This window comes from Andreprevotia chitinilytica DSM 18519, from assembly GCF_000711875.1.
Lineage (GTDB): Bacteria > Pseudomonadota > Gammaproteobacteria > Burkholderiales > Chitinibacteraceae > Andreprevotia > Andreprevotia chitinilytica.
In genome coordinates this window covers 57672-115134 of record NZ_JONM01000014.1, presented here as the reverse complement: position 1 = coordinate 115134, position 57463 = coordinate 57672, and the positions used below count along the sequence as shown (strand labels likewise).

The 57463-nt window shown below is 59.8% G+C and carries 53 protein-coding genes, 1 tRNA gene and 2 pseudogenes (2 of these 56 only partly in view); 20 read left to right on the top strand and 36 right to left on the bottom strand.

The features are described 5' to 3' along the window. Together dacB and BR41_RS23720 are read right to left on the bottom strand one after the other, a co-directional pair. Positions 1 to 676, bottom strand: the 5' end (the start) of a protein-coding gene (gene dacB / locus BR41_RS16715; RefSeq protein ID WP_051711194.1) for a D-alanyl-D-alanine carboxypeptidase/D-alanyl-D-alanine endopeptidase. 773 nt of this gene lie to the left of the window's left edge; 676 of the gene's 1449 nt are visible here — the first part of the coding sequence; it begins with the start codon at positions 674 to 676; the stop codon falls past the left edge of the window. After that, complete coding sequence (locus BR41_RS23720; protein WP_084187312.1) at positions 673 to 882, bottom strand: oxidoreductase-like domain-containing protein; 210 nt, start codon at positions 880 to 882, stop codon at positions 673 to 675. Before BR41_RS23720 ends, dacB begins: the two co-directional genes overlap by 4 nt. 29 nt (positions 883 to 911) lie before the next feature. Between BR41_RS23720 and dnaX the strand changes: the two genes are divergently transcribed. From dnaX to recR, 3 genes are all read left to right on the top strand, one after another. After that, a complete protein-coding gene (gene dnaX, locus BR41_RS16710; protein ID WP_035059268.1) occupies positions 912 to 2882 on the top strand; it encodes a DNA polymerase III subunit gamma/tau in 1971 nt (656 codons plus the stop codon). Between the two features lie 58 nt (positions 2883 to 2940). Next, on the top strand, positions 2941 to 3270 hold the full coding sequence (locus BR41_RS16705) for a YbaB/EbfC family nucleoid-associated protein (RefSeq protein ID WP_245615950.1): 330 nt from the start codon (positions 2941 to 2943) through the stop codon (positions 3268 to 3270). 337 nt (positions 3271 to 3607) lie between these two features. Then, positions 3608 to 4204, top strand: a complete 597-nt coding sequence (gene recR / locus BR41_RS16700; protein WP_035059266.1) for a recombination mediator RecR — start codon at positions 3608 to 3610, stop codon at positions 4202 to 4204. 237 nt (positions 4205 to 4441) lie between these two features. Here recR and BR41_RS16695 read toward each other — a convergent pair whose 3' ends face one another. The 8 genes from BR41_RS16695 to edd form a co-directional block, all read right to left on the bottom strand. Then, a complete protein-coding gene (locus BR41_RS16695) occupies positions 4442 to 5533 on the bottom strand; it encodes an ABC transporter ATP-binding protein (RefSeq protein WP_035059264.1) in 1092 nt (363 codons plus the stop codon). Between the two features lie 11 nt (positions 5534 to 5544). Further along, on the bottom strand, positions 5545 to 6393 hold the full coding sequence (locus BR41_RS16690) for a carbohydrate ABC transporter permease (protein ID WP_035059262.1): 849 nt from the start codon (positions 6391 to 6393) through the stop codon (positions 5545 to 5547). Beyond that, complete coding sequence (locus BR41_RS16685; protein WP_035059261.1) at positions 6386 to 7285, bottom strand: carbohydrate ABC transporter permease; 900 nt, start codon at positions 7283 to 7285, stop codon at positions 6386 to 6388. Before BR41_RS16685 ends, BR41_RS16690 begins: the two co-directional genes overlap by 8 nt. Positions 7286 to 7541: 256 nt before the next feature. Further along, positions 7542 to 8750, bottom strand: coding sequence for an ABC transporter substrate-binding protein (locus BR41_RS16680; protein ID WP_084187314.1), 1209 nt, complete (start codon positions 8748 to 8750; stop codon positions 7542 to 7544). A gap of 258 nt (positions 8751 to 9008) precedes the next feature. Further along, positions 9009 to 10073 (bottom strand): porin, encoded by a 1065-nt coding sequence (locus tag BR41_RS16675; RefSeq protein WP_035059257.1) that lies wholly within the window; start codon positions 10071 to 10073, stop codon positions 9009 to 9011. Between the two features lie 255 nt (positions 10074 to 10328). Beyond that, on the bottom strand, positions 10329 to 11342 hold the full coding sequence (gap, locus tag BR41_RS16670) for a type I glyceraldehyde-3-phosphate dehydrogenase (RefSeq protein WP_035059254.1): 1014 nt from the start codon (positions 11340 to 11342) through the stop codon (positions 10329 to 10331). A 132-nt stretch (positions 11343 to 11474) separates the two neighbouring features. Further along, on the bottom strand, positions 11475 to 12098 hold the full coding sequence (locus BR41_RS16665) for a bifunctional 4-hydroxy-2-oxoglutarate aldolase/2-dehydro-3-deoxy-phosphogluconate aldolase (protein ID WP_035059251.1): 624 nt from the start codon (positions 12096 to 12098) through the stop codon (positions 11475 to 11477). 123 nt (positions 12099 to 12221) lie between these two features. Next, positions 12222 to 14048: a phosphogluconate dehydratase gene (gene edd, locus BR41_RS16660; protein ID WP_035059248.1), complete on the bottom strand. Its 1827-nt coding sequence runs from the start codon at positions 14046 to 14048 to the stop codon at positions 12222 to 12224. Between the two features lie 333 nt (positions 14049 to 14381). On the opposite strand from edd, the gene zwf reads away from it, so the two are divergent. From zwf to lpdA, 7 genes are all read left to right on the top strand, one after another. Beyond that, on the top strand, positions 14382 to 15833 hold the full coding sequence (gene zwf / locus BR41_RS16655; protein WP_035059246.1) for a glucose-6-phosphate dehydrogenase: 1452 nt from the start codon (positions 14382 to 14384) through the stop codon (positions 15831 to 15833). Between the two features lie 74 nt (positions 15834 to 15907). After that, positions 15908 to 16609, top strand: a complete 702-nt coding sequence (gene pgl, locus BR41_RS16650; RefSeq protein ID WP_035059243.1) for a 6-phosphogluconolactonase — start codon at positions 15908 to 15910, stop codon at positions 16607 to 16609. Between the two features lie 108 nt (positions 16610 to 16717). Continuing rightward, a complete protein-coding gene (gene hexR, locus BR41_RS16645) occupies positions 16718 to 17563 on the top strand; it encodes a transcriptional regulator HexR (RefSeq protein ID WP_035059241.1) in 846 nt (281 codons plus the stop codon). Positions 17564 to 17718: 155 nt separating this feature from the next. Further along, positions 17719 to 19365, top strand: coding sequence for a glucose-6-phosphate isomerase (gene pgi, locus BR41_RS16640; protein ID WP_035059238.1), 1647 nt, complete (start codon positions 17719 to 17721; stop codon positions 19363 to 19365). A gap of 86 nt (positions 19366 to 19451) precedes the next feature. Then, positions 19452 to 22115: a pyruvate dehydrogenase (acetyl-transferring), homodimeric type gene (gene aceE / locus BR41_RS16635; RefSeq protein WP_035059235.1), complete on the top strand. Its 2664-nt coding sequence runs from the start codon at positions 19452 to 19454 to the stop codon at positions 22113 to 22115. 114 nt (positions 22116 to 22229) lie between these two features. Beyond that, positions 22230 to 23861, top strand: coding sequence for a dihydrolipoyllysine-residue acetyltransferase (aceF, locus tag BR41_RS16630; RefSeq protein ID WP_035059234.1), 1632 nt, complete (start codon positions 22230 to 22232; stop codon positions 23859 to 23861). A gap of 108 nt (positions 23862 to 23969) precedes the next feature. After that, positions 23970 to 25757 (top strand): dihydrolipoyl dehydrogenase, encoded by a 1788-nt coding sequence (gene lpdA / locus BR41_RS16625; protein ID WP_035059232.1) that lies wholly within the window; start codon positions 23970 to 23972, stop codon positions 25755 to 25757. Between the two features lie 79 nt (positions 25758 to 25836). On the opposite strand, the gene rarD (BR41_RS16620) is transcribed toward lpdA, so the two are convergent. The 3 genes from rarD (BR41_RS16620) to BR41_RS16610 form a co-directional block, all read right to left on the bottom strand. Then, positions 25837 to 26721, bottom strand: a complete 885-nt coding sequence (gene rarD, locus BR41_RS16620; RefSeq protein ID WP_035059230.1) for an EamA family transporter RarD — start codon at positions 26719 to 26721, stop codon at positions 25837 to 25839. Positions 26722 to 26906: 185 nt separating this feature from the next. Continuing rightward, the gene (locus tag BR41_RS16615) at positions 26907 to 27386 is read right to left on the bottom strand and encodes an SRPBCC family protein (RefSeq protein ID WP_035059226.1); all 480 of its coding nucleotides are present in this window, start codon (positions 27384 to 27386) and stop codon (positions 26907 to 26909) included. 11 nt (positions 27387 to 27397) lie between these two features. Next, on the bottom strand, positions 27398 to 29095 hold the full coding sequence (locus BR41_RS16610) for a DEAD/DEAH box helicase (protein WP_084187310.1): 1698 nt from the start codon (positions 29093 to 29095) through the stop codon (positions 27398 to 27400). A 295-nt stretch (positions 29096 to 29390) separates the two neighbouring features. Here BR41_RS16610 and BR41_RS16605 point away from each other — a divergent pair, with 295 nt between their 5' ends. After that, on the top strand, positions 29391 to 30263 hold the full coding sequence (locus tag BR41_RS16605; protein WP_035059224.1) for a dienelactone hydrolase family protein: 873 nt from the start codon (positions 29391 to 29393) through the stop codon (positions 30261 to 30263). 57 nt (positions 30264 to 30320) lie between these two features. Here BR41_RS16605 and BR41_RS16600 read toward each other — a convergent pair whose 3' ends face one another. The 4 genes and pseudogenes from BR41_RS16600 to BR41_RS25585 form a co-directional block, all read right to left on the bottom strand. Continuing rightward, positions 30321 to 30641: a DMT family transporter gene (locus BR41_RS16600; RefSeq protein WP_035059221.1), complete on the bottom strand. Its 321-nt coding sequence runs from the start codon at positions 30639 to 30641 to the stop codon at positions 30321 to 30323. Between the two features lie 92 nt (positions 30642 to 30733). Then, positions 30734 to 31225: a GNAT family N-acetyltransferase gene (locus tag BR41_RS16595; RefSeq protein WP_035059218.1), complete on the bottom strand. Its 492-nt coding sequence runs from the start codon at positions 31223 to 31225 to the stop codon at positions 30734 to 30736. 76 nt (positions 31226 to 31301) lie between these two features. Next, positions 31302 to 31529: pseudogene (locus BR41_RS25590) on the bottom strand (c-type cytochrome); the annotation flags it as partial. 60 nt (positions 31530 to 31589) lie between these two features. Beyond that, a pseudogene (locus tag BR41_RS25585) lies at positions 31590 to 31829 on the bottom strand (c-type cytochrome); the annotation flags it as partial. A 351-nt stretch (positions 31830 to 32180) separates the two neighbouring features. On the opposite strand from BR41_RS25585, the gene BR41_RS16585 reads away from it, so the two are divergent. Next, positions 32181 to 32257: transfer RNA gene (locus BR41_RS16585), tRNA-Arg, on the top strand. A 118-nt stretch (positions 32258 to 32375) separates the two neighbouring features. On the opposite strand, the gene BR41_RS16580 is transcribed toward BR41_RS16585, so the two are convergent. From BR41_RS16580 to BR41_RS16560, 5 genes are all read right to left on the bottom strand, one after another. Continuing rightward, on the bottom strand, positions 32376 to 33884 hold the full coding sequence (locus BR41_RS16580; RefSeq protein WP_035059212.1) for a family 16 glycosylhydrolase: 1509 nt from the start codon (positions 33882 to 33884) through the stop codon (positions 32376 to 32378). 130 nt (positions 33885 to 34014) lie between these two features. Further along, the gene (locus BR41_RS16575; protein ID WP_084187308.1) at positions 34015 to 36630 is read right to left on the bottom strand and encodes a glycoside hydrolase family 3 protein; all 2616 of its coding nucleotides are present in this window, start codon (positions 36628 to 36630) and stop codon (positions 34015 to 34017) included. 410 nt (positions 36631 to 37040) lie between these two features. Next, positions 37041 to 37577, bottom strand: a complete 537-nt coding sequence (locus tag BR41_RS16570; protein WP_084187306.1) for a glutathione peroxidase — start codon at positions 37575 to 37577, stop codon at positions 37041 to 37043. 287 nt (positions 37578 to 37864) lie between these two features. Further along, entirely contained in the window at positions 37865 to 39196 is a 1332-nt protein-coding gene (locus BR41_RS16565; RefSeq protein WP_245615946.1) for an ABC transporter ATP-binding protein, read from the bottom strand. Positions 39197 to 39210: 14 nt separating this feature from the next. Further along, positions 39211 to 40938: an ABC transporter permease gene (locus tag BR41_RS16560; protein WP_035059209.1), complete on the bottom strand. Its 1728-nt coding sequence runs from the start codon at positions 40936 to 40938 to the stop codon at positions 39211 to 39213. 259 nt (positions 40939 to 41197) lie between these two features. Here BR41_RS16560 and BR41_RS23135 point away from each other — a divergent pair, with 259 nt between their 5' ends. Beyond that, complete coding sequence (locus tag BR41_RS23135) at positions 41198 to 41650, top strand: hypothetical protein (RefSeq protein WP_051711191.1); 453 nt, start codon at positions 41198 to 41200, stop codon at positions 41648 to 41650. Positions 41651 to 41692: 42 nt separating this feature from the next. On the opposite strand, the gene BR41_RS16550 is transcribed toward BR41_RS23135, so the two are convergent. The 4 genes from BR41_RS16550 to BR41_RS23130 all read right to left on the bottom strand — a co-directional run bounded on the left by BR41_RS16550 (position 41693) and on the right by BR41_RS23130 (position 44574). Continuing rightward, positions 41693 to 42616, bottom strand: coding sequence for an alpha/beta hydrolase family protein (locus BR41_RS16550; RefSeq protein WP_051711189.1), 924 nt, complete (start codon positions 42614 to 42616; stop codon positions 41693 to 41695). Positions 42617 to 42663: 47 nt separating this feature from the next. Then, positions 42664 to 43437, bottom strand: a complete 774-nt coding sequence (locus BR41_RS16545; RefSeq protein WP_245615944.1) for an HAD-IIA family hydrolase — start codon at positions 43435 to 43437, stop codon at positions 42664 to 42666. A gap of 254 nt (positions 43438 to 43691) precedes the next feature. After that, positions 43692 to 43895 carry a YMGG-like glycine zipper-containing protein gene (locus BR41_RS16540; protein WP_505578016.1) on the bottom strand — a complete coding sequence of 68 codons (204 nt, stop codon included), beginning with the start codon at positions 43893 to 43895 and terminating at the stop codon, positions 43692 to 43694. 292 nt (positions 43896 to 44187) lie between these two features. Then, positions 44188 to 44574 (bottom strand): hypothetical protein, encoded by a 387-nt coding sequence (locus tag BR41_RS23130; protein ID WP_051711187.1) that lies wholly within the window; start codon positions 44572 to 44574, stop codon positions 44188 to 44190. Positions 44575 to 44728: 154 nt separating this feature from the next. On the opposite strand from BR41_RS23130, the gene BR41_RS16530 reads away from it, so the two are divergent. From BR41_RS16530 to BR41_RS16520, 3 genes are all read left to right on the top strand, one after another. Next, on the top strand, positions 44729 to 44995 hold the full coding sequence (locus tag BR41_RS16530; protein ID WP_035059206.1) for a hypothetical protein: 267 nt from the start codon (positions 44729 to 44731) through the stop codon (positions 44993 to 44995). Between the two features lie 105 nt (positions 44996 to 45100). Next, positions 45101 to 46195, top strand: coding sequence for an HD-GYP domain-containing protein (locus BR41_RS16525; protein ID WP_035059203.1), 1095 nt, complete (start codon positions 45101 to 45103; stop codon positions 46193 to 46195). A gap of 38 nt (positions 46196 to 46233) precedes the next feature. Continuing rightward, the gene (locus tag BR41_RS16520; RefSeq protein WP_035059200.1) at positions 46234 to 46770 is read left to right on the top strand and encodes a DUF3617 domain-containing protein; all 537 of its coding nucleotides are present in this window, start codon (positions 46234 to 46236) and stop codon (positions 46768 to 46770) included. 11 nt (positions 46771 to 46781) lie between these two features. On the opposite strand, the gene ypfJ is transcribed toward BR41_RS16520, so the two are convergent. From ypfJ to infA, 4 genes are all read right to left on the bottom strand, one after another. Continuing rightward, positions 46782 to 47648: a KPN_02809 family neutral zinc metallopeptidase gene (gene ypfJ, locus BR41_RS16515; protein WP_035059291.1), complete on the bottom strand. Its 867-nt coding sequence runs from the start codon at positions 47646 to 47648 to the stop codon at positions 46782 to 46784. 94 nt (positions 47649 to 47742) lie between these two features. Further along, positions 47743 to 48210: an SRPBCC family protein gene (locus BR41_RS16510; RefSeq protein ID WP_035059198.1), complete on the bottom strand. Its 468-nt coding sequence runs from the start codon at positions 48208 to 48210 to the stop codon at positions 47743 to 47745. Between the two features lie 190 nt (positions 48211 to 48400). Further along, a complete protein-coding gene (locus BR41_RS16505) occupies positions 48401 to 48613 on the bottom strand; it encodes a hypothetical protein (RefSeq protein WP_035059196.1) in 213 nt (70 codons plus the stop codon). Positions 48614 to 48836: 223 nt separating this feature from the next. Continuing rightward, positions 48837 to 49106, bottom strand: coding sequence for a translation initiation factor IF-1 (gene infA / locus BR41_RS16500; protein ID WP_035059193.1), 270 nt, complete (start codon positions 49104 to 49106; stop codon positions 48837 to 48839). A gap of 536 nt (positions 49107 to 49642) precedes the next feature. On the opposite strand from infA, the gene BR41_RS16495 reads away from it, so the two are divergent. Next, entirely contained in the window at positions 49643 to 49846 is a 204-nt protein-coding gene (locus BR41_RS16495) for a cold-shock protein (protein ID WP_035059190.1), read from the top strand. 95 nt (positions 49847 to 49941) lie between these two features. Here BR41_RS16495 and BR41_RS16490 read toward each other — a convergent pair whose 3' ends face one another. Further along, positions 49942 to 50220: a DUF1653 domain-containing protein gene (locus BR41_RS16490; RefSeq protein WP_211251780.1), complete on the bottom strand. Its 279-nt coding sequence runs from the start codon at positions 50218 to 50220 to the stop codon at positions 49942 to 49944. Positions 50221 to 50403: 183 nt separating this feature from the next. Between BR41_RS16490 and rarD (BR41_RS16485) the strand changes: the two genes are divergently transcribed. Then, entirely contained in the window at positions 50404 to 51297 is an 894-nt protein-coding gene (rarD, locus tag BR41_RS16485) for an EamA family transporter RarD (RefSeq protein WP_035059184.1), read from the top strand. On the opposite strand, the gene BR41_RS16480 is transcribed toward rarD (BR41_RS16485), so the two are convergent. Continuing rightward, positions 51298 to 51519 carry a hypothetical protein gene (locus BR41_RS16480; protein WP_035059181.1) on the bottom strand — a complete coding sequence of 74 codons (222 nt, stop codon included), beginning with the start codon at positions 51517 to 51519 and terminating at the stop codon, positions 51298 to 51300. Between the two features lie 177 nt (positions 51520 to 51696). On the opposite strand from BR41_RS16480, the gene dinB reads away from it, so the two are divergent. After that, positions 51697 to 52767 (top strand): DNA polymerase IV, encoded by a 1071-nt coding sequence (gene dinB, locus BR41_RS16475; RefSeq protein WP_035059178.1) that lies wholly within the window; start codon positions 51697 to 51699, stop codon positions 52765 to 52767. Between the two features lie 67 nt (positions 52768 to 52834). Here the strand turns inward: dinB and BR41_RS16470 are convergent, their stop codons facing one another. After that, positions 52835 to 53371: a hypothetical protein gene (locus BR41_RS16470; RefSeq protein WP_035059175.1), complete on the bottom strand. Its 537-nt coding sequence runs from the start codon at positions 53369 to 53371 to the stop codon at positions 52835 to 52837. Positions 53372 to 53807: 436 nt separating this feature from the next. On the opposite strand from BR41_RS16470, the gene BR41_RS16465 reads away from it, so the two are divergent. Further along, positions 53808 to 54122, top strand: a complete 315-nt coding sequence (locus BR41_RS16465; RefSeq protein ID WP_035059172.1) for a hypothetical protein — start codon at positions 53808 to 53810, stop codon at positions 54120 to 54122. Positions 54123 to 54185: 63 nt separating this feature from the next. Here BR41_RS16465 and fdhD read toward each other — a convergent pair whose 3' ends face one another. The 3 genes from fdhD to BR41_RS16450 all read right to left on the bottom strand — a co-directional run. Continuing rightward, entirely contained in the window at positions 54186 to 55004 is an 819-nt protein-coding gene (gene fdhD / locus BR41_RS16460; RefSeq protein WP_035059169.1) for a formate dehydrogenase accessory sulfurtransferase FdhD, read from the bottom strand. 17 nt (positions 55005 to 55021) lie between these two features. Beyond that, on the bottom strand, positions 55022 to 55255 hold the full coding sequence (locus BR41_RS16455; protein WP_035059167.1) for a helix-turn-helix domain-containing protein: 234 nt from the start codon (positions 55253 to 55255) through the stop codon (positions 55022 to 55024). Positions 55256 to 55442: 187 nt separating this feature from the next. Beyond that, on the bottom strand, positions 55443 to 57463 hold the 3' portion of the coding sequence (locus BR41_RS16450) for an FdhF/YdeP family oxidoreductase (protein WP_035059165.1). Its footprint extends 259 nt past the window's final position; 2021 of the gene's 2280 nt are visible here — the last part of the coding sequence; its start codon lies beyond the right edge, outside the window — the gene reads right to left on this strand; its stop codon occupies positions 55443 to 55445.

The window sequence follows — 57463 nt, the reverse complement described above, 5'->3', positions numbered from 1 at the left end:
ACACATGCTGCGACCATGCCTCGCAGTTGCCGCCGCGGCCAATGGCAAGTTCATTGCCGACGCGTACTTCCGGCAAGGGCGGCTCGGCCGTCAACCGAACCCGCTCGCCAGTCGAATCAATCGTCAGCCGAATGGATTTGAAGTTGGTCAGTGCGGCATCAGGCTCGACCATGAACGGGCGCTCGGCACCATTGCCATCGTCCTCGAACGCGCTCTCCGCCGGCAGTTGAAACAGCGAGCGATCCAGAATCAACTTGCCACGAATATCGTTAACACCAGCCGCTTTCAAATCTCGCAGCCACAGCCAGACACGCTCGATGGTCAGCTTGGGATCACCACTACCACGCAGATAAAGATCGCCGTTCAATACACCATTCACCGGCTGCGCATCGGCCAGGAAATCGGTTTGCCACTGCCACGCCGGGCCCAACAGGCTGAGTGCACTATATGTAGTCACCAGCTTCATGGTGGAGGCCGGGTTTACCGGCCGCTCTGCCTGGTATTGCAACACCGGCTTGCCATCGGTCAGCGAGAGGATGGCAACCGACAAGCCATCGGCCGGCAATTTGGCCGCCTTGAGCGCGCCTTTAACCGATGCTGGTAACTCGGCAGCATGTGCAGCCAACAACAGACCGCTACAGCACAATGCGGCGACATATTTAGATAGTGACTTCATCGGATATCCAGTTTCACATCGGGGTGGCGTTGCTGCCATGCCATCGCAGCGGCGCGATAGGCATTCAACTCAGCCGCATATGTATCGAAGATGCAGGGCTCGCAACCACTACCGCAGCACTCTTCAAGAGCAGGTTCATAGGGCGGCTCTGGCGGCGGGTCATCAGGGAAATCTGCGGGGGAAGGATGGTGTTCTGCGGATTGCATGGCGTGAGCATCTGTTAGAATCGGCCACTATGGCCTACCAAGTACTTGCCCGAAAGTGGCGACCCAAAACCTTTGCCCAACTCGTGGGGCAGGAGCACGTGATCAAGGCGTTGGCGAACGCATTCGCCAGCGAACGCTTGCATCACGCCTACCTGCTGACCGGCACGCGAGGCGTCGGCAAGACGACCATCGCGCGGATCATGGCGAAGGCGCTCAACTGCGAAACCGGCATCACTGCTGAGCCTTGCGGCGTCTGCTCCGCTTGTACGCAAATCGATGCCGGGCGCTTTGTCGACTTGCTGGAAATCGATGCCGCGAGCAATACCGGTATCGACAATATCCGCGAGGTGCTGGACAACGCTCAGTATTCGCCGACCGCCGGGCGGTTCAAAGTGTACATCATCGATGAAGTGCACATGCTCTCCAAGAGCGCTTTCAACGCGATGCTGAAAACGCTGGAAGAGCCGCCGGGCCATGTGAAATTCATCCTCGCAACGACCGACCCGCAGAAAGTGCCGATCACGGTCTTGAGTCGTTGTTTGCAATTCTCCTTGCGGCAAATGACGCCGCAGCAGGTCTCCGGCCATTTGCAAAAAGTGCTGGATGCCGAGCAGATCACCTTCGAAACCAGCGCCCTGCCCTTGTTGGGACATGCGGCCAACGGCTCGATGCGCGACGCGTTGTCCCTGCTGGATCAAGCCATTGCCTACGGTGCGGGCCAAGTCGAAGAAGCCGGCGTACGCGCCATGCTGGGCGCAGTCGATCAATCGTATCTGTTCGATATTCTCGCAGCGCTGATCGCCCAAGACGGCACGGCCTTGATGGCAAGCGTGGAAACGATTGCCGGCCGTGGTCTTTCCTATGAAGCCGCCCTGCATGAACTAGCCCATCTGCTCCACCAGATTGCACTAGCGCAAACCGTGCCGGGTGCGTTGGCGGATGATCTGCCGCAACGCGCCAATATCCTTGCAGTTGCGCAAAGCCTGACTCCGGAAGACACCCAGCTCTATTACCAGATTGCCTTGCACGGCCGTCGTGACTTGCCGCTGGCGCCGGACGAGTACGCCGGCTTTACGATGACGCTGCTGCGGATGCTGGCCTTTGCACCGGCATCGCCGGTGCAAGTCAATTTGATCAGCTCACCGGCATCGCCGGGGCAAGTCAATCTGGCAAGCGCTCCGCCTGCGCAAGCCAATCCAATCAGTTCGTCGTCGCAACCACGGCAAGCCAGTTCGGCGAGCGTCGTAGCATCGCCACAGCAAGTCGAACCGTCACACACACCAGCGCAGCCCGCGCCGAGTATCGCTGCAGCATCGATCAGCCAGCCCAGCGTGGTGCCTTCACCGGTCGTTGCGCAGCCACCTGCCGCAGCGGACGAACCACCTCCTCCCCCGCCTTGGGCAGAGCTGGAGGCGACTGACACTGCTGAACCAATTCGCGACGACGCACCGACGGAATCACACGTATTCGTGCCAACGCCAGTCGCGCCAGCGATCCCGGAACCAACTCAAGAAGTCGCCGCACCAGCCGCACCCGATGCTGAACCCTCTCACGACTCAGCACCTTGGCACGAAGCTCCCGCCGAACCGATCCATCGCGAATTCGATGGCGACTGGCGCGGGCTGCTTGGCAAGGTCAAACTCGGTCGCGCTGGCATGCTGGCGCAACACGCCGAACTGGCATCGTTCCGCAATGATGTATTCGAGTTACGCGTCGCGGCGGAGCATCGCAATACCGCAACCCGCGACTATCAAGATCCCTTGTGCGAGGCACTATCGGACTACTTTGGTCGGCCGATCCAAGTCAAAGTCGTACTCGGTGACGAAGCAACCGATACCCCGGCAGCACAGACCTTCCGCGAACGCGCGCAACGCCAGTCTGAGGCAGAAACCGAGATCCAGAACGATCCGTTCGTGCAGACGCTGGTGCGAGATTTCGGCGGCAGCATCATTCCTGATTCGATCAAACCTTATGATCGAACACCCGATCAAACCCATTGAAGGCTGTGGCCGTTCAAGTTCACCCCCATTTCAAATCGATTTCAAGTAGGAGCACGACATGATAGGTAAAGGCGGTATCGCCCAGCTCATGCAGCAGGCGCAGAAGATGCAGGAAAACATGGCCAAGGCGCAGGAAGAACTCGCCAAGGTCGAAGTGGAAGGCCAGGCCGGTGCCGGCATGGTCAAGATCGTGATGACCTGCGGCCACGCGGTAAAGCGCGTGTCGATCGACGACTCGTTGCTGTCCGACGACAAGGACATGCTGGAAGACCTGCTCGCCGCCGCATTCAACGATGCGTCCCGCAAGGCCGAGGCAACCAGCCAGGAAAAAATGGGCGGATTGACCGCCGGCCTGCCGCTGCCCCCGGGCTTCAAGCTGCCGTTCTGATCGCCAGTCAGGCGCGAGGAGTGAGGTGTATAAAGCCACGCGCCTCCTCTTCCCGCCAACCCCAGGCTCTGTTGACGTAGGTTTTGCGGATCGCGTTTGCCCGGCTTTGGGCCTATTGCTAGGCGAAAGACACGCCGCGTAATCGATTACGCCAGTGGCTTTCAACACCGCAAGAGGCCCAAAGCCGGGCAAATCCTTCGGACGGAGCCGACTTTTGCGGTCACTCCGCGTTATAAGTCGCTGACATAACCGGTTATGCGGCGCGCCTTATGCCTTGATTGACCGCAAAATTCGGCACCGCGCGACCGCAAAACCTACGTCAACAGAGCCTTGCCCGATGACCACTCCCTCCTCTCTCCAGCAACTGATCGAAGCCCTCAAGGTGTTACCCGGTGTTGGCCCGAAATCAGCCAGCCGCATGGCCTATCACCTGCTGCAGCGCGATCAGGGCGGTGCCGTGAATCTGGCGCATGCGATCGAATATGCGATTGCCACGCTCAATCACTGCAAACGCTGCAATACCTTCACCGAAGCCGATGTCTGCGATATCTGCGCCGATGAGCAGCGCAATACGCATCAGCTGTGCGTGGTCGAAATGCCGACCGATCTGCTGATGATCGAGCAAACGCTGGCCTATCAGGGTCTCTACTTCGTGCTGATGGGGCGACTCTCGCCACTGGATGGCATCGGTCCCAAGGACATCGCACTGTCTCGCCTGCTGGAACGCGCCAGCGATGGCGAAGTCAGCGAAGTGGTGCTGGCCACCAACTTCACCGTCGAAGGTGAAGCCACCGCGCACTATCTCTCTGAACTGCTACGTGCCCGTGGTCTGCAAGTGAGCCGGATCGCCCGTGGCCTGCCAGTCGGCGGCGAGCTGGAACATGTCGACCCGGGTACGCTGGCGCAGGCGCTGGTCGAGCGTCGGCAACTCTAGAACCGCGAACAAAAACCCTCCTGGCGGTGTTGCGCTCACTTACCGTACTCAACGTACCGTCTGCATTTGTCCCCTTGTGGGTCCGCCTTGCCAGCACCGCGTCGCTGGATTTTTCGCGACTCACTCCCTCATTCTCGGCACAAAAAAAGCCCCGCATAAAGCGGGGCGAATGACTACTCACGAGAAAAACAGCACCAGCAGCGCAAGCACCGCCGGTGATTCATCGAATCAATCCAATCAAGCCAGACGCGTCTCCGTCTCGGCATCAAAGACAACCGCTTTGGTCATATCCGGCTTCAGGCGGACTGTTTCACCCGGGCCCTTGGCATCGCGCGGATGCAGACGGGCGCAAATCTCGATGCCGTTCAGCTGGGTCAGCACCATGGTGTCCGGGCCGGTTGGCTCGGTCAGATGCACCTTGCAGGCAAGGCTGTTTTCGCTGTTTTCCACTGCATCGAACTGTTCCGGGCGCAAACCGAGAATCACTTTCTTGCCCACTTGGCCGGCGAGCTTGGCGGCGTTCGGCAGCGGCACAAAGCGTGCCTCGCCTTCACTTTGCAGGCTCACACCAATCTGGCCCGCTTGCTCCGCCAAATGGCAAGGGATGAAGTTCATCGACGGCGAGCCGATGAAGCTCGCGACGAACAGATTGGCCGGTTGCTCGTAGATTTCTTGCGGGCTGCCGAACTGCTGGATCACACCATCCTTCATCACCGCAATCTTGTCGCCCAACGTCATCGCTTCGATCTGATCATGGGTCACATAGACGATGGTGGTTTTCAGGCGATGGTGCAGTTGCTTAATTTCAGTCCGCATTTCGACGCGCAGTTTGGCATCGAGGTTGGAGAGCGGCTCATCGAACAGGAACAGGATCGGATCACGCGCCAAGGCACGGCCCATGGCCACGCGCTGGCGTTGACCGCCGGACAGCTGGCTGGGTTTGCGATCCAACAGGTGATCCATCTGCAGCATCTTGGCGACGCGGGCGATGATTTCTTCCTGTTCTTTCTTCGGCACACCGCGCGTTTCCATGCCGAAGGCGATGTTCTGCCGCACGTTCATGGTCGGATACAGCGCGTAGCTCTGGAACACCATGGCGATATCGCGATCTTTCGGCGCGATGTTGTTCACCATGCGGTCGCCGATATGCACCTCACCGGTTGTCGGCGCTTCAAGGCCGGCGATGATGTTCATCAGTGTCGATTTGCCGCAGCCGGACGGGCCGACCAGGATCAAAAACTGGCCCGAATCGATTTCGATATCGATGCCCTTGAGGATATGTGTGTCACCAAAGCTCTTGGTGACGTTCTTGATGGCGAGTGCGCCCATAAATTCCTCCGTTATCCTTTTACTGCGCCGGCGGTCAGCCCACGCACGAAATACTTGCCCGCAAATACATACACCAGGATGGTCGGCAGCGCGGCGATCAGCGCGGCGGACATATCGACGTTGTATTCCTTGACCGTGGTCGAGGTGTTGGCGAGGTTGTTGAGGCCGACGGTGATCGGCTGGCTATCGCCCGATGAGAACACCACACCGAACAGGAAGTCGTTCCAAATCTGGGTGAATTGCCAGATCAGCACGACCATCACGATCGGAGTCGACATCGGCAGCACGATGCGGAAGAAGATCCGCCAGAAGCCTGCGCCATCCAGACGTGCCGCCTTGATCAGCTCGTCCGGAATGCCCACGTAATAGTTGCGGAAGAACAGCGTGGTGGAAGCCAGGCCGAACACGCAGTGGACGAACACCAAGCCGGTGACCGAACGTGCGATACCAAACCAGCCAAGCGTTTGCGCCATCGGCAGCAACACCACCTGAAACGGAATGAATACACCGAACAAGATCAAGGCAAAGGTAAGCTCCGAGTGCGGGAAGCGCCACTTCGACAGGATGTAACCGTTCAGCGCGCCCAAAGAGGTGGAGATCAACACCGCCGGAATCACCATCCGTACCGAGTTCCAGAAGAACGGCTTCAAGCCACCGCATTCCACCCCGGTACATGCGCTCGACCACGCCTTGGACCATGCATCGAACGAGATGCTGGTCGGGAACGACAGCAAGTTGCCGGCGCGGATCTGATCCATGGTCTTGACGGAGGTAATCACCATCACATACAGCGGCAGCAGGTAATACAAAGCTGCCAACAACAGCGCCGAATACACGACGCCACGCCAGAATTTAGGCATTGCGACTCCTCCGCAGCTCGGAATACAGGTAAGGCACGACCATGGCGGCCACGGTCATCAGCATCATGGTGGCACTGGCTGCGCCAAGGCCCATCTGGCCGCGGGTGAACGCCATTGCATACATGAAGGTGGCCGGCACGTCGGAAGCAAAGCCAGGGCCGCCGCCAGTCAGCGCGACGACGAGGTCGAAGCTCTTGATCGCAATGTGCGACAGGATCATCAGCGTGGAGAAGAACACCGGGCGCAATGCCGGCAGGATGATCTTCCAGTAAATGCGCGGCAGGCTGGCGCCATCGATCTGTGCGGCCTTGATGATCGAGTCATCGATGCCACGCAAGCCGGCCAGGAACAACGCCATCACGAAGCCGGACGACTGCCACAAACCGGCAATCACCACGGTGTAGATCGACATGTCCGAATTCACCAGCCAATCAAAGGTGAAATTGGTGAAGCCCCAATCGTGCATCAGTTTTTCCAGACCCAGGCCCGGATTCAACATCCACTTCCAGGCCGTGCCGGTGACGATGAACGACAGAGCCATCGGGTAAAGGTAGATGGTGCGCAAAGCACCTTCAGCGCGGATCTTCTGATCCAGCAGAATCGCCAGTGCAATCCCGATCGCCATGGCGCCGCCAATGAACAGGCCGCCAAAGATGAACAGGTTCTTCACCGCCACCCACCAGCGTTCAAGCGCGAACAGGGCGTGATATTGAGTGAGTCCGGCCCAATTGAAACTGGGCAAGAGGCGGGAACTGGTAAAGGACAGGTAGCCGTTCCAGGTGATGAAGCCGTAGATGAATATCAGCGTCAGCAGGAACGACGGTGCCAAAACCAGCCGCGGCAACCAGCGCTCCGCGAAGCCGTACTGTGCCGGCTGGGTTGGTGAACTCATGGTGTTATCTCCATGTGACCGTTGGTCTTTTGTTGTGTCAGAACGGCTACCCAACCCTCCTGGCGTTGCGATTCGGTCCTGGGTACTCGTGGGTACCTTCTACGACCGAATGCCTGGCCAAGAGCGCTGCGCTGGATTGGGTAGCCGTTCTGATTGGTGATGAAGCAGTAGAACCGGGACCGGGGCTTCCTCTCCCCGGCCTCGGCACCTCGCCGTCCTCCCCCTTGTGAGGCGGAGGACAACGAGTCAAACGGCATTACATGGTTTTTGCAGCAACTGCGAGCTTCTCTGCAGCAGCCTTGGCAGTCATGTTGTCGTCGTTCCAGAACTGCGAAACGACGTCATAGATCGCGCCTTGGGTAGCAGAGTGAACGGCCATGCCGTGGGCGAACGACGGCACCAGCGTGCCGGACTTGGAATCAGCAGCGAAGTCCTTGGCCGATTGCTTGCCGCACTCGTCGAACTTGCTCATGTCCGCGCCCAGGCGAACCGGGATGGAGCCCTTGTTCAGGTTGAAGATTTCCTGGAATTGCGGGCTGACCAGCACGGAAGCCAGGTCCTTCTGACCCTTCTCGGCATCCTTGTTCGACAGTTTGAACATGGCGAAGCTGTCGATGTTGAAGGTGTAGGCATTCGCAGTGCCCGGTGCGGCTACGCACAGGAAGTCCTTGCCCGGTACTTTGCCTGCGGCGAGGAACTCGCCCTTGGCCCAGTCACCCATGAACTGCATGGCGGCCTTACCATTGATGACCATCGAAGTCGCCAGGTTCCACTCGCGGCCGGCGCTGTTCTTGTCGGTGAGCGGTTTGATCTTCTTGTAGGTCTCGAGCACCTTGACCATCGTGGCGCTCTTGAGCGCGCCTTGGTCGAGGTTGACCAGCGTCTTCTTGTAGAAGTCGACACCGCCTACGCCCAGCAGGACGGTTTCAAACACGGTCGCGTCTTGCCACGGCTGGCCACCGTAGGCCACGGGCTGGATGCCGGCTTTCTGCAGCGCTTCAGCAGTCTTGAAGAATGCATCCCAAGTCGTCGGGGCCTTGGCGCCGACCTTCTTCAGCAACTCCGGGTTCACCCACAGCCAGTTCACGCGGTGAACGTTGACTGGAGCCGCCACGTAGTGGCCCTTGTACTTCATGGTGTTGATCACGACACCCGGCAGGACCTTGTCCCAACCGTCGGCCTTGGCCACGTCATCCAGCGAGGTCAACACACCTTCATCGCCCCACTCCTGGATTGCCGGGCCCTTGATCTGTGCAGCCGCCGGAGGATTGCCGGATACGACGCGCGTCTTGAGCGCGGTCATCGCGTTTTCACCAGCACCACCTGCAACTGCAAAATCCTTCCACTTGTCGCCCTTGGCTTCGAGCATCTTCTTGAGCTCGCCAGCGGCCTTGGCTTCACCGCCAGAGGTCCACCAGTGCAGCACTTCTACTTCGGCTGCATTTGCTGCGAAAGCAACGGTCATGGCCGCTGCACAGAGCGTAATACGCAAGGTTTGCATTTTCTCCGATCTCCTAGGCACGAGCCGCCCCATGGCGGTGCTCGATGCACCACATTAGGCTACGAATGCAACAACAGAAATCAGGTAAACACCGATTGGGTGGGGAATGTAAGGCAAAGACCTTACGAATGAAATTAGGAACTTGAAATAATAGACAAAGAAAAAGGCGGCCGAAGCCGCCTTTTTCAAGACTTAAACTTAAAACCGTCTCAGATGAGTCGATTAGAAGCCGGTCCAGGTACCGATAACAACGCGCTGCATGCTCTTCTTGTCGGAAGCGATGCCTTGAGCTTGCCACGTGAAGCCAGCCGGCAGCTTGCCTTCGTCACCCAGTTGGATGTGACGGAATTGCAGGAAGGCAGCGGTGTTCTTGGACACGCCGTAGTTCAGCTGAGCGTTGAACTGGGTAGCCTTGTTGCCGTCAGTAGCGCCGCCGTTGTCCTTGATGTACACAACACCAGCGTTCAGGCTGAGCTTGTCGTTGAAGCTGTAGCCAACCTTACCGTGGATTGCATTTTCCTTGGTGTTAGGAGCGGAACCATCGTACTTGTCTTGCGAGAAGTCGAGGTCAAGGCTAACCGGGCCAACGTTGCCACGACCGGCCAGGAACAGGGTGCTGTCGTACTTGCCGTTAGCAGAGCCGTTCTTGATGCCCAAGTAGGAAGCATCGAAGTGCCAGCCAGCCAGATCAGCGCCGCCGCCCAATTCGTAACCTTGGTAGCCGTTGCTGCCGCTGCTCAGGCCGCCGTTACCATCGTTAACAGTAGCGAACACGCTCACCGGGCCGAAGCTGCCAGCGTATTGAATCGCGTTCGGCCAGAAGGCGAAAGCGGTAACACCACGGTCTTCACCAGCGTTGCCCGAACCGTCGGTCAGGTACGGCCAGTCTTTTTGCAGGTAGGTAGCAGCGAAGATACGACCGAATTTCACGGAACCGAAGTCGCCGGAAATGCCGATGTACGACTCACGCGAACCCCAAGCTGCCAGCGGAGTAGCCTTGCCGTTGGCGTTAGCTTGACCACCAGTGCCCCAAGTAGTGCCAGGACCAGGTTTTTGCGAAACGTGCCAAATGGTCGACAGGCCGTTATCCCACTTGTCGGAACCGTCGAAGTTCAGAACAACCGGGGTGTCGATTGCGAAAACGCCACCGTCTTTGCCATTGGCAAGAGCTTGGTTGGTGTAGTACATCACGTCCAGCTCAGCAGAACCGCTGATCTTGACTTCAGCGAAAGCCGGGGCGGAGAAGGCGGCTGCGACAGCAGCGGCAACGAGAACACGCTTGAACATTTATGAGTCTCCTAGACACGAGAGTTGGTTTTTACCACCAGGTAACAGCAAGGCTTGCATCTGGTTTCGACACGAAACTTGCTCTACGGACCAAGGTTAAGGGAGGGCACTTGGCTCAGGCAAACCTGATTCTGAATCGACCCCAAAAGCGTCGCATCCATACAACAAAACCTTTCTCATCTCTTATGAAGAGTGGCGCGAACAAAGAAAAACCGCCGGTTTAGCCGGCGGTTTTTACTTGGAGACGCTTGAAACTTACTTGGCGTTCCAAAGTGCCTTGGTGGTATCGAGCATACGATTGGAGAAGCCCCACTCGTTGTCGTACCACGACAGTACCTTCACCAGCGTGCCATTGCTGACCTTGGTTTGGGTCGCATCATAGGTGCTGGAGGCCGGGTCGTGATTGAAGTCGACCGACACCAGCGGCTTGGTGTTGATGTTGAGAATGCCTTTGAGCTCGCCTTCAGAAGCAGCCTTCAACACAGCGTCGATTTCTTCCTTGCTGGTCGGACGGGCAGCGGTGAAGGTCAAGTCGACCAGCGAGACATTGATTGTCGGCACGCGGACCGAGAATCCATCCAGACGGCCATTCAACTCCGGCAGCACCAAACCAACCGCAGCGGCAGCACCGGTCTTGGTCGGGATCATGCTGTGGGTCGCCGAACGAGCACGGCGCAGGTCGCTGTGATACACGTCCGTCAGTACTTGATCGTTAGTGTAGCTGTGGATAGTGGTCATCAGGCCGGACACGATGCCGATCTTCTCATGCAACGGCTTGGCCAGCGGGGCCAGGCAGTTGGTGGTGCAAGATGCGTTGGAGATCACGGTATCGCTCGCTTTGAGGATGCCGTGGTTCACGCCATAAACAATCGTTGCATCGACATCATTGCCACCCGGTGCAGAGATCACCACCTTCTTGGCGCCAGCGGCCAAGTGAGCCGAAGCCTTGTCCTTGCTGGTGAAGAAGCCGGTGCACTCGAGCACCACGTCAACTTGCAGGTCCTTCCACGGCAATTCGGCCGGATTGCGCACAGCGCAAACCTTGATCTTGTCGCCATTGACGACGAGGTAATCGCCATCAACCGAGACGGTGCCGTTGAACTTGCCATGCGCGGTGTCGTATTGGGTCAGATGCGCATTGGTTTCTGCGTTGCCGAGATCGTTGATCGCAACGATCTGGAATTCGTCGGTACGGCCGGATTCGTACAAGGCGCGCAGAACATTGCGGCCGATGCGGCCATAACCATTAATGGCGAGACGGATTGCCATGGGAAGTCTCCTTGAGGGATCGACAGGCGAAAAAATTGATACGCAATTATGCCAGCGTTGCATGCCAAGCACATTGCGCCGGAACAACAACGGGCCGTTTTAAAACGGCCCGTCGGACTTGGCTATTAGGGATTACTTGCCCAGGGCGGCGGCTTCGCGTGCGATGGCAGTAATTCCCGCCCAATCGCCCGCCTCAACCTTGTCCTTGGGACACAACCACGAACCACCGACACAACCGACATTCGGCAGTGCCAACAGCTTGGGGGCAGACTCGACCGTCACACCACCGGTCGGGCAGAACAGTGCCTGCGGCAGCGGGCCGCCGAGTGCCTTCAGCATGCCGTAACTACCTGCTTGTTCAGCCGGGAACAGCTTGAGCGCATCAAAGCCTTCTTCCAGCGCAGCGATGACTTCAGATGGGGTCATCACGCCAGGCAATAGCGGCATGCCGACTTCGCGTGCAGCAGCTGCGAGCTTCGGGGTCAGACCCGGTGTCACCGCGAACTTGGCACCAGCCGCCTTGGCTTCGGCGAATTGTTCGGGACGAACGACAGTGCCGACGCCAACGATAGCTTCCGGCACGGCTTCGGCAATCGCCTTGACGGCGGCGAGCGCTACGGGTGTGCGCAAAGTGACTTCCAGCACCTTGATGCCGCCCTCGACCAAGGCGCGCGCGAGCGGCACTGCGGTTTCAAGGTCGTCGATCACGATCACCGGCATCACCGGGCACGAGCGCATGATTTCTCGAATTTGCATGTTTGTTCTACTGGCTGGTTCGTTGATCAAATCCCGCCCGAGGCGAGTGCCGGCAATCCGGCCATCCTGACGACGGGCCGCACACCGACCCGCGATTCTCTTAACTTAATTGCTTATTACTAATTAATGGGCCAGACCGAGTGCAATCGCGCCCTCTTCTGCACCGGTTGCCGCCAGCCGGAAGCTGGCGAACAATTCACGCCCCATGCCATGGCCGTTTTTGGCCATATCCATCGTGACCACCTCGCGCTTGGCCCACTCGGCGGCATCGACCTTGGCTTCAACGACGCCCGCTTCGGCATCCAGACGAATCACGTCACCAGTACGCACTTTGCCTAGCGGCCCACCACACAATACTTCCGGAGTCATATGAATAGCCGACGGCACCTTGCCCGAAGCACCGGACATACGACCGTCAGTGACCAGGGCCACCTTGAAGCCGCGATCCTGCAACACGCTCAGCGCCGGGGTGAGCTTGTGCAGCTCCGGCATACCATTGGCACGCGGGCCCTGGAAACGCAGCACCGCAATGAAATCTTTCTCCAACTCGCCGCGCTTGAATGCGACCAGCACATCATCCTGCTCATCGAACACGATGGCCGGCGCTTCGACAACGCGATGCTCTGGCGCAACAGCCGATACCTTGATCACTGCGCGACCCACATTGCCAGACAGGAGACGCAGGCCGCCATCGGCACTGAACGGCTCGGCAGCAGTACGCAGCACACTTTCGTCGCCAGACTTGGCCGGTGCGTTACGCCACTCCACCTTGTTATCGATCAGGAAAGGCTCTTGGGCGTAATGACGCAAGCCCTGGCCCGCGGCGGTCAGCACGTCATCGTGCAAGTAGCCTGCATCCAGCAACTCACGAATCAGATAACCCATACCGCCCGCCGCGTGGAAGTGGTTCACATCGGCCGAACCGTTCGGATACACACGCGCCAGCAGCGGCACCACTTCAGACAAATCGTTGAAGTCATCCCAGTTGATCTCGATGCCGGCGGCTTTGGCGATCGCGATCAGGTGAATCGTATGATTGGTTGAACCACCGGTCGCAAGCAAACCGACGATGCCGTTGACCACAGCCTTCTCACTCACCACCTTGCCGACCGGCGTGAATTGCGAGCCCAGCGCAGTAATCTGCGCAGCGCGGCGGCCGGCTGCAGCGGTAAGCGCATCACGCAATGGCGTACCCGGATTGACGAAGGCAGCGCCCGGCAGGTGCAAGCCCATCACCTCCATCAACATCTGGTTGGAATTCGCGGTGCCATAGAACGTACAGGTGCCCGCGCCGTGATAGCTGCCCTCTTCGGAGGCCAACAGCTCATCCCGGCCGCACTTGCCTTCGGCGAACAGCTGGCGAATCTTGGCTTTGTCTTTGTTGGAGATACCCGATGTCATCGGGCCGGCCGGGGCAAATACCGCCGGCAAATGGCCGAATTGCAATACACCCATCAACAGGCCCGGCACGATCTTGTCGCACACGCCCAAGGCAACCACGGCATCAAATACGTTGTGGGATAAGCCAACTGCCGTGCTCATGGCGATCACATCGCGACTGAATAAGCTGAGCTCCATGCCCGGCTGACCTTGCGTCACGCCATCGCACATGGCGGGCGTACCGCCGGCGAATTGCGCGGTGGCACCCACTTCACGCACAGCTTCCTTGATGATCGCGGGGTAGGTTTCGAGCGGCTGGTGTGCCGACAGCATGTCGTTGTAGGACGAGACGATTGCGACATTCGGCTGGCGCATTTCGCGCATCAGTATCTTGTCGCCTTCCGGAGCGGCAGCCCAGGCATGCGCCTGATTGGTACAAGCCAGACCCTTGCGAATCGGCTCTTTCTTGGCGGCCTCTTCGAGCCGATGCAAGTAACGACCGCGGGATTCGCGGCTACGTTCGATGATGCGCTGGGTTACTTCGGATACGCGAGGATGCACAGACGACATTGACTAACTCCGGGTCAGGCGGCGTCGAAGCCCATTCAAGCCTACAGCGCACCGCGGCGAAAAACAGCCGTAGTTTTACTACAGACTAACTGTAAATTCAACTACACCCCACACAGACATCATTCCTGCTGCACTGCAACAATAACCAGCCAACATGCGGCCTCACGGCAGTTTGACACGCTGTTGCAACAACACGTAGCTGCTTGTTTGAAAACCGTTTGCGCGTGATTTTCGGCGTGTAGTAAGATTACAAAGTCTTACTACATCCGACCTCGGTGTTTCACGCCTACGCCGATGCGCTTCACGCCAGAACAACAAAGGAAAACCCCGTAAATGACTGCGATCGACGCTTTCGACATGGTGCTGTTTGGCGGCACCGGCGACCTGGTAATGCGCAAGCTGTTGCCTGCGCTATACCACCAGCACCAGGACGGTAACCTGCCCGCTGATGGCAGGCTGATCTGTCTGGGTCGGAGCGTTCCCGATACTGCTGCCTACATCGAAAAAGCGCACAGTCTGGCCAAGGGTTATCTGGGTAGCGCCTATAACGACGCGGACTGGGCCACGTTCTCCGCCCGCATCCAGTACCTGAAACTCGATGCCACCCAGCCGGAAGAATTCACCAAGCTGGCCGAAGTGCTGAACGAGTTCCCCCGCCGCTCACGCGTGTTTTACCTCTCCACCGCGCCAGACCTGTTTGCCCCGATCTCCAAGAGCCTGGCCGCGGTCGGCCTCAACAAGGGTAACTCTCGCGTCGTGCTGGAAAAGCCGCTTGGCCATGACCTCGAATCGTCGAACAAGATCAGCCATGAAGTCGGCGAGTTTTTCCAGGAACAACAGATTTACCGGATCGACCATTATCTCGGCAAAGAGCCGGTTCTGAACCTGATCGCGTTGCGTTTTGGCAACACCTTGCTGGAACCGCTATGGCGTCGTGAATGGATTCGCGATGTGCAGATCACTGTGACCGAACAAGTCGGCGTCGAAACCCGTGCCGACTTCTACGACAAGGCCGGCGCGCTGCGCGACATGATCCAGAACCATCTGCTGCAGTTGCTGACCATCGTAGCGATGGAACCGCCGGCCAGCATCGATGCCGACGCGGTCCGTGACGAAAAACTCAAGATTCTGCGCGCCCTCAAGCCCCTGACCGCCGAAACCGTGCACAGCCACGTGGTACGCGGCCAGTATCGTGCTGGTGCCGTCAACGGCAAGCCGGTACCGGGCTATCTGGAAGAGCCGGGCGTGCCAGCCAGCTCGAAAACAGAAACCTTCGTCGCACTCAAGGCCGAGATTCAGACTTGGCGCTGGGCCGGCGTGCCGTTCTACCTGCGTACCGGCAAGCGTCTGCAAGAGCGACTGGCCGAAATCGTGATCAATTTCCGCGAAACGCCGCTGTCGATTTTCGGCCGCAATGCCACGCCGAACCGGCTGGTGATCCAGTTGCAGCCGGATGAATCCGTCCGCCTGTACCTGATGGCCAAAGAGCCGGGCAACCAGTTCCGCCTGCGCCCGGTGCACCTCGATCTCGACTTCAAGGAATTCTTCCAGGCCCGCGCGCCGGAAGCCTACGAGCGACTGTTGATGGACGTGATCCGTGGCGACCTGTCGCTGTTCGTGCGCCGTGACGAGCTGCAAGCCGCATGGAAGTGGGTCGAGCCGATCATCGATAGCTGGGAAACCAGCATCGAAGGCCCGAAGCCCTATACCGCCGGCACTTGGGGCCCGGCGGCATCGTCCGCGCTGCTGTCTCGCGACGGCCTGTGCTGGCACGAAGAATCCTGATCCATGCATCGGACAGTGCGGCCCCCGCCGCGCTGTCGCTAAATTGATATCACGCGTGATTCCAAGAGGTTTGCATGTCCTTGCAATGGCATGAATTTGCAGCAAAAGAACAACTCGATGCACAGCTGGCAGCGACCATCGCCGCCGATCTGAAAGCCGCTATCGCCGCTCGTGGTACGGCTGGCCTGGCCGTCTCTGGTGGCCGCACACCGGCCGGTCTGTTCAAAGCCCTGTCCACCAATACCGAGGTGAACTGGTCCAAGGTAGTGATCACGCTAATCGACGAACGCTGGGTGCCGGTCGATCATGCCGACAGCAACGAGCGTACCGTGCGCCAGAACCTGCTCGTCGGCCCGGCCGCCGAAGCGACGTTTATTTCGCCGGTTTCCACTGCAGCAACACCCCATGAAGGATTAGCCGAAATCGAAGCGCGTCTGACCAAGCTGCCCGCCCCGATCGATGTGGCCATTCTCGGTATGGGCGACGATGGCCATACCGCCTCATTGTTCCCGAATGCGCCCGAGCTGGAAGCGACCTGCGCATCCACGGCCCTCGTCGCGGCAGTAACGCCACCTATCGCACCGCACAAGCGCATTACGTTGACGCTACCAACCATCGCCAAAGCCCGTCACGTCATCGTGCATATCACCGGCGAAGGCAAGAAATCTTTGCTAGAAACTGCGATGGCAGAAGAAAAACCGCTTACCGAGCAATACCCGATCCGCCGGGTGCTTGATCAAAGCAGCGGTAGCAAGGAAGTGTTCTGGGCGGCTTGAAGCCGCATCAAGAGGAGACGGGGCAGTTCGTAACACGAACCGCCCCGCTGTTTATCCAAGACAGGTCAATCACGGGCCCACAAGGTCTGAAAGGCACAGAGACAACACATGCTGGAAAGAATTAAAACAATGATCGACAGCTTGTCCCGGTCCGAACGCAAAGTTGCCGAACTGGTACTGGCGCAACCGAATCTGGTCGCCAACGCACCGATCGCGCAAATCGCCGATCTGGCCGAAGTCTCGCAGCCGACGGTGATCCGTTTCTGCCGCAGCCTCAACTGCTCCGGCCTGCAGGATTTCAAGCTGCGCCTCACGCGTAGTCTGGTGTCCGGCGTGCCGTATGTGCACTCGATGGTGTCCGCCGATGACTCCGCGCATGACCTGGCGAAGAAGCTGTTCGATAACAACATCTCCCACCTTTTGCGCTGCCGTAACGAGCTCGATACCGAAGCGCTCGAAAAAGCCATCAAGGTACTGACCAACACCCACAAGATCGAAGTCTGGGGCCAGGGCCAATCCGGCGCAGTCGCGATCGACGCACAAAACAAGTTCTTCCGCCTGGGCGTGCCAACCGTCGCCTATACCGACCCGCACATGCACGGCATGAGCGCCTCGATGCTCAAGCCGGGTGATGCCGTCGTGGCGGTCTCCAACTCCGGCCGTACGCTCGACTTGATCCGCTCGGTTGAAATCGCCCGCGATGCCGGCGCCGACGTCATCGGCATCACGCACAGCAAGTCACCGCTCGCCAAGCGCTGCAACATCTGTCTATTCGCCGACACCATGGAAGACCCCGATCTCTACACCCCGATGATCACGCGCATCGTTCACCTGGTGATCATCGACGTGCTGGCGGTTGGCGTCGCGCTCAAACGCGGGCCGGAGCTGATCGACCAACTCGAAAAAATGAAGCGCAACCTGAAGGAAAAGCGCGTACGCAGTCACGAAGGTTGATTGACCGCGACTTCGCAGCTGGTGCTTTTAAGGCAACCCTGAAAGCGCAAGGCCGGCGAAAGACGCTACAACAAACGACACGCGCGCTGCCCCTGGGAAATTGCAGCGCGAAGTGCTCGTGATCTGGAAATGGAATCACTCAAGGAAGCCCCCCGATGTCCAGCTTGACCCAATCCCCCGCCTGGCTTGCCCTGACCCAGCATTTCAACGAGGTATCCGGCCTGCACATGCGTGACCTGTTTGAACAGGACCCGCAGCGCTTCGAAAAATTCTCGCTGGAATCCGGCGGCCTGTTCTTTGATTACTCGAAGAACCGCGTCACCGAAAAAACCATGGCATTGCTGTTCGATCTGGCCCGCCAATCCGGCCTCACTTCCCGGATCGACAAGATGTTCTCCGGCAAGAAGATCAACGTCACCGAAAACCGCGCCGTCCTGCACACCGCCTTGCGTAACCTCGACAAGAATCCGATCCTGGTCGACGGCGAAGACGTGATGCCCAAGGTCAACGCGGTCAAGGAGAAGATGTTCCAGTTCTCCGACGAAATTCGCTCAGGCGAGCGCGTCGGCTACACCGGCAAGGCCTTCACCGACATCGTCAACATTGGCATCGGCGGCTCGGATCTCGGCCCGGTCATGGTCTGCAATGCGCTCAAGGATTTCGGTCACCAGCGCCTGACCATGCACTTCGTTTCCACCGTTGATGGCGACCAAGTCGTCTCTACGCTGAAGAAGCTGAATCCGGAAACAACGCTGTTCATCATCGCCTCCAAAACCTTCACCACGCAGGAAACCATCACCAACGCCCGTACCGCGCGTGCGTGGTTCCTCGATCGTGTTGGCAACGAAACACACATCGCCAAGCACTTCGTTGCCGTGTCGACCAACGCGCAAGCCGTGGCTGCGTTCGGTATCGATACCAACAATATGTTCGAATTCTGGGACTGGGTCGGCGGCCGTTATTCGCTGTGGTCCGCCATCGGCCTGCCTATCGCCATTTACCTCGGCAAGCATGACTACCAAGACCTGCTCCACGGTGCCTACACCATGGACGAGCACTTCAAGAACAAGCCGCTGGAACAAAACCTGCCGGTGATCCTGGGCGTGCTCGGTGTCTGGTACATCAACTTCTTCGGCGCCGCCACGCATCTTGTCTCGCCGTACAACCAGAGCCTGCAACGCTTCCCGGCCTATCTGCAGCAGCTGGACATGGAATCGAACGGCAAGACGGTCGATCTGGATGGCCACCGCGTCGATTACCACACTGGCCCGGTGGTCTGGGGGGATGCCGGGATCAACGGCCAGCACGCCTACTACCAGATGCTGCATCAAGGCAGCCAGCTGGTGCCGATCGACTTCATCGCCAGCGTTGAACATCCGGAAATCCCGGAGCCGCACAATACCATCCTGATGGCCAACTTCTTCGCGCAGACCGAAGCCTTCATGCGCGGCAAAACCGACGCAGAAGTGCGCGCAGAACTGACCAAGGCTGGCGTTACCGGCGCAGCGCAAGACGCGCTTGCACCGCACAAGATCTTTGAAGGCAATCGCCCGACCAACACCATCCTGATGCAGCGTCTGACGCCGCGTCGGCTGGGCGCGCTGATTGCCCTCTATGAACACAAGATTTTCGTACAGGGAACCATCTGGAATATCAATTCCTACGATCAATGGGGTGTCGAGCTAGGCAAGCAGCTCGCCAAAACCATCGAAAACGACCTGACTACACCGGGGCTGACCACGCATCACGACGCCTCGACCAACGGTCTCATCAATTATTACAAGCGGAATACCCCGCGATAACCCCTTGCAATACCACGAGCCCCGCGCCTACCCGGCACGGGGCTTATTGCAGGTAAAGATCAACCCACACACACAGTGAGAGTGAAATGGCAGAGCAGCAACACGATATCGACCCCCAGGAAACGCGCGAGTGGATTGAATCCCTCGATGGCGTGCTGGAGAACGAAGGCGCCGAACGTGCGCACTTCCTGGTCGAACAACTCGTCGACCATGCCCGCAAAGACGGTGTAAACATCCCCTACACCGCCACCACCGCTTACATCAACACCGTCCCGGCGCATCTGGAAGCCAAGAGCCCGGGCAATCACTCCTTTGAAGAGCGCATCCGCTCCTACACCCGCTGGAACGCCGCTGCGATGGTCGTGAAGGCCAACCGTGCCAATGGCGATCTGGGCGGCCACATCACCTCCTTCGCGTCTGCCGCAACCTTGTACGACGTGGGCTGGAACCACTTCTGGCATGCCCCGAGCGAAAACCACGGTGGCGACCTGGTCTACTTCCAAGGCCACAGCGCGCCGGGCGTGTACTCGCGTGCCTTCCTCGAAGGCCGCATCAACGAAGATCAACTGAACAAATTCCGCCAGGAAGTCGATGGTGGCGGCTTGTCCTCCTATCCGCACCCGTGGCTGATGCCGAACTTCTGGCAATTCCCGACCGTCTCGATGGGCCTGGGCCCGATCATGGCGATCTATCAAGCCCGCTTCATGAAATACCTGCACGACCGCGGCTTCACGCAAAAGGGCGACCGCAAGGTGTGGTGTTTCTGCGGCGACGGCGAAATGGACGAACCGGAATCGCTGGGCGCGATCTCGCTCGCCGGCCGTGAAAAGCTCGACAACCTCGTGTTCGTCATCAACTGCAACCTGCAACGTCTGGACGGCCCGGTACGCGGCAACGGCAAGATCATTCAGGAACTCGAAGGCGACTTCCGCGGCTCCGGCTGGAACGTGATCAAGGTGGTCTGGGGTTCGGGTTGGGATGCATTGCTTGCCCGCGACAAGAAAGGCCTGCTGCAAAAACGCATGATGGAAGTGGTCGACGGCGAGTACCAAACGTACAAGTCGAAAGACGGCGCCTACATCCGCGAACACTTCTTCGGTGCCTACCCGGAACTGCGTGACCTCGTGTCCAACATGTCCGACGACGACATCTGGCGCCTCACCCGTGGCGGTAACGATCCGCACAAGGTGTACGCCGGCTACAAGGCTGCCGTTGAACATAAGGGCGCGCCGACGCTGCTGCTGGTCAAGACCGTCAAGGGCTACGGCATGGGCGCGGCGGGCGAATCGCAGAACGTAGCGCACCAGACCAAGAAATTGTCCGACGACGACATGCTGCACCTGCGTGACCGCTTCAAGATTCCGCTCACCGACGAAGAAGCGCGTGCGTGCAAGTTCTACGTGCCGCCGGCCGATGCGCCGGAACTGAAATACATGCACGAACGCCGTGCGTCGCTGGGTGGCTACCTGCCGGCCCGCAACCCGGTGAACGAGCCGCTGCAAGTGCCAACGCTGGATGCCTTCAAGGCGCTGCTCGACAGCACCGGCGAGCGTGAAATGTCCACCACCATGGCCTTCGTCCGCCTGATGGGCGTGATGGTCAAGGACAAGAACATCGGCAAGCGCGTTGTGCCGATCGTGCCGGATGAATCCCGCACCTTCGGTATGGAAGGCATGTTCCGCCAGCTCGGCATCTGGTCGCACGTCGGCCAGCTGTACGCGCCGCAAGATGCCGACCAGCTGATGTTCTACAAGGAATCGACCGACGGTCAGATCCTGCAGGAAGGCATCAACGAAGCCGGCGCGATGGCTGACTGGATCGCTGCAGCAACGTCCTACGCCAACCACGGTGTGACGATGATCCCGATCTACATCTACTACTCGATGTTCGGCTTCCAGCGGATCGGCGATCTGGCCTGGGCTGCTGGTGACCTGCGCGCACGCGGCTTCCTGATTGGCGGCACCTCCGGCCGCACCACACTGAACGGCGAAGGCCTGCAACACCAGGACGGCCACGGCCACCTGTTTGCCGACTTCATCCCGAACTGCGTCTCCTACGATCCGACCTTCGCCTACGAGCTGGCCGTGATCGTGCAAGACGGCATGCGCCGCATGTATCAGGAACAGGAAAACATCTATTACTACCTGTCGGTGATGAACGAGAACTACACCCACCCGGCCATGCCGGCAGGTGCAGAAGCCGGCATCATCAAGGGCATGTATCTGTTCCGCGAGGGTGACCAGAAGGCCAAGCTCAAGGTGCAACTGATGGGCTCCGGCACGATCTTCCGCGAAGTGATTGCTGCGGCCGACCTCTTGAAGGCCGACTTCGACGTCGACGCCGACATCTGGTCCGCTACCAGCCTGAACGAGCTGAAGCGCGACGGTATGGCCGCGAGCCGTTACAACCTGCTGCACCCGACCGCCGCCGAACCGCAAGTGCCGTACGTGACGCAATTGCTGAAGGATCGCGCCGGCCCGGTGATCGCCGCCACCGACTACAAGCGCGTCTTCGCCGACCAGATCCGCGAATACGTGCCGCAGAAGATGGTCACGCTCGGCACCGACGGTTTCGGCCGTTCGGACAGCCGTCAGCAGTTGCGCAAGTTCTTCGAGGTCGATCGTTACCACGTCGCCATCGCCGCCCTGAAGGCGCTGGCCGACGAAGGCAAGATCGAGCGTGCCAAGGTTGCGGAAGCGATTGCCAAGTACGGCATCGAAACCGACCGCCCGGCCCCTTGGACTGTTTGATTTGAGTGAGGCGCTCGGCGTGCAGTGTGGGCATTGCCCACCATCACGCCGGGCGCTGGCAGGAGCAGGTTTTACCCCTCGCTCCTCACCCCTCACCCCTCACAGGATGTAGACATGAGCAACATCATTGAACTGAAAGTGCCCGATATCGGCGGCCATGACGGCGTCGATGTCATCGAAGTACTGGTCAACGCGGGCGACCGGATCGAGAAAGAACAATCGCTGATCACGCTGGAAACCGACAAGGCCACGATGGAAGTGCCGGCCGAACAAGCTGGCGTCGTCAAGGAAGTGAAGGTCAAGGTTGGCGACAAGGTATCCGAAGGCAGCGTCGTCGTGCTGCTGGAAGTCAGCGCCGGTGCTGCTGCGCCGGCACCAGCTGCAGCACCTGCCCCCGTAGCAGCTCCGGCCCCAGCGCCGGCTGCAGCAGCTGCTGCGCCAGCCGCCAGCCAAACCGTTGAAGTGCACGTGCCGGATATCGGCGACAACCACGATGTCGACGTGATTGAAGTGCTGGTCAAGGTCGGCGATACCATCGCGCTGGAACAAAGTCTGATCACGCTGGAAACCGACAAGGCCACGATGGAAGTCCCGTCGTCCGCCGCTGGCGTCGTCGAAAGCGTTGCCATCAAGGTTGGCGACAAAGTCAGCCAAGGTGCATTGGTTGTGACGGTGAAGTCCTCCGGCGCAGCGGTTACTTCCGTTGCTGCACCAGCCCCTGCCGCGGCACCCGCTCCGGTTGCAGCCCCCGCTCCGGCACCTGTCGCCGCCCCCGTTGCAGCACCGGTTGCCAGCGCACCCGCCAAGATCGACGAAGGCAGCTTCTCCAAAGCCCATGCCAGCCCGTCCATCCGCAAATATGCGCGTGAACTCGGCGTTGATCTGGGCAAGGTCAAGGGCACGGGCCCGAAAGGCCGCATCGTCAACAGCGACGTGCAAGCGTATGTGAAGGGCGTGCTGACCGGCAGCATCGCCTCGCCGGTTGCCGCCGCTGCGGGTGGTTCGGGCGTCGGTCTGGATCTGCTGCCGTGGCCGAAGGTCGACTTTGCCAAGTTCGGCCCGATCGAAGCCAAGCCGCTGTCCAAGATCAAGAAGATTTCCGGCGCGAACCTGCACCGCAACTGGGTGATGATCCCGCACGTTACGTTCAACGACGAATACGACATCACCGAGCTGGAAGACTTCCGCAAGACCATCGGCAAGGAATGGGAAAAGAGCGGTCTCAAGCTCTCCCCGCTCGCCTTCATCATCAAGGCCGCCGCCGAGGCGCTCAAGGCGTTCCCAGAATTCAACGCCAGCCTCGACGGCGACAACCTGATCCTCAAGCAGTACTACCACATCGGTTTCGCGGCAGACACACCGAACGGCCTCGTGGTACCGGTGATCAAGGATGCCGACAAGAAGGGCCTGAAGCAGATCGCCAAGGAACTGACCGATCTCTCCGGCCTGGCGCGCGAAGGCAAGCTCAAGCCGACCGACATGCAAGGCGCGACCTTCACGATTTCGTCGCTTGGCGGCATTGGCGGCACCAGCTTCACGCCGATCATCAATGCACCGGAAGTCGCGATCCTCGGCGTGTGCAAGAGCCAGACCAAGCCCGTTTGGAACGGCAAGGAATTCGAACCGCGCCTGCTGTGCCCGCTGTCGTTGTCCTTCGATCACCGCGTGATCGACGGCGCAGCAGCCGGTCGCTTCACGGTGCACCTGGGCAAGCTGCTCGCAGACATCCGCCGTTTGGTCCTCTGACACCCATCACCATGTAGGGCGGGTCCGCATCATGACCCGCGTTCGCTGCGGTGGGTTACGCCCTGATGGGCTAACCCACCCTACATGCCCCCTCACAGGATTCACCCCATGAGCACAATCGAACTCAAGGTGCCGGACATCGGCGGCCACGATAACGTGGACGTGATCGAAGTCTTCGTCAGCGTCGGCGATACCGTCGCGCTCGAACAAAGCCTGATCACGCTGGAAACCGACAAGGCCACGATGGAAGTGCCAGCCTCCGCCGCCGGCGTCATCAAAGAACTCAAGATCAAGACCGGCGACAAGGTTTCCGAAGGCAGCGTCATTGCTGTCATCGAAGCCAGCGCCGCTGCAGCTGCACCCGCCCCCAAAGCAGCCGCGCCCGCACCGGCCGCTGCGCCGGCTCCAGCCGCAGCACCGTCGCCAGCGCCAGTCGCCGGCAGCTACACCGGCCCGGTCGACATCGAAGCAGAAATCGTCGTCCTCGGCTCCGGCCCTGGCGGCTATTCGGCCGCCTTCCGCGCCGCCGATCTCGGCCTGCAGACCGTGCTGGTCGAGCGCTACGCCACGCTGGGCGGCGTGTGCCTGAACGTAGGCTGCATTCCGTCCAAGGCGCTGCTGCACAACGCGGCAGTGATCGACGAAGTCGCGCATCTGGAAATGCACGGCATCAAATTCGGCAAGCCCGAAGTCGATCTGGATGCGTTGCGTGGCTACAAGGAAAAAGTGGTCGGCAAGCTCACCGGCGGCCTGAACGGCATGGCCAAAGCCCGCAAGGTCGACGTCGTGCGCGGCGTCGGTACCTTCCTCGATGCTTATCATCTGCAAGTCGAAACCACCACCGGCACCGGCCAGGACAAGACGGGCGAAAAGAAAGTGATCCGCTTCAAGCAAGCGATCATCGCCGCTGGTTCATCGGTCATGAAGCTGCCGTTCATTCCGGATGATCCGCGCGTGGTGGATTCGACCGGCGCACTGGAACTCAAGTCCGTGCCGAAGAAGATGCTGATCATCGGTGGCGGCATCATCGGCCTGGAAATGGGCACGGTGTACTCCACGCTCGGCGCACGTCTCGACGTGGTCGAGATGATGGATGGCCTGATGCAAGGCGCGGACCGCGATCTAGTCAAAGTGTGGGAAAAGTGGAACGCCCATCGCTTCGACAACATCATGCTGAACACCAAGACCGTAGCGGTCGAGGCCAAGGCCGATGGCGTTTACGTGAGCTTCGAAGGCGAAAAAGCACCGAAAGAACCGCAGCGTTATGACGTCGTGCTGCATGCCACCGGCCGCTCGCCGAACGGCAAGAAGATCGGAGCCGAGAACGCCGGCGTGTTCGTCGACCAACGTGGTTTCATTCCGGTTGACAAACAGCAACGCACCAACGTGCCGCACATCTTCGCCATCGGCGATATCGTCGGCCAGCCGATGCTGGCGCACAAAGGCGTACATGAAGCACACGTGGCAGCGGAAGTCGCAGCAGGCCAGAAGTCCTACTTCGATGCCCGCGTAATTCCGGGCGTGGCGTTTACCGATCCCGAAGTGGCATGGGTCGGCCTGACCGAAGATGATGCCAAGAAGCAAGGCATCAAGATCGAGAAAGGCGTGTTCCCGTGGGCGGCGTCCGGCCGTGCAATTGCCAACGACCGCACTGAGGGCTTCACCAAGCTGATTTTCGATGCCGAAACGCATCGGATCGTGGGTGGCGCGATTGTCGGCCCGCACGCGGGCGACATGATCGGTGAAGTCTGCCTGGCCATCGAAATGGGCGCGGATGCCGTGGATATCGCCAAGACTATCCACCCGCACCCGACCACCGGTGAATCGATCGGTATGGCTGCCGAAGTATTCGAAGGCAGCTGCACCGACTTGCCGCCAATGAAGAAGAAGCACTAAGCAATCGCTGCTTCGGCTGTAAACAATAACGCCGCCCAATCAGGGCGGCGTTGTTGTTTATATCGTTGACTCAATCAGCTCAGATACTGGCCAACCCGCGCCGACGCGTCGTCCACAGCCCTTCGAGTGTATACAGCGCCAGTGCCGTCCAGATAAACGCGAAGCCAATCATCTTGTCTACGCCGAACGGCTCGTGCCACAGCAGCACGCCCAACAATAGCTGCAGCGTCGGCCCGACATATTGCAGCAAGCCCAGCAGAGACAATGGAATCCGTCGTGCACCGGCAGCAAACAGCAGCAAGGGAATCGCGGTGATCGGCCCAGCCATCAGCGCCAGAAACTGCACGCCAGTCGTGGCATGACTGAAGCCTGCCTCTCCGTGAATGAACAGCGAGGCCAACAGACTGCCCGCCAGCGGAAACAGCAACAGCGTTTCCAGCGACAAGCCTTCCAGCGCCCCCAGCGCCGCCGTTTTGCGTAGCAGACCGTAGGTGCCGAAAGTGGCCGCCAACAACAGCGCAATCCACGGCAGATGGCCGGTGGCGATGGTGAGCCACAACACGCCAGCGGCGGCCACCGCGATGGCGGCCCATTGCCCACGCCGCAGACGCTCGTGCAGAAACAGCACCCCCAGCATGACGCTGACCAAGGGATTGATGAAATAACCCAAACTCGCGTCCACCACGTGCCCGGCATTGACCGACCAGATGTAGGTGAACCAGTTACAGGCCAGCAGCAAGGCACTGATCACAAAGCCTACGATCAGCTTGGGATTCGAAAACGCCGGCTTGAGCCAGGCCCATTGGCGACGCCATGCCAGGATCACCCCCAGAAACACCAGCGACCAGACCATGCGGTGCAGGAGGATTTCCATGGGCCCAATGCCATGCAGCGATTTGATGTATAGCGGCAGCAGGCCCCAGATGATGTAGGCCGCCAAGCTGAAGAGAATGCCGGTTTGCATGAGCGAGTCCTATTAATGACAGCCCACTTTAAGCTGTTATGGTTGCGTGCCTAATTGGGGAAAGTGAGGAATACAGTTAGCTGGCAAATCGATCACTGCAGTCAACAAGCCAGCGACCAAATAAAAAGAGGCCATCTGTCGATGACCTCTTTTCCGGTGCAATACACCTTGCGTGGAACAGGCGCTTAACCCAGTTCACCCGCCTCGGCCATGCTCCTGATCTTGCGCAGCGCCTCAACATCCATATTCCGGTAGGCCGCTTTCAGGTAGGCCACGTAATTGGCCTCACCTTCACCGGCCTGCGGGTCGTGTTCTTCCACGGGCGTGTTGTACACAAAGCGCACCAGCAACTGTTCGGCTTCCGGCACTTCGATCGTGATGGTCAACGTGCCGCCCTGGTGTTGCTCGTTGGCTTCGGTGTCGTGATGCACCGATTGATGCGGCGTGAGCTTAATCCGATCACGCACCATCAAGTTACCCATCTGCATTTCCCGCAGCAGTACACCGGCACTGCGCTCCAGAATGCGTACCTCGTCCACATGATCGAGAAACAGATCAGGGGCCTCAGCGCGCAATACCAAGCCATTCCACAGCTGCTCAATGCTAAGCGGCGTGACCAGCGGGTTGCCGGGCTCGTTGATTACGACGGCATGCTCGAAGTACACAGTAGGCTTCCTTAGCTATGACGACGACGCGGCGTATCGAACAGCGCAGCGATCGGCCGGCTCTCATTGCTGGTCGGCTGGCGCTCATCCCAGTACGACGGATCACGCGGCGGATTGCTATTGCCACGGCTTTGCGCATTGGGATTGTTCCGGGGCTGGCTTTGACCACCCTGACCGCGCGGCTGCTGGCTGCTCTTGCCACGTCCTTGCGCACCTTGGCCCTGACCTTGGCCGCCCTGACCACCTTGGCGCGGCTGACCTTGACCCGTACGCGGTTGCCCTTGGCCCTGACCGCCTTCACGGTTTTTCCGTTGCTGGCCGCCTTGACCCTGACCTTGGCGCGGCTGGCCTTGTCCTTGGCCTTCGCGGCGCGGCTGTTGACCTTCACCTTGGGCACCCTGCCCGCCTTGGCGTGGCTGACCTTGGCCGCGACCTTCGCGACGCGGCTGACGTTGCTGGCCTTCGCCCGCTTCGCCCTCGGCACGTTGCGGACGTGGTTGACGTCCTTGACGCTGCTGGCCCTGCCCTTGGCCGCCTTGGCCGCGGCGGCCATTCTGGATCGGTTCCGCCTTGATGGTCGGATCGGGCTCGAAGCCTTCGATCACCTGGCTCGGGATTTCGCGTTTGATCAAACGCTCGATGTCGTGCAGCAGCTTGATTTCATCGACACAGACCAGCGAAATCGCTTCGCCTTCCGCACCGGCGCGGCCGGTACGGCCGATGCGGTGCACGTAGTCTTCCGACACATTCGGCAGCTCGTAATTGACCACGTGCGGCAGTTCGTCGATGTCGATACCGCGTGCAGCGATATCGGTGGCCACCAACACTTGCAGCGTGCCGGATTTGAACTCGGACAACGCACGGGTACGAGCGCCTTGGCTCTTGTTGCCGTGGATCGCCAATGACGGGATACCATCCTTGCCCAATTGTTCGGCCAGACGGTTTGCGCCGTGCTTGGTGCGGGTGAACACCAGTACCTGGAACCAGTTGTGTTGCTTGATCAGATGCGCCAGCAGTTGGCGTTTCTTGTCGCGATCAACCGGGTGCACGCGCTGGGCGATCGTCTCGGCAGTCGCATTGCGGCGAGCGACTTCGATCAGCGCAGGCTGGTTGAGCAGCTTATCGGCCAGCGCCTTGATTTCTTCCGAGAAAGTAGCGGAGAACAACAGGTTCTGGCGCTTCTTCGGCAGCAGTGCCAGCACTTTCTTGATGTCGTGGATAAAGCCCATGTCGAGCATGCGGTCGGCTTCATCGAGGACGAGGATTTCAACGTTCGAGAGATCGACCGTCTTTTGCGATACGTGATCGAGCAGGCGGCCAGGGGTCGCGACGAGAATGTCGATCTTGCCCTTGAGGGCCTTGATTTGCGGGTTGATGCTCACGCCGCCGAACATCACCATCGATTTGAGGCCAGTGTGTTTGCCATATTCGCGCACGCTTTCTTCCACCTGCGCGGCCAATTCACGCGTCGGGGTCAGGATCAGGGCACGGATACCGGGCTTTTCAGCCGGCTTTTTCGACAGCAATTGCAAAATGGGGAGGGTAAAGCCGGCGGTCTTGCCGGTACCGGTCTGGGCGCCTGCAAGCAGATCACCGCCGGTGAGAATGGCCGGAATGGCCTGGGTCTGGATTGGGGTCGGTTCGGTGTAGCCGCGTTCAGCGCAGGCGCGTACCAGTGAGTCGTCCAGACCGAGGGAAGCAAAGGGCATAAATGATTTCCGAAGAAAGATACAGTTGTCCCGGCTGCGACGCAGCAGATGAAAATCTGGAGTAGATCAGGACAGGTTTGCAGCCTCATGCCGGCGGGTGGGCCGGTCATTGCGTCGGGCTGATTGAATTTGCGGGGTCAGTATACGGTATCGCGCCACAATTACCTATCAGCAATCAACAGGCGGCAACTGCGCCGCATTATCAAGTCAGTATTCCAAGTTATATACCGGCCGTCATCCAAATCGCCAGCGCTGCATTATGCTTATTTGGCCATTCTTTAAACGGAGCGATTCGATGACCGATTCAACGCCTGCCTCTCCCTCGCATAATCACACACCCGATGACCATTCGCGTCGCCAGTTTCTGGCAGTGAGCATCGCTGCCGGTTTTGCATTGGCAGTCAAACCGGTCGCCGCCAGCACGATCACCACCGACAACAAGGGCCTGACAGCTGGTTCGGTCGGCATTCCCGTCGCGGGTGCCACACTACCGGCCTATCGCGCCCAACCGGCCGATACCAAAGGCCCGCTGCCCATCGTGCTGGTGGTGCAGGAAGTGTTTGGCGTGCACGAACATATTCAGGACTTGTGCCGACGACTGGCCAAGCAGGGTTATCTCGCCATCGCGCCGGAATTGTATTTCCGCCAGGGCGATCCGCGCCAGTATCCGGAGATCAACGATCTGTTGACCAAGGTCGTCTCACAAGTGCCGGACGAGCAAGTGTTGTCCGACCTCGATGCCACGGCCCAATGGGCCGGTCAGCACGGCGGCGATGCCAAGCGGCTGGCCACCACCGGCTTCTGCTGGGGCGGGCGCATCGTCTGGCTGTATGCCGCGCACAATCCAGCCTTGAAAGCCGGCGCAGCATGGTATGGCCGGCTGATGGGTGCGACCTCGCCGAACAATCCGCTCTACCCCATTGATATCGTGCAGAAGTTGAAAACACCGGTGATCGGCTTCTATGGCGGTCTGGACAAAGGGATTACGGCCGAGAGCATCGAGAAGATGCGTGCGGCGCTCAAGGCCGCCGGCAGCAACGACCAGATCAACGTCTACCCGGAAGCCGAGCATGGCTTCAATGCCGACTACCGACCGAGCTACAACGCCGCAGCAGCGACGGATGCCTGGGCGAAGATGCTGGCCTTCTTCAAACAGAACGGGGTCTGATTCGCTCACCCAAAGCAAAAAGCCGGCAATGCCGGCTTTTTGCTTTTCAGGCGGCGCTCAAGTCACCACTTTCAAACCCACCACCCCACCCACGATCAGCAGCAGGAAGAACACCCGCGCCGCGCCAAGCGGATCACCAAACCAGATCATGCCGCCAATCGTCACGCCAATCGCGCCAAGGCCAGTCCAGATCGCATATGCGGTGCCGGCCGGAATATCGCGCATCGCAAACGACAGCAAAGCCATGTTGACGAAGGACAACGCGATTGATCCGGCCATCACCCACGGGCTTGGATGGAGCTGCACATATTTAAGCGACAAGGCCCAGACGATTTCAGTAAAAACAGCCAGGCCCAGCACCAACCAGGGATTGAACATCAACGAACTCCTTTTCGTAGCAAACGAATCGGGCTCGAATCAAAAGTCAGCGTGCCGGAAACCCGGAAGAGGCGCGCCGACCAGTCAACACATCAGGCGTCGGGCTGCGCGATTGCCGTCAGCGCATCGCCTGTTACCCGGCAAAGGCGCCAATCGGGCATCACCGTTGCACCCAAGCCTTGGTAGAACGCGATGGCATTCGCGTTCCAATCCAGCACGCACCACTCGAACCGGCCGCAACCGCGCTCGACTGCCAGCCGGCCGAGATGACGAATCAGCGCCTTGCCAACGCCATGCCTGCGAAAGGCGGGCCGCACGAACAGGTCTTCCAGATACAGGCCGCGTTTGGCGAGAAAGGTCGAATAGTTATGGAAGAACAGTGCGAATCCAGCGGGCGAATCACCAACCGTCGCCACCACGCACTCAGCCGCAGGCTGCGAGCCGAATAGATCAGCCATGAGTTTGGCTTCGGTCGCTTCGACGAGATGGCTCAGGTGCTCGAATTCAGCCAGTTCGCGAATCATCGCCAGGATATCGGCGACGTCACTCGGCTGGGCCGGGCGGATCTGCAAAGTTGTGGTCATCGGTTTATTCCCTCAGTTTCGTCGTGCCAATGAAAACGGGCGGCCTAGGCCGCCCGTTCGATCATGCGAAATCCGCTTACTTGGATTGGCCGATCATGTAGAGCGCTGCTGCTTTGAACTCGGCATCGGAACCGGTGTAACCACCCTTCGGCGGCATTGCATTCAGGCCCTTCATACCGATAGCGATGGCTGCATCAGCACCGTCTTTCAGGCGCGGGGCCCAATCAGCCTTGTTACCGATCTTCGGTGCGCCAGCTGCGCCAGTAGCGTGGCATGCCTGGCAAGTACCTTCCCAGACTTCCTTGCCCTTGGTGGCAGGATCAATCGCGCCACCTGCCGCACCGCCTTGTACTGGTGGCTCGGTGAATTTGCCGCCACCAGCGTTACCCATATAGGCAACAGCACGTTTGACTTCGTCATCCGTCAGATCAGGCGAACCGCCCTTGGCCGGCATGGCGTTGAAGCCCTTGATCGCATGACCCCACAACGTCTCGAAGCCCTTGGCGATACGCGGCGCCCAGGCACCTGCATCACCGAACTTCGGCGAGCCAGCGAGGCCCGTGCCGTGACAGGAAATACAAACCGCTTCGAACACAGCCTTGCCGCTGCGCGATCCCGGCGGGCCGCCGTCAACGACTTTCACCACACCAACCGGCTTCAACCGGGCGGCAACGGCTTCATTGGACATCGTCGTCGCACCCAGATCGACATGGGTACCCGAATTAACCAGCTTTGCAATCAATACACCGAACAACACCAAACCGACGATCGATACCACGATCTGAAAAACGACGTCCTTCGCTGACGAAGATGCGTTGGAACCGCTCATGCTGCCATCCCTTATGTCATGTCTTTGGAGGTGGAATAACCGGCCGGATTATACGTGCAAAGGGGCGTGTCACAAAGCCGTGCATGGACGCTCCCTGCAAAACGCGCTATTATCCGCCACCTCGTAGCGCCCATAGCTCAGTTGGATAGAGTGTCAGTTTCCGAAGCTGAAGGTCGCAGGTTCGATTCCTGCTGGGCGCGCCAGATTCTAGTGGTGCCGGGCTCTCTGCCCTGATCCGGATCACACCGGGCTCTTCGTCGCCACGATAAAAAAGGCCGCCAATCTGGCGGCCTTTTTCATTACTGCATCAATTTCCCGTATTCAACGTTTTTGCCACACTCGCACGTAATCCACATACATCGAAAGCGGATACGCAGCCTGATCCAACGGGGCATTGCCGGTGAATTGGCCGGATAGCGCGAGGTTCAGGATGATGTAGAACGGCTTGCGGAACTCTTCCATATTGGCCGGCGTGATATCCACCACGTGCACCGGGCTGGGATTGCTGTCGCGATCGATAAACCATTGGATCTTCGTGGCATCCCATTCGATCGAATACGTGTGGAACTGGCTCACATCCCCCACTTGCGCATTGCCCGGCTGGTTGCCGACCACGCCATTCGCCCACGGTAGCAGGCCGGTGCGCGTATCCCAGAACAGGTTCTGATACGTGACCGTATCGCTGTTCTTGTGCTCCATGATGTCGATCTCGCCGCAGCTCGGCCAGTTCGATGCCATGGTGTCGTAGGTCGACATCGGCGCGTTGTAGTTGGTGGTGTAAGTGTCATCGCACGCGTTGCCCATCATCCAGAACGCGGGCCACGTGCCACTGCTGTTCGGCATGGCGATGCGGGCTTCGATACGGCCGTACTGCCATGACTGCTTGCCCTTGGTGGTGAGGCGTGCGGAACGCTGATACCAGTCCCGGCCAGCGATATTGGTCGGCGTGGTGCTGTCATCCGCGCGCATTACCAGCATGCCGTTCTGCTGGTAGGAATTCTCCGGGCGATACCATTCCCACTCTCCATTGCCCCAGCCCTGGAAGCCGTTCAGCCCCGGATTCCAGCCATTGCCGACGTGGTAGTTCCAGTTGGCGGCATCCGGCTGACCGCTGCCATTGAAGTTGTCTTCCCAGACCAGCGTCCAGCCACTCGGCGCAGGCGTTGGGGTCGGTGTGGGGACGGGGGTTGCTGTTGGGGCCGGAGTGGGCGTGCTGCTTGGGGTGCTGCTGCCCACAGTGAACTGCGCCCATGCGGTATCGCTTGCGCCGCCCGAGCTATTGCCGATGGTAAAGAAATAGCGAACCGTCGCGCCGCTTGCCACGCCAGCCACCGTGTAGGTATTGGTCGTGCCACTGACCGCCATGCGGACGTTTTGTTGTGCGCCGCCATTGATCTGGTAATGCAGATCGGCCCACGGCGCGTTGTTCACGTAGAACGCCACGTTGCTGCCTTGTACCTGATAGCCGTATTGCCCGCTCGGGGTCGGCGTTGCGGCCTGGGTCGACGTGGGAGCTGGCGTTGGGGTTGGGGCTGGCGTGGGGGCTGGCGTGGCAGAGCCCGAGCAGCTGCCTTGGTCCTGCCACAGCGACGGCGAAGCGGCAGGGTTCCAGTTGGTGCCGGCATAGGCGGTATGCGTGACCAAGGCCACGTAGTTGTGGCCGTTGTAGGTCACCACCGTGCCGACGGTATAGGTGGGGCCTTCCGTCCAGACTTGCGGCACGCAGGCAGCGGCAAACGACTCCGGCACGACGGCGGCCCATTGCGCGGCGGCCAGCAGCAAGGCAGCGACCAGCACGCGTTGGCGAGGTAAAGCGCGTTTCATCTCCATCACAATCTCCTTTGTTATTGACTGAATGATTCACCGAACAGCCGACCGGCCGCGCCGCTTGCTGTTTGCTCAGCGGCGACGCGGCGGCCGGAAATTGACCGCAACACGCGATCAAGATCAATGGCTGAAATCAGGGGCAGCTCACCGTGCCGGGGTTGGTCGGGTCCCAACGGATATTGGCGAGCGAGATGTCGAACGCGCCGCTGGTGTACAGCAGCAACGGCGTGTTGACATTGGTGAAGTCCGTGCCGGCCGTTGCAAAGCAGCTCAGCGGAATCGCCACGCTCGTCCAGCTATTGACCGGCAAGGCGTTGACGGCAGTGGTGACGTCGACCGCCCCGATGCACGGATAACCGCAGTCGATCCGCGCCGTGACTGCGCTGCTGGCCGGGGTGGCGAGCTTGGCGTCGAACACCAGTGAACCATGCGCATTCAGATACGGCGAGAGATCAGTGCCCAGCGATGTGGCGCTCTGCATGTAGACCTGCCCGGCCGCGTTGTTCCAATGCACCTTCACCGCGGCCCACTGGATGCCGTTCTGGTCATCCACTGGCGTAGCCGAGATTTCACCGGCTGGCGTCGCGGTGGTGCTGGCACTGGCCTGCGCGACATCGATCCCGCCCCAGTTGGATGGCGCACCAATGCGCATCACCCATCCGTTCTGGTTGCCGCGATCGTAGATCGTCAGCGGTGTGCTGGCGCTACCGCCGCCGCTGCCATCCATGCCGCAACCGTAATCGCGGCTGGTCTCGTCGTACTGGCCTTGTTCAGCCGGATGGCGATAGTTCAGGCCATAGCCGTAGGCATAGAGCGGCGCGTAATCGGCATCGCCCACGTTGAGCGGCGTCTGGCAGGCGGACTTCGGCCACGAATAGGACAACTTGCCGGCAAAGTCGACATTCACTGCCCCGCTCTTGCGACGGAACAGCACATCGGCAATGCCCTCCCCTTCGCTCCCCGGCAACCACGCGGCGACAAAGGCATCCGAGCGGTTCAGCTCGCGGCTGGCATAGAGCGGACGGCCAGAGAACAGCACGGTGACGATCTTCTTCACACCGCGACTGCGCAGGCTTTCGATCAGCTTCACGTCTTCCGGATGCAGTCGGGCCAGCTCCAGCGTCTTAGTCTTGCCGATGTCACCCACGCCTTCCGCATACGGCGTTTCGCCGATCACCACGACGGCAGCGTCGAAACTGGCGTCGGCCAGCGCGCCGTCACTGCTGGTATCCAGCACCGCCTGCGGGGCGATCTGCTGCACCGCTTTCCACACACTGGTTGCGCCGGGGAAGTCATCGTTGGTCAAGCCGGAGCCCTGCCAGGTGACCGACCAACCACCGGCCTGATTAGAGAGGTTGTCCGCGCTCTTGCCGGCGACCAACACCTTGGCATCACGCCGCAGCGGCAAGGTGCCGCCGTTGTTCTTCAGCAGGACCAAGGACTTGCGCACCGCCTCACGTGCCAGCTCGCGGTGTTCCGGCGTGCCGACTTCATGCACCGCCAAACGGGCCGATGGCGTGGGCTTTTCGAACAAGCCGGCGTTGAACTTCACGCGCAGGATGCGGCGGACTGCATCATCGATCCGCGCTTGCGGGATCGTGCCGTTCTTCACTTCGGCGATGGTGTTGGCGATGAAGGCTTGCCAATCGGTGCGATCCGGCACCATCACCATATCGATGCCGGCGTTGATCGCCCACGGGCAATCGCTATTGCTGCAGTCGGTGGGGGAATCGCTGTTGCTGCGGTTCACCTGGCCGATGCCGTTCCAATCCGAAATCACGAAGCCGTCGAAACCGAGCTTGTTCTTGAGCACGTCGGTCAGCAGGTACTTGTTGCCGTGCATTTTGTAGGCCTTGGCCGTCGCGCCTGCGTTCTGGTCCTGCCAGCTGCTGAACGAGGCCATCACCGTTTGCACATCCGCCCGCAACGCACCGTAGTAGCCACGTGCATGCAAGTTGCGCAGCGTCTCTTCGGTCGCCACGGTCACCCCTTGATCGGTGCCGTTGGTGGTGCCGCCATCACCGATGAAATGCTTGGCGGTGGCGATGACTTTGCTTGGGTCGCGGCCCAGCCGGCCTTGCAAGCCTTCGATCACCTCTTCGGCATAAGCTTCGGTGATCACCGGGTATTCCGAATAGCCTTCGTACGTGCGCCCCCAGCGGTCATCACGCACCACGGCCAGCGTCGGGCCGAATGCCCAGTCGATGCCGGTAGCGGCCACTTCTTGCGCCACCGCCTCACCGATTCGATGCAGCAACCGCGGGTCACGTGCCGCGCCGAGGCCGATATTGTGCGGGTAGAGCGTCGCGCCGCGCACATTGTTGTGACCGTGCACGGCGTCTGTGCCCCAGATCAGCGGGATACGGTGCGGATTACTTGGGTCAACCGAGGCCGCCCACAGCGAATCCGCCAGGTTCAACCAGTCCTGCACCTTGGCCGCCTTGTTCTGCCCCGGCCACGAGCCGCCGCCGTTAAGCACCGAACCGAGGTGGTATTTGCGGACTTCATCCGGCGTGACGTTCTGGATTTCCACTTGCGTCATCTGGCCGACTTTCTCTTCCAGCGACATCTGCCGCAGCAGCGCTTCGACCTTCCAGTTCACCATCCTGTCGTGCGGGCTCTTGTGCTCGATACGCGGCCAGTCGCGCGTCTCGGCCAAGGGCTTGAATCCGTCTTCATCCGCCAGCGAGGTTGCTGCAGCGGCGGCAAAAGCCGCAGCCAGCAACCAGGGTTTGCAATTGTTGCCCATCAATGACTCCAGGTTTCACGTTGAAAAGCGCTTTCCTAGGAACTGCACGAGATTTACGGCGTGTGTTGGCACACACGCCAAGGCACGTTAGTTCATTTTGAAAGCGCTTTCAAATTTAAAACTCGATGGGCGACATACGGATATTTGGGTCGGGATTTGAGGACGAATGGCCGACTGACTTTTGGCTTTCTGGCTTTGCCACTGCGGCAACCAGGGATGGCTGAGGACAGGCGTTTCCGGCCTTGGGCGCGTCAGCAATTCAAGTCAGACGTCTATTCAGGCCGGGCGATGCTGACAAAGCTGGCTGCGCAAACGGAGTAATAATTCTTGCGGCAGCATCGCTGCAATGACATACGGCCGCATTCGCTGCGGCCGTATCGGGGAGGTATCTAGAAAGATCGGGGGGATGGCTACTTCAACCAGTCCTGAATCTTGCCAAGGATGTCCTTGCTATCCGGCTCGGTGATCGAGCCATAGGCGGTGACGGTTTTGCCGTCCGGGGCGATCAGATACTTGTAGAAATTCCATTTCGGGCTGGTGTCGGAAGCCTTGATCAAGTCCTTGAACAAGGGGTTCGCGTCATCGCCGCGGATGCTGGATTTCTCCATCATCGGGAATTTCACGAAGTAGGTCAGCCGGCAGAAATCGCCGATTTCCTTGCTACTTTCCAGCTCCTGCTTGAAATCGTTCGACGGGAAGCCGACCACCAACAGCCCTTTGTCCTTGTACTGGCTGTAGATTTTTTCCAGCTTGTCGAACTGCGGCGCAAAACCGCATTTGCTGGCGGTATTGACGACCAGGATCGGCTTGCCGGCATAGCCGCAGAAATCGAACGACTCACCCTGCAGCGTTTTGAATTGGTGATTGAGCAGCGGCGGGCAGGCGGCGTGAACGGCACCGACCAAGCCCAGCAGCAGCATGGCGGCGAAGAAACGAAGGGTAAGCATGGCTTTCTCGGGGAGTGATCGAGGAACGGAGTGATGAAAACCAGCGTACGCCCACGTTCCGATCAAATCAAACGCCCCGTAGTGCGGGTTAGCCGCAAGGCGTAACCCGCAAATACTGTGCGCTCGCCACACATCCCCTATGCGGGTCAAACGGCCCGCCCTACTCGCGGAGAACACAGAGAAAACCAAGTCAATCACATCGGGTTCTCTCGGTGTGCTCGTTTGCTGTTCTCGGTGTGCTCCGTGTCTACCGATTTGCCTTTCGGGTCTGACCGGCGAGACGCCAATCACTCCGCCTCGGCTTCTTCCTCGCCTTCAGGCAAATGCACCACACCGGTGTTGTAGTTGTACTCATAGGCTTCGCCATACCGGCCCCACTCGATCGCCACCTTGAGCACGCGTTCGGCTTCATCGGCATCGAGCGATTCGCGCAGCAGCTTGAGGAACGGGCCTTCCGGCAACTCGCCAGATGGCTCTTGTTCCAGGCTGTGGCGGATATGCGCGGCGAGCGGTACGTGCGCCAACAGTTGCTGGCCGAAAATTTCCTGCCGGACATCTTCGTTTTCGACATAACGCTTGCCCAGCGGCGTGATGACGATATCGCCATGCGCCAGTTGCGCCAGCCCCAACAGATGCAGCGCATCGGCCAATGGCAGCAATTCGTCATCGGTCAGGTCGGTCTCGTCGACCAGCTTCGGCAAGTCGGCGCGGCCGTTGAATGGCTCTTCGGACAGCAGTTCGAGCATGCCCTCCATGCGGCTGACATCGGCCTCGGGCAAGCGGTAGCCCAGATGCAGGCTGACGGCTTCTTCGGCGGCCTTGCCGGCACGCGGTGCGCGGGCGGTCATCAGCGCGTAGACCTGATCGATCAGCGCGCGCACTTCCACGCTATCCACATCACGCGGGCGCGGCAGCGAGATGCGCAGCTCGGCACGGACACGGCCGGGGTCGCTGGCGAAAATCAGGATGCGGTCGGCCATCAGCACCGCTTCTTCGATGTTGTGCGACACGATCAACAGGCCGCGCATCGGCGTGCTCTTGCCGTCCCACAGTTCCAGCATGTCGTCGCGCAGTTGCTCGCCGGTCATCACGTCGAGCGCGGAGAACGCTTCGTCCATCAGCAGCACATCCGGCTCCATCACCAGCGCACGGGCGATGCCGACCCGCTGGCGCATACCGCCGGACAACTCACGCGGCAACGCGCCTTCAAAACCGGAGAGGCCGATCAGCTCGATGGCGGCTTCGGCGCGTTTGGCGCGCTCGTCCTGACTCACGCCGCGCGCTTCCAGACCCAGTTCCACGTTCTGCTGCACCGTCAGCCACGGGAACAGCGCAAAGGACTGGAACACCATGCTGATGCCGTTGGCCGGGCCATAGAGCGGCTGGCCGCGATATTTCACGTCGCCGCCATCCGCCTGGATCAAGCCGGCAATGACGCGCAGCAGCGTCGATTTGCCCGAGCCCGACTGGCCCAGCAACGCAACGATTTCGCCATCCTGCAATTCGAAATCGACGCCTTCCAGCACCGTACGCGCCATGCCGTCCGCCGACTTGAAGCGCTTTTCGACGTTTTTCAGTTCAATCAATGTGTCGGTCATCGTGTCGATCTCTTTACCCATTGCTGGGCGATTCCTTAAAAGTGCATCCGGTCTTCGGCGAGGCTATACAGCTTGCGCCAGAGGAAGTGATTCAAGCTCATGACAAACACGCACATCACGCCGATACCGAGCGCAATACGCGGGAAGTCGCCGGTCGCGGTCATCTTGGCGATATAGCTACCCAAACCGTGCGCTTCCAGCTGGGTGTTCCCCCAGGTTACGTACTCGGCCACGATGCTGGCGTTCCATGAGCCGCCGCTGGCGGTGATCGCCCCGGTCACGAAGCTCGGGAAAATCGCCGGCAGCAGATAGCGCCGCCACTTGAGCCACCCCTTCAAACCCAGGTTCTGCGCCGCGTAGCGCAACTCGCTCGGGATGTTCGATGCCCCGGCGATCACGTTGAACAGGATGTACCACTGCGTACCGAACACCATCAACGGCGACAGCCAGATATCCGGATTCAGGTTGAAATAGACAATGAACACCACGGCCAGCGGGAACATCAGATTTGCCGGGAACGCCGCCAGCAATTGCGCCACGGCTTGCAAGCGATCAGCCCAGCGCGGGTTCATGCCGATCCAGATGGCGACCGGCACCCACACCAGCGATGCCAGGCCAATCAGCACCAGCACGCGGATCAAGGTGTAAAAACCGAACAGGAACACGCGAGCGACTTCGCCCGCCCCGACCTCACTGTGGATGAAGGTCACCAGCCGCCAGACTGCGAACAGCACCAGCGCTGCGATCCCGGCATCCCAGATGCGCGACCATTTATCCGATATCGGCTGCGGCCGTGCGCGGATCGAGGTGCCGTCGTACTCGCGGCGAAACAGCGAGAAGCTCTTTTCCACCACTTTGAGCCCGCCACGCGCGATGAACTGCAAGCGCTCGGTACGCCGCAACCACGTCAGCAACCACGACGATTGGCCGGTTTCGCCGCCTTCGGTTTCAAAGCGGAACTTGTCCGCCCAGGCCAGCAAAGGCCGGAACAGCAATTGGTCGTACAGCAGAATGCCGATCACCATCGTGCCGATGGCCCAGCCAATCGCCGGCAAATTGCGCTGTTCGAGCGCGAGGGCGATGTAGGAGCCGATGCCCGGCAATTTGATGTTCTGGTTGGAGACCGAAATCGCTTCGGAGGCGACCACGAAAAACCAGCCGCCGGACATCGACATCATGATGTTCCACAGCAGTTGCGGCATGGCGAACGGCAGCTCCAGACGCCAGAAGCGCTGCCAGCCGGAGAGCTGGAAAATACGTGCCGCTTCCTGCAACTCACCCGGCACCGTGCGCAGCGACTGGTACAGCGAGAACGCCATATTCCAGGCTTGCGACGTGAAGATCGCAAAAATCGCCGCGCATTCCACACCGAGCAGATTGCCGGGGAACAAGGCGATGAAACCGGTCACCGTGATCGACAGAAAACCCAGCACCGGAATCGACTGCAGAATATCCAGCAAGGGGATCAATACTTTTTCCGCAGCACGATTCTTGGCTGCCAGCGTGGCATACACCAAGGTGAACACAATCGACGCCCCGAGCGCGATGAACATCCGCAGGGTCGTGCGCAGGAGGTAATACGGCAGGTAGGCTGGATCGAGATAGATCGGCATCGGCGCGCCAATCTGATAGGGGTGCGACATTTGCGCCGCGCCGAAGGCGAGCAAGACCAGCGCCGAAAGGACCAAGGGCAGCAGCGCCCAATCCCAGCGGTTGCCGCCGGCTTCAATGACTTGGCGGGGAAAATATTCAAACTTGATCATCGGCAGATCCGAAGTACGATTTATCGAGGCGCTACAATCAGCGCCATACAAGCAGCACCATCAAGCCGATCCGATTGGTGCGGCACGCGATTTTCCTCCACCCGGCGCAATCTGTGTTGGCCGTGTCGCGTGACGAAATGTTTTTGTCACAAACCAACAGGCGATGCCATTGTCTTTTGAGCATCGGCACTCTTTTTGCGAGTCCTTTTCACCGCCTATGGCCAAAACCCCGAAACACCGCCGCCCCAGAGTCTGGAGCTTGCCGATTGCCTTGTTCGTGCTGCTGGAAACCTGGCTTTGGCTGCACTTGCGCCCGTTGGTCGCCGGGTTCCTTGAACTGCGGATCTGGCGCGTATGGGGTGCGGCGCTGACCGGTTGGCTGGTTCGACGCAGCCCGTGGCAAGCCTTTGCCTGTTTCGCCTTGCCGATGCTGGCGCTGTTGCCCGCCAAATTTCTCGACCTGTGGTTACTGAAAGGCGGCCACGTCCTTTGGGCAGTGGCCTTGCTGATTGCGCTCAAGCTGTTCAGCTTTGGCGTATTGGCGTTTATCGAGCGGGCCTGCCGTCCGGCGCTGCGCCGGTTGCCGCTCTATCGACATATTTATGCCTTCGTGCAACGGCTGCGGCGTTGGGCCAAGCGCCAGACCCGGCCGTGGCGGCTATGGTTTCGGCACATGCGGGAACGCCTGCGATCCGATCAAGAAGCGGACTGAACAAAGAGAAGAGCGGAAGAGCGCGGCCAACTGCAACCGGTGCTATTTGGTGGCGAATGATGCGACGGTTTTTCCCGGCCACTTGGCCGAGCGCAACCACGCCCTGGCCTCGTTATCGCCACTCAGGTTGGCAAGCCAGAATGCTGCCGTGGCTGCTTTGACCACCTGGCTGGCCGCTGCATCCGGCTCATTGTCGCTGCCATTGAAAAACAGATGCGGCTTGCCCTCCATGACCAGCAGGTACTTATCGCCCGCAGGCATGGCCTGATACGGCCACGTACGCATCTCTGGCGTCATGCCACGGCCGAGCGGATCGGCGTCGTGTGTACCGGTCACACTGAAAAACGGCCGGTTGAAACCGGCGAAACGCTCCGTTTGGGCTTCGAACTGGCCCGTGGCGGACGGACTGAAGGCAATGAAGGCGGCAAAGCGCGGCTCGATCAGGCTGCCCCCAAGCGGATAACGCTCCCCCGCCAAAGCCAGTGTCGTAGCCGCGCCGAAGGAATGGCCAGACATGCCGATATGGTGCAGATCGGCGTGGGCCAGCAAGGCATCATGGCCTTGGCGACGGGCCAGTTCATCGAGCACGAATTTCACATCCTGCACCCGCGCCTGCAATTGGCTTGCATTGGCGGCCTTCAAGACATTGTCGGCACCGCCGCGCCAGATCGCCTTATCCGATCCGGCATGCTGCAGGTGAATGCTGATGAATCCCCAACTCGCCCAATGCTTGCCCCACGCCGCCCCACCGTCGCGCGAGCCGCCCAGCCCGTGCGAGAACAGGATCACCGGGTAGGTCCCGTTGCCTTCCGGCACGTACAGCTTGAGCGGAATCTCGCGTTGCCGCGCCGGATCGGTCCAGCTGGTCTCTACCGTGCGGACCTGCAGCGGGCCATGCTGGGCGTAGCCCTCGGCACGGGCCAGCGTGGCAGCGACCAGGAACAGCAAAGCGAATAGCCTGCGCATGGGTTTAGCCCTCCCAAGTCATCCCGATCTGATCAACCCCAAGCGAATCAGAGCTTGTCGAGCTCGATCTCGCCCACGTTGTTGAACACGTAATCCGGCTTGTACGGGAAATGGTCGATCTGGTCGGTCGTGGTCACGCCGGACAGCACCAGCGCGGTCTTCATGCCGGCTTCCAGCCCACCGACGATATCGGTATCCATCCGGTCGCCCACCATCAGCGCCTCTTCGGGATGCACGCCGACCTTGCGTGTGGCGAGCATCATCATCAGCGAATTGGGTTTGCCGACGATGTAGGGCTTCTTGCCGGTAGCCGCGGAAATGGCAGCGAGGATGGTGCCGGCAGCGGGCTCGAAACCGCCCCCTTCCACCGGGTCGATCATGTCTGGATTGGTGCCGATGAATTTCGCACCGGCATCGATCAGGCGACACGCTTTCTTGAGCATCTCGAAGCTGAAGGTGGCGGTCTTGCTGACCACGACATAGTCCGGGTGCGATTCGGAAATCGAGAAGCCAACGTTATACAGCTCGTTCATCAGGCCGCCGCCGCCGATCACAAAGGCCGTAGCGCGGTCTTTCTGGCTCTTCAGGAACATGGCCGTGGCCATGGCGCTGGTGATGAAGTTGGCTTCGGTCAGGCCATGAATACCGAGATATTCCAGCTTGAGCTTGAGATCGAGCGGGGTTTGTTCGGCGTTGTTGGTCAGGAACAGGAAGGGCGTGCCGCCGGCGAGCATGCGGTCGACGAAATCCTGTGCGCCGGGGATCAGCTGCTTGCCGCGGTAAATCACCCCGTCCATGTCGGAAATGATGGCCTTGATCATGTTGTTCTCCTTGTTCACATCCTGTTGTAGATGTTGTAGATCGGTTGTAGATCGTCCCCACACGGTTTGCCCGCGTGGCGCCTGCCTGGGTGAAGGTTCTGGAATGACGCCATCCTAGCGGGGAATGCGTAGTGCGGGGAATGTCTCCGCGCAATCACGCAGATCGCCTACAAAGCAAAACCCGCAAGACGTTGCACGCTTGCGGGCTTGGGTTGAAGTGGCGAGGGAAGTGAGCCCACTGAACCATTGATGCCTTAGTGGGTATCGTAATGCCTCAACTTCCTGTCACTACCGGTGCCATGACCGATCACGCCACCAACCACTGCGCCGCCGACCACACCCCACGGATTACCGTCGGTCAGCACCGAGCCGGCCACACCACCAATACCGGCACCGATGGCCGCGTTACGTTGTCGCGTGGTCATGTCAGCACAACCGGACAACACACTGACTATCATTGCGGCACAAACACCGCTACGCATCCAGGTTTTCATGGTTTTGCCCTCCATGAACGGGCCTGGTGAAACCTGCTACTCAAAGTCTCACCAAGCGGTTTGCGCGTTGACATCACGCCAGCCCTTCGTCCCGCCCGGCTCCCCATGCTGAATAGCCTTGATCAGGGGCAGTTATTTCAAGACATGTTGCAAGGAAGGGGATGACAGGATCGCCACTGGTTTCGCCAACGCATCGCCCCCTTTTCAACATCCGGCCAGCGCATTGCCTGGCTATCGACCCGAGCACCGGCAGCGATCAATCGTGCCAGTGGTGGCCGTGCTCATGCCAATCGTGGTCGTGCCGATCCTGATCACCCCAACCGCGATGCCAGCGGTCATGGTCGCCCCAACCCCGATCACGCTCGTGGTCATGCCAATACGGCCGGTATTCGGTCTCCCGGTAGTCTTCGCGCCAATAGCCGTTGTGCCAGCGCCAATCCGGACCCACACGGACCCACACGCCCGGTTCCCAGTAGTAGCCGACCCGTGGAGCAGGTACGTATTCGACGCGTGGCGGCGGTGGGCCAAGTGGAATGCCAATGTTCAAATCCACGTCCACGCGCGCCTGTGCAACGCCAGCTTGCAAGCTGGCGACGGCGAGAACTGCTGCACCAATCAATGTCATCAAGCCATGCTTTGCCATGATCCGTACTCCTGCAGACACGCAATGGGTGCCTCTGATCCATTAACGCGCAGCCAAGACGCACCGATGACGGTTTTTAAACTCTGTCACACGGGGTTACGGCAGGTCGCAGTCCACGTAAACTGGCGCGTTACGCGAAAGGAATACCATCACCATGAAAAAAACCGACCTCGAAAAAAACCAGGGCCTGAAGATCAACAACACACTGCGCAACAGCAGCACGCCGGATCGTTTCGGCAAAGCCGGCATGGTGGATCGCCGCGAGCAACGCAAGCTGGATCAGGCCGCCGGCCTTGTGCCCTTCGCGGTCAAGCTCAATGGCGACCTCGTCAAAACCCTGCATGAACAGGCAGCAGCGCAAGGCGTGACGCTGAACGAGCTCGTCGGCAAGCTGCTGCAAAACGCAGTCGATGCCGGCTAGCACCCAGCCGCATCACACGAATCGGCAGGCGCTGCGGGGCGTTCTATGGTGAATAAGACCGTGAATAGAACGTTCCGCCCCCGATCCCGTACCCATGGCGCCGCGATGAGCTCCGAAGCCCTGCAGTCCAACCTGAGTGACCTGGTCGAGTTCCGCGACGCGCTAACTGATTACGCGCCCAATATCGAACGGCTGGTTTCCGAGCTGAGACGCACGCCAGACAATCTGACGCTGGTCGCCGACCTGTTCCGTGCCTTCCACAATATCAAGGGCGACGCCTCGCTATGCCGGGTGCGCTTCGTCGTGCCATTCGCGCACGGCATCGAAAACCAGCTTTCCCGCCTGCGAGCGGGGGATATCACCTTCAGCGCGATCCTGGCCGAAGTCATCCTGCTGACGCTGGATCGGCTGGAGCTGGCAGTCGAAGCACTGGCTGAGCAACGCCCCACCGATCATCTGCAGCTGGATCGACTGGAACAAGGTCTGCAAACACTGGGTGAGCTGCGCGGCATTGATCTGGAAATGGCGTGCCGGCGCTTGCTGGAGTCCCTCACCGGCTTTCAGATGCATGGCGAAGCACCTGAATTGGGCGGCACACCGACTGCGCAAGCCTTGGCGGAACTTCGGGACGGCGATCTGCCATTCTTCAAGACATTGGCGCTGCAGCTTGAGCAACGCTCGCCGCAGTTCCTGGGCCGGACTGCACGCAATCTCAAACTGGCACTGGAAACCAACGAGCGCGCGGGCTTGCCGGCCGATCCGCTACAACTGGAAGCAGCGGTCTATCTCCACGACATCGGCATGATGCTGTTGCCGGAATCGTTGTGGCTCAAGGTCGGGCGTCTCTCCGACGATGAGCGCCGGCTGCTGGCAGATCATCCCGCCTGGGCCGCTGGCCTGCTAGAGCGCATGCCCGCCTGGCGCGAGGCCGCCACCATCGTGCTGCAGCATCACGAGCAGCCCGATGGCCGTGGTTACCCGCATGGGCTGAAGGGCCACGAGATCGTCACCGGCGCTAAGATCCTGGCCTTGGTGGATGCATTCGAATCAGTGATGCTCAAGCATCAGCAACGCGGCCAGCAGCGCTCGGTATTGCGTGCCATTGCCGAGGTCAATGCATCTGACCGGCAGTTCGACCCGGCGCTGATCGCGCCCTTTAACGCGGTGATCCGCAGCATGCTGGAACACGCGGCACGCTGAACACCCCACCTTGCCTCATCGTGAACACGGAGCTCGCCATGCGCCATACGCTATCGACCGCTTTGCTGACCACCACCCTGCTCGTCCCCGGCGCCCTATTCGTTCCAACCGCATTGGCCAGCGACTTGCCGTCACTGATGCCCAGCGAAGGCCAATGGGCGATCACCACCGAAATGCCGCCCGAGCAAAAAGCCGCGATGAGCAAGATGGACGCCAGGACGCAGGCCGCGATGAAGCAGCACGGCATGTCGATCGACCCACAAGCCGGCACGATGACCATGACCATGTGCCTGAACAAAGAGAACATCAACAAATGGCACGAAGCCGGCGAAGCGCGCCGCGCCCAGTCCGCCGCAAATGCCAAGAGCGAACGCCAGTGCGATGCACCCAAGTACAACGTATCTGGCAACACGCTGACCATGGACATGAAGTGCACCAAGCCGGAACAAATGTCGATGCACAGCGTGTTCCAGTTCAACTCGGCCAAGGACAGCTATACCTTCGAGCACCAGATCACGACACCCAAGCGCGAGATGCACATCAAAGGCAGCGCCAGGAAGATTGGCAGCTGTTAAGCCTCGGGCTGTTACGAGGCGGCGTTGCGACTGAAGGTATTGCAGTCCTTCACCCGGCCGCTCTCGAAGCCGGTGCGGAACCAGTGCATCCGCTGTTCGGATGAACCGTGGGTAAACGAATCCGGCGCTACATTCCGGCCGGCATTGCGCTGCAAGGTATCGTCACCAATGGCGTTGGCGGCGGTCAGTGCTTGTTCCATATCGTTCCGATCGACCAGGCCACGCGCTTGTGCGTAGTGCCCCCACACACCGGCAAAGCAATCCGCCTGCAACTCCAGCTTGACCGACAAAGCATTGGCCGTTGCCTTCGATTTGCCCTGCTCGGCGCGGTGCACCTTGTCCGATATGCCCATCAGGTTTTGTACGTGGTGGCCCACTTCATGCGCCACGACGTAGGCCGCAGCAAAGTCACCGGGTGCGCCAAAACGTTTGTGCAGTTCGTCGAAAAACCCCAGGTCCAGATACACCTTGCTATCGGCCGGGCAATAAAACGGCCCGACGGCCGAGCTGGCCTGACCACAGCCCGACTGCACCGCGTTGCGGAACAACACTAGCTTGGGCGGGCGATATTGCTCGCCGGACTCCTGAAACAGCTTGCCCCAGGTGTCTTCGGTATCACCCAGCACATGCGCGACGAAACGCTTCGATTGGTCGTTATCGGTCGCAGCAATCGGCCCGCGTTGCGTGGCAACCGGCTGATGGCCGGAGAACTGCATGACCATGCCAAGGATTTCCATCGGGCTCTTGCCAACGAGCAGGCCAACCACAATGGCCAACACCACGCCACCAATCCCCAAACGCAATCCGCCGCCGCCAAAGCCGCTACTGGATCGCTCATCCTCCACATTGCCGCTTTCGCGCATGTCATCCCAACGCATGTCCATCCCCGAGCTTTATTGCCGTAGCGCACATGATCCCAGCCGCAGATGCCCAGCACAATGCCGCCGGAATGGCGAAGCGTTCACGGACAACTCAACTGCCAATCTTTTCCAGCGGATCAACCCAATGGGTGTAATGCAGGGGCTTGCCGGTTTCCAGCAAGGTCTTGAGTGACGACAAGATGGCCGGCCAGCCCTGCTGGATGCCGTGATACACCTTGCTGCCCGGCGCGAACTCATCGTGTGTCATGGTGAGCTTGACCACGTCGCCCAGCGCCTCCAGCTCGAACGTCACGCGGGATGGCTTTTCATCGCGCATGTGCTCCAGCCATTGCACGCCGAAGGTGAACGACAACATCTGACCCGGCTCGGCCAGCAGCACGATACCTTGCAGATCGATGCGCGCATCGTCGATCCAGTACGTGACCTGAGAGCCCGGCAACCAGTCCGATTCAACCCGTCGCCAGTATTTCTGCGTGAGCTCGCTGTCGGTCAGCGCTCGCCATAGCTGCTCCGGCGTGGTTGCGATGTAGCACACGTAGACATAGCTAGGCGTATCCATGATCTTGCTCCCCTGATTCCCTTGAGTACGGTGTAGCAGCTCAACACGGCATGCGGTTGAGGCAAGCGAGCCCCGTAAAATCACTATGCAGCGCCAGCAGGCACCGTTCAAGGAAGGGAGCCAAACAACGACACCGGCGCGCGGCCGGTGTCTTGATGGGGTACTACAGAGAGCTACAGCGAGGGGACGATCAAATCCGTTTCAGGCGATCCACCTTGCGTCGACCACGTGATGTGCGCCGCTCGTTGCCGTTCAATGCGTAATTGATGTACTGCCACATTGCATCGTCTTCATCGAGCGAGCGACGGCGCTCGAGAAGGCGTTGATCATCGGCAACCAGCCGTCCGCTCAACGCGGCGACCGGGCCATAGGTGGCCTTGTGGGTAGGGACATATTTTTCCATGGCTTGCTCCATAACGAGCCGAGACTTCATGCCAAGGCGAAGCACTGGCGTGATGGCAGAACAAAATAGTTCAAGCGTACCGAGGTGTTATCAGACTTACCCTAAGAGTGTACTGCTGCAACATCATGCACCGCAGTGCCGCTCTGACCAGCGGCTTTACTTACAACTGCATTTTCTCCAGCCACAAAAAAACGCCCCGAAGGGCGTTTGGCGGTGCAAGACATCAGCGACGCACAAAACCGGGACGCGGCGGCGCGGAATTGCCCGGGCGCTCGTCCTTGTGGCGGAAGCTCACGCGGCCCTTGGTCAGGTCATAAGGCGACATTTCGACCGTGACCTTGTCACCAGCCAAGACGCGAATGCGGTGCTTCTTCATCTTGCCGGAGGTATAAGCAGTGATTTCAATGCCGTTATCCAACACAACGCGATAGCGTGAATCGGGCAGCAACTCGGCCACCACGCCTTCCATTTCGATCAGATCTTCTTTAGCCATAGTAATGATGCTCCTGCTGGCGGCACGCACGTGCGTGTGCCAAAGGTTGTGCGGTGTGCCGGCATGACCAGCACACGAATGAACGAAAAGCCGAAAGTGGCCAACAGCAAGGCGCTGGCAAACTGGCGAGATGTTCAACGCGAGGAATACGTCGTCCGAACGGGACACAAGGACGGCGGAGATGGCCGGGATCGCGACGCATTCGCTGCGCGGTCGGGGCGAGGCCGCACTATACAAGGCTTGTGGCGGTAATGACAGCGCATTATTGCCCCCTGAGCATAGGCCTTTTCAGAAAGCCCCGCTCGCAGGCCGCTCATCCACTCACATTGCCCGCATGGACGAACGTAAAAAAATCTTGTACAAACCGACGAATGGGCGTAGAAAGACAAACGCAGGATATTTCAAGCCGTGAAGTTGCGGTATTCGTTGTGACACTTGGTATTACCTCGTTTTGCCATTTCCCTTGATTGTCATGCGCTTGGGCCTCGCCCATTTTTACCTATTACTTTTTATTACTGATCAACAAGGATTTTTTCATGGCTACCGGTACCGTCAAGTGGTTCAACGACTCCAAGGGCTTTGGCTTCATTACTCCGGATGCAGGTGGTGACGATCTGTTTGCCCACTTCTCCCAAATCCAGTCCAACGGTTTCAAGACCCTGGCTGAAGGCCAAAAGGTCACCTTCGACATCACTACTGGCCCGAAGGGTCAGCAAGCGTCGAACATCAAAGCTGCCTAATCAGCCGCGATGATCGAAAAAGCCCGGAGCGATCCGGGCTTTTTTACGTCCATTGTTTTCACGTCTGTTGGTTACTGGCCCCCCAAGAAAAGCCGTTAACCACCCCGCGCGCGACGCGCCGCCTTTGCGGCATTCACGGCCGCCTGAGCGGCCAAACGATCACCCTGCTGTGCCGCAACCGCCTCAGCTTCAGGCACCGGCGAAAAACGCCTCACCCACTCGCCAGCCGGCCGGACCCAAAAACCGGCATCAAACGGCCAGAGATGCTCATAGACCACCATCGCGCTTAGATCTTCACTATGGCGGGCATCAGCGATAAAGCGGTAATAGCCGCCGTCGACGTGGCGAAAATAGGTGGACTGGCTCTGACTCACGGACAAACTCCTGCAACTTGATCGAATACGATCGGGAACGGCAGTTTAGCCGCACGCGGCGATGCGTGATAAGCCCCACATCGGAACGACACGAGTTCTTTTCACGCCTCCCTATCGCGGAAAGCCAGCACAGCCAGCCTTACCCCGCCCTGCTAGGATTGCCGGTTCGATTGGAGAACGCGCATGCTGTCAGGACAAGGAGTCGCACTATCAGTCGTGGCGTCGGTGGTATTCGCCGCGCTGGGTTGGTTCACCATGCTGCTCACGCCACTGACCGGCATCGACATCTTCGCCTGGCGTATCGTCTGGACGATTCCCGGCATGTTCGTCGCGATGGCGCTACTGCGACATTGGCCCCGCTTCCTGGCCATGCTGAACCGCTTCCGGCACGAGCCCCGTCTCTGGATCGCAGTGCCTGTCTGCGCACTGCTGCTCGGCATTCAGCAATGGCTATTCATGTGGGCGCCGCTCGCCGGGCGGCTACTGGAAGTCTCGCTTGGCTACTTTCTGCTGCCGCTGGTGATGGTACTGGTGGGCTTCGTGTTCTACGGCGAACGACCCAGCCGCCTGCAATGGATCGCCGTCGCTTTCGCATTGGCCGGCGTCTTGCACGAACTCTGGCTGACCCGGGCATTTTCGTGGGTATCGCTCGTTACCGCGCTCGGCTACCCGCCCTACCTGATGCTGCGCCGAGCGGTGAAGCTCGACCCGGTCAGCGGCTTTTTGCTGGAAATCCTTTTCATCCTGCCGTGGGCGGCGTTCCAGCTTGGCACTCATGACGCCGGCACCACCGCACTCACCGTCAAGCCCTTGCTGTGGCTGCTGCTACCCTGCCTCGGCATCATGACCGCAACCGCATTCGGCTGCTATCTGGGTGCCAGCCGCCTACTCCCGATGAGCTTGCTCGGCATCCTTGGCTATGTGGAACCGGTGCTGCTTTTCATCATCTCGGTCGTCTTCCTGAGTGAGCCCTTCAGCGCAGCAGGCCTTGGCACCTATGTGCCGATCTGGATCGCCATTCTGCTCACCGGCACGCACAGCGCCTTCACCCTGCATCGGCAACGTGGATCGAGCTGACTACTTCTTGCGCGAGCCGACGACCAACACCGCAATGCCGCCAATCACCAGCGCCCAACCCAACAAGGGCGGCAAGGCGACGCTCTTTTCTTTCTCCGCCGTCGCCTTGAGCGGGCCGAGTTCGAACACCTTTTCCTCGGTTTTGTAATTGATATTGCCCAGGACCAGAATGCCCGCCCCCAGCGCGATCAAAAGGATGCCGACGATGATTGAAGCCTTCATGAATTCTTCTCCAGATGCGGTACGTAGCCGCTCGCTTTACGTTGATTGATCCGGCCGCAGTGTAGCACCGCCGATTTACGACCCTCGCGACCCAGCGACACACCCTGCATCATAATTTGCAAATCAATAGAACGATCGTACAATAAACGGATTGTTGCTACTCAGCCCACGCCCATCGTGCGCAAGATCATCCACATCGATTGCGATTGTTTTTATGCCTCGGTCGAAATGCGCGACCGGCCCGAGTTACGCCCGCTACCGCTCGCCATTGGCGGCCGGCCGGAGCAACGCGGTGTGATCGCCACCTGCAACTACCCGGCACGCAAATTCGGCATCCACTCCGCCATGCCCACTGCCACCGCACTCAAGCGCTGCCCGCAACTCGTGCTACTGCCACCGGATTTCGAACGTTATCGAGCCGCGTCCAAAGCCGTCCAGGCGATCTTTCTAGACTACACCGACCTGATCGAACCGCTCTCGCTCGACGAGGCCTATCTCGACGTCTCCACCGCCACCCGCTGCCGTGGCAGCGCCACGTTGATCGCAGAAGAAATCCGCGCCCGCATCGCGGCCGAAGTCGGCATTACCGCCAGCGCCGGCATCGCCTCGAACAAGCTACTCGCCAAGATCGCCAGCGACTGGAACAAACCGGACGGCCAGTACGTGATCCTGCCGCACGAAATAGACAGCTTCATCCAGTCCTTGCCGGTCAAGAAACTATGGGGAGTCGGCAAAGTCACCGCCGCCCGCCTCAACGCCGCCGGTGCACACACCTGCGCCGATCTGCAGCAATGGCCGCTGGAACAACTGGTGCGCGACTACGGCAAGATGGGCCGCTCGCTCTACCGCCAATGCCGGGGACAAGACGAACGCCCGGTCGACCCCCGCCGCGAGCGCAAATCGCTCTCGGTCGAAAACACCTACCCGAACGACCTGCCCGACCTCGCCGCCTGCCTCGCCACGCTACCGCCCTTATGGGAAGACCTCGCGCACCGGCTGACTCGCAGCGGCGCAGATACGCCGCCCCATAAAGCCTACGTCAAGATCAAATTCCATGACTTCACGCAGACCACCATGGAATGCGTCTGCAGCACGCCGACCGAGGACATATACCGCCAGCTACTCACCACCGCCTGGCAACGCGGCAGTAAGCCGGTGCGGCTCGTTGGCGTCGGCGTACGCTTTGCCGAAAACGCGCCGATGCCGGAAGAGAATTTGCCGCTTTGGCAAGAAGCGCCAGTCATTTAACCCAGACTCAGCCTTAGCGGCAGAAGAGCGCCCACAGCGGCATCAGCGGCGACTGGCTACATAAAGGCTATTGCAGGCTGGTGATGGTCATCACGGCCGGGCCTGCCGCATCGGTGACACCTGGCGGTGTCATGCATGCCAACAGATTGGGCTGCACCAACGTAGCCACAAACGTCATGTTGGCACCGGCATACCTCCCTGCCGTCACCAAAAGCTCGTTGGTGGTCACTACATCCCCGATAGGAAGCCGTTCCGTCACGGCCCGGACAAAGGTCGCGGTGCTCTGCTGCCCATCCTGCCATGTGACGGTTGTCGTGCCACCGCTGACACTATTGAGTGTCAATGCGCAGGACAATGTGCCCTGTCCCCCAAAATGATAAGTAGCCGACACCACAGTAGCGTCACCAACGCAGGGCCCAAGCGTCGCGTTGGCATTGACCGCGATCAACTGCGGCGAATCAGTTAATCCTGGCGTGTAGTGATTCGTTGCCGTTCCAGGGCAGGTAACCAGCGTCGTCTGCGCGAACCCAGGCGCAGCACAGAGCAAACCAGCCATCATCACCCCCAGCCATTGAAACAAGATGCGTCTACCAATGCCTTTCATGACAATACCCTCCGAAGTTGATCACTAAACCATTCGCCAGATCAGCAACACCACCCCCACGGGCGCACTGGCATCTACCCGTTCCACGCTCAACAGACGATCAAGGCCCATCAATCCTTGGAAAAAAATGAAGGAGCGAGCTTGCTCGCGATGACGATGGCAAATCCACCGCAGCAATCGCGAGCCAGCTCGCCCCTATAATACTTCCATTCCGACCGGGACAATCCACACCACAAAAGAATGGCGTAAGTAAATTAGCAACCTTTTAATAGGTACCTGCCTGGTCATTGTCAAGATTTGCGCCGCCAACCGCGTAGCCGCCCACAGCGTCATCAAACCGACCACCACCGGTCACTTCTTGCTGCCCGGTGGCGGGGAGTGCTCACTGCAGCAAACCACGATGAGTAGCCCGTGAACCGATCAACGAGGCTGCATCATGCGTTACCTGATGAAATTAAGACTTTCGAACGAGATGGGAAACAAGGCGTTGCGCGATCCGCACTTTGGCGAGCGACTGGGAAAGCTGCTGGCCGACATCAAGGCAGAGGCCGCCTACTTCACCACCGTGGGCGGACAGCGCGGCGGCTATATCGTCGTCAACTTTGATGATGCGTCGCAGATGCCAGCAATCGCGGAACCGTTCTTTCTTTGGCTCGGGGCCGATGTCGAATTCTTGCCGGTAATGGTGCCGGAAGACCTGGCACGAGCGGATGCATCGATCCAGGCGGCGGTGGAGGTCTGGGCCTATTGAGCCTTACCGCGAGTCTCGCAGCAGCATCAACCACCCAACCTCGACTGCACAAGGCACCAGGGCTCATGCAGTCATGCGCCCGGCGTGGCTATAAACCGTCATCCGCTCATCGCGCGCAAAGCCGATCAAGGTCATGCCTGCTTCGTCAGCCAGCCGCACCGCCAAGGCCGTGGGCGCGGAAATCGTCGCGACGATGACGAAACCCGCTGCAGCCGCCTTGTGGACGATCTCGTAGGAAGCCCGCGAGGTCATCACCAGCAAGCCGTCGCGCCCTTCGGGTGGAACGTGGCGAGCCGTTGCGCCGATCAACTTATCCAGTGCGTTATGCCGGCCGACATCCTCCCGCACCCACATCTCTTCACCCCGCCACCAGCCGGCAGCGTGAACTGCGCCGGTCGCCGCGTTGAGCGGTTGCAGCACCGTCAACGCCTGCAAGGCACGCTGAACACTTGCCGAATCCACCGTGAGATTCGCACTCACGGCGGAACTCGCAGGCGTAATCGGCCGGATGGCCGCCTCAAGGGAATCCTGCCCGCACAAGCCACAGCCGGTGCGGCCGGCGAGTGTGCGCCGCACGTGCTTGAGCTGCCGGAAGCGTTCTTCGGTGATCCGCATCTCGATGCTGATGCCCGCGCTGGATGTCTGCACCTCGATATCGGTCAGCTCACGCGGCTGCGCGATGATGCCCTCGGTCAGCGAAAAACCCAGCGCGAAGTCTTCCAGATCGAGCGGGCTCGCCATCATCACCGCGTGAGAGATGCCGTTGTAAACCAGCGCCACGGGCGTCTCTTCGGCTAGCAGTTCGCTACGCTGCACCGCCTCGCCACGCTCGATGCGCAGCGCTTGTACTTGCTGGATACCTGCCAACAAATTCGACTCCATCCTCGATTCGGGCGCGTTCATTGCGGCACGCACAATGCACGACCGCGCTCGGTGAGCCAAAGCGTGCGCCGCTTGCCATCCTGCCGGCTGACCACGCACCCCAGCCCGCCTTGCTCGGCACTCGTTTCAAGCAAAGCCAAGGCCCGGTTGAGCTGGCTCATGCCGATGCCAAGGCGCTTGCCGATCTGGTGATCGGACAGGCCATCGTGCTCAGCGAGCTGGGCCATGATGGCGATGAGAAGGTCTTCCATGTTTTCGGAATCCAAAACACAAAATCTTGAACCGACGTGGGTACAGAGAAAGCCCAATTGGACTGAGAAAGGACACTTGTAGGAGCGAGCTTGCTCGCGATGGCAACGTATCGCTACACGATGCAATCGCGAGCAAGCTCGCTCCTACAAATACCTCGCCTTTGCCTTTCTCTGTGCTCTCTGTGGTTCAAGACGTCAGGTTTTCAACCGCACTCAACCCCAACACCACCGGCACCGATTTCGAAGCCGGCGTGCGTGCCCGATCCGCAAAACTATCCAGCGGCACCAGCCCATTGGTTTCCGGGTAATAACTCGCCAGACAACCTTCTGGGATATCGTACTCGACCAGCAAAAAGCGTTGCGCCACCCGCTCTCCGTCATGCCAGACGGAAGTCAGATCAACCCATTGCCCGGCCGTAAACCCAAGCCGCGCCAAATCAGCCTTGTTGATGAAGCACACCCGCCGATGGCCAAACACGCCGCGATAGCGGTCATCCAGCCCATAGACGGTGGTGTTGTATTGATCGTGGCTGCGCACCGTCATCAGGTTGAATACCGGCCGCTCACCGTGTTGACGGCGCATCGCCTTGATGGGTAGATCGGTCGGCACCGCATGCGTCATGAATCTGGCTTTGCCAGTGGTGGTGGACCAATGCCGCGCCCGTGCCGAGTTACCGAGGTAAAACCCGCCCGGCACATGCACGCGCAGGTTGAAATCGGCAAAACCGTCGATCACTTGGGCGATCTTGTCGCGGATGCGGTCGTAATCTTCGATCAGCCACAGCCACGGCGTTTTGCTGTGCTTGAGCGTGGCGGCAGCCAGCCGGGCCACAATGGCCGGCTCGGATAGCAGATGCTCCGATGCCGGCGGATTCATGCCCGCCGAGATATGCACCATGCTCATCGAATCCTCCACCGTCACGCCCTGCGGGCCGGCGACCTGGATATCGATCTCGGTGCGGCCCAGGCAAGGCAGGATCAGTGCATCACGGCCATGCACAAGATGGGATCGATTCAGTTTGGTGGTGACATGCACGGTGAGATCACACTGCCGCAACGCCTGCTTGGTGCGCTCGGCATCCGGTGTGGCGACGGCAAAGTTGCCGCCCATGCCAATGAATACCTTCGCCTCACCCGCCAGCATGGCCTCGATCGCGCCAACCACGTCGTGGCCGTGTTTCTGCGGCGGCGTGAAATCGAACGCACGGCCGAGTTTTTCGAGGAAGGCTTGCGTTGGCTTTTCGTAAATCCCCATCGTGCGGTCGCCCTGCACGTTGGAATGGCCACGCACCGGGCAAGCACCGGCACCGGGTTTGCCGATATTTCCCTTCAACAGCAACAGATTGACGATGGACTGAATCGTCGCCACCGAATGCTTGTGTTGGGTGATGCCCATGCCCCAGGTGCAGATGGTGGCGTTGCTCTTGATATAGATCGCGGCAGCTTCGCGGATCTGCGCTTCACTCAGGCCGGACTCTTCCACGATAGTCGCCCAGCTTTCCGCGATCACATCGGCGCGGAAGGTCTCGAAGCCATCAGTGTGCTCGGCGATGAACGCTTCATCGATGTCACCTGCTTCCAACACCACCTTGGCGATGCCTTTGACGACCGCCAGATCACCGCCAATGCGCGGCTGGTAATAGCGCGATGCAATCTGCGAGCCGTGGGCGGACAGCATATCAGCCGGGCTTTGCGGATCGGCAAAGCGCTCCAGCCCACGTTCGCGCAGCGGATTGAAAGCAACGATGCGGCAGCCGCGCTTGGCAGCCTCGCGCAGCGTACCCAGCATGCGCGGGTGATTGGTGCCGGGATTCTGGCCGAAGATGAAAATCGCCTCGGCATGCTCGAAGTCATCCAGCGTGACCGTGCCCTTGCCGACGCCGATCTGCTCCTTCATGCCGGTGCCGGATGGCTCGTGGCACATGTTCGAGCAGTCCGGCAGGTTATTGGTGCCGAACTCGCGGATGAACAACTGGTAGAGGAAGGCCGCTTCGTTGGAAGTGCGGCCGGAGGTATAAAACAGCGCCTGATCCGGGTGCGGCAATGCGTTCAGGTGGGCAGCAATGGCGGCAAAGGCATCGTCCCAGGCGATGGGCAGATAGCGATCGGTGGCGCTGTCGTAGCGCATCGGCTCGGTCAGCCGCCCCTGCCCTTCCAGCCAGTAATCATCATGCGCGGCCAGATCGGCGACGGTGTGCTCGGCAAAGA

Excerpts from the sequence above, each read along its gene's own strand:
- BR41_RS16675 (WP_035059257.1), bottom strand. The coding sequence starts at position 10,073 with ATGTTCAAGCGTGTTCTCGTTGCCGCTGCTGTCGCAGCCGCCTTCTCC.
- BR41_RS16530 (WP_035059206.1), top strand. The coding sequence starts at position 44,729 with ATGAAAAAAACCGACCTCGAAAAAAACCAGGGCCTGAAGATCAACAAC.
- BR41_RS16455 (WP_035059167.1), bottom strand. The coding sequence starts at position 55,255 with ATGGAAGACCTTCTCATCGCCATCATGGCCCAGCTCGCTGAGCACGAT.
- BR41_RS16565 (WP_245615946.1), bottom strand. The coding sequence starts at position 39,196 with ATGGGTAAAGAGATCGACACGATGACCGACACATTGATTGAACTGAAA.
- lpdA (WP_035059232.1), top strand. The coding sequence starts at position 23,970 with ATGAGCACAATCGAACTCAAGGTGCCGGACATCGGCGGCCACGATAAC.
- BR41_RS16495 (WP_035059190.1), top strand. The coding sequence starts at position 49,643 with ATGGCTACCGGTACCGTCAAGTGGTTCAACGACTCCAAGGGCTTTGGC.
- pgi (WP_035059238.1), top strand. The coding sequence starts at position 17,719 with ATGTCCAGCTTGACCCAATCCCCCGCCTGGCTTGCCCTGACCCAGCAT.
- BR41_RS23720 (WP_084187312.1), bottom strand. The coding sequence starts at position 882 with ATGCAATCCGCAGAACACCATCCTTCCCCCGCAGATTTCCCTGATGAC.
- dnaX (WP_035059268.1), top strand. The coding sequence starts at position 912 with ATGGCCTACCAAGTACTTGCCCGAAAGTGGCGACCCAAAACCTTTGCC.
- fdhD (WP_035059169.1), bottom strand. The coding sequence starts at position 55,004 with ATGGAGTCGAATTTGTTGGCAGGTATCCAGCAAGTACAAGCGCTGCGC.
- recR (WP_035059266.1), top strand. The coding sequence starts at position 3,608 with ATGACCACTCCCTCCTCTCTCCAGCAACTGATCGAAGCCCTCAAGGTG.
- BR41_RS16665 (WP_035059251.1), bottom strand. The coding sequence starts at position 12,098 with ATGCAAATTCGAGAAATCATGCGCTCGTGCCCGGTGATGCCGGTGATC.
- BR41_RS16540 (WP_505578016.1), bottom strand. The coding sequence starts at position 43,895 with ATGATAGTCAGTGTGTTGTCCGGTTGTGCTGACATGACCACGCGACAA.
- infA (WP_035059193.1), bottom strand. The coding sequence starts at position 49,106 with ATGGCTAAAGAAGATCTGATCGAAATGGAAGGCGTGGTGGCCGAGTTG.
- BR41_RS16600 (WP_035059221.1), bottom strand. The coding sequence starts at position 30,641 with ATGTTCAATCCCTGGTTGGTGCTGGGCCTGGCTGTTTTTACTGAAATC.
- BR41_RS16685 (WP_035059261.1), bottom strand. The coding sequence starts at position 7,285 with ATGAGTTCACCAACCCAGCCGGCACAGTACGGCTTCGCGGAGCGCTGG.
- BR41_RS16520 (WP_035059200.1), top strand. The coding sequence starts at position 46,234 with ATGCGCCATACGCTATCGACCGCTTTGCTGACCACCACCCTGCTCGTC.
- rarD (WP_035059230.1), bottom strand. The coding sequence starts at position 26,721 with ATGCAAACCGGCATTCTCTTCAGCTTGGCGGCCTACATCATCTGGGGC.
- BR41_RS16575 (WP_084187308.1), bottom strand. The coding sequence starts at position 36,630 with ATGGGCAACAATTGCAAACCCTGGTTGCTGGCTGCGGCTTTTGCCGCC.
- BR41_RS23130 (WP_051711187.1), bottom strand. The coding sequence starts at position 44,574 with ATGGCAAAGCATGGCTTGATGACATTGATTGGTGCAGCAGTTCTCGCC.
- BR41_RS16510 (WP_035059198.1), bottom strand. The coding sequence starts at position 48,210 with ATGGATACGCCTAGCTATGTCTACGTGTGCTACATCGCAACCACGCCG.
- edd (WP_035059248.1), bottom strand. The coding sequence starts at position 14,048 with ATGTCGTCTGTGCATCCTCGCGTATCCGAAGTAACCCAGCGCATCATC.
- aceE (WP_035059235.1), top strand. The coding sequence starts at position 19,452 with ATGGCAGAGCAGCAACACGATATCGACCCCCAGGAAACGCGCGAGTGG.
- BR41_RS16695 (WP_035059264.1), bottom strand. The coding sequence starts at position 5,533 with ATGGGCGCACTCGCCATCAAGAACGTCACCAAGAGCTTTGGTGACACA.
- BR41_RS16525 (WP_035059203.1), top strand. The coding sequence starts at position 45,101 with ATGAGCTCCGAAGCCCTGCAGTCCAACCTGAGTGACCTGGTCGAGTTC.
- BR41_RS16580 (WP_035059212.1), bottom strand. The coding sequence starts at position 33,884 with ATGGAGATGAAACGCGCTTTACCTCGCCAACGCGTGCTGGTCGCTGCC.
- BR41_RS16605 (WP_035059224.1), top strand. The coding sequence starts at position 29,391 with ATGACCGATTCAACGCCTGCCTCTCCCTCGCATAATCACACACCCGAT.
- BR41_RS16465 (WP_035059172.1), top strand. The coding sequence starts at position 53,808 with ATGCGTTACCTGATGAAATTAAGACTTTCGAACGAGATGGGAAACAAG.
- zwf (WP_035059246.1), top strand. The coding sequence starts at position 14,382 with ATGACTGCGATCGACGCTTTCGACATGGTGCTGTTTGGCGGCACCGGC.
- aceF (WP_035059234.1), top strand. The coding sequence starts at position 22,230 with ATGAGCAACATCATTGAACTGAAAGTGCCCGATATCGGCGGCCATGAC.
- rarD (WP_035059184.1), top strand. The coding sequence starts at position 50,404 with ATGCTGTCAGGACAAGGAGTCGCACTATCAGTCGTGGCGTCGGTGGTA.
- BR41_RS16560 (WP_035059209.1), bottom strand. The coding sequence starts at position 40,938 with ATGATCAAGTTTGAATATTTTCCCCGCCAAGTCATTGAAGCCGGCGGC.
- BR41_RS16610 (WP_084187310.1), bottom strand. The coding sequence starts at position 29,095 with ATGCCCTTTGCTTCCCTCGGTCTGGACGACTCACTGGTACGCGCCTGC.
- BR41_RS16570 (WP_084187306.1), bottom strand. The coding sequence starts at position 37,577 with ATGCTTACCCTTCGTTTCTTCGCCGCCATGCTGCTGCTGGGCTTGGTC.
- BR41_RS16705 (WP_245615950.1), top strand. The coding sequence starts at position 2,941 with ATGATAGGTAAAGGCGGTATCGCCCAGCTCATGCAGCAGGCGCAGAAG.
- gap (WP_035059254.1), bottom strand. The coding sequence starts at position 11,342 with ATGGCAATCCGTCTCGCCATTAATGGTTATGGCCGCATCGGCCGCAAT.
- BR41_RS16680 (WP_084187314.1), bottom strand. The coding sequence starts at position 8,750 with ATGACCGTTGCTTTCGCAGCAAATGCAGCCGAAGTAGAAGTGCTGCAC.
- BR41_RS16595 (WP_035059218.1), bottom strand. The coding sequence starts at position 31,225 with ATGACCACAACTTTGCAGATCCGCCCGGCCCAGCCGAGTGACGTCGCC.
- BR41_RS16505 (WP_035059196.1), bottom strand. The coding sequence starts at position 48,613 with ATGGAAAAATATGTCCCTACCCACAAGGCCACCTATGGCCCGGTCGCC.
- BR41_RS16545 (WP_245615944.1), bottom strand. The coding sequence starts at position 43,437 with ATGATCAAGGCCATCATTTCCGACATGGACGGGGTGATTTACCGCGGC.
- BR41_RS16550 (WP_051711189.1), bottom strand. The coding sequence starts at position 42,616 with ATGCGCAGGCTATTCGCTTTGCTGTTCCTGGTCGCTGCCACGCTGGCC.
- BR41_RS16480 (WP_035059181.1), bottom strand. The coding sequence starts at position 51,519 with ATGAAGGCTTCAATCATCGTCGGCATCCTTTTGATCGCGCTGGGGGCG.
- hexR (WP_035059241.1), top strand. The coding sequence starts at position 16,718 with ATGCTGGAAAGAATTAAAACAATGATCGACAGCTTGTCCCGGTCCGAA.
- BR41_RS16690 (WP_035059262.1), bottom strand. The coding sequence starts at position 6,393 with ATGCCTAAATTCTGGCGTGGCGTCGTGTATTCGGCGCTGTTGTTGGCA.
- ypfJ (WP_035059291.1), bottom strand. The coding sequence starts at position 47,648 with ATGCGTTGGGATGACATGCGCGAAAGCGGCAATGTGGAGGATGAGCGA.
- BR41_RS16470 (WP_035059175.1), bottom strand. The coding sequence starts at position 53,371 with ATGAAAGGCATTGGTAGACGCATCTTGTTTCAATGGCTGGGGGTGATG.
- pgl (WP_035059243.1), top strand. The coding sequence starts at position 15,908 with ATGTCCTTGCAATGGCATGAATTTGCAGCAAAAGAACAACTCGATGCA.